General features: G+C 69.1%; 50 protein-coding genes and 3 pseudogenes (1 of these 53 cut by a window edge). 28 read left to right on the top strand and 25 right to left on the bottom strand.

The genetic code is table 11. From position 1 onward, the window contains the following. Nucleotides 1–122, bottom strand: partial view of a sigma-70 family RNA polymerase sigma factor gene (locus tag GA0070624_RS09820; protein WP_176731646.1) — the start only. It extends 856 nt beyond the left edge of the window; only the first 122 of its 978 coding nucleotides appear in the window; it begins with the start codon at nt 120–122; its stop codon lies beyond the left edge, outside the window. A gap of 129 nt (nt 123–251) precedes the next feature. On the opposite strand from GA0070624_RS09820, the gene GA0070624_RS09815 reads away from it, so the two are divergent. Continuing rightward, nucleotides 252–1,082, top strand: coding sequence for an alpha/beta fold hydrolase (locus GA0070624_RS09815; protein WP_091339239.1), 831 nt, complete (start codon nt 252–254; stop codon nt 1,080–1,082). A gap of 71 nt (nt 1,083–1,153) precedes the next feature. Here the strand turns inward: GA0070624_RS09815 and GA0070624_RS09810 are convergent, their stop codons facing one another. After that, nucleotides 1,154–2,398, bottom strand: coding sequence for a phosphodiester glycosidase family protein (locus tag GA0070624_RS09810; protein ID WP_425413545.1), 1,245 nt, complete (start codon nt 2,396–2,398; stop codon nt 1,154–1,156). 144 nt (nt 2,399–2,542) lie between these two features. Here GA0070624_RS09810 and GA0070624_RS09805 point away from each other — a divergent pair, with 144 nt between their 5' ends. After that, entirely contained in the window at nt 2,543–3,001 is a 459-nt protein-coding gene (locus GA0070624_RS09805; protein ID WP_091339234.1) for a MarR family winged helix-turn-helix transcriptional regulator, read from the top strand. A gap of 44 nt (nt 3,002–3,045) precedes the next feature. On the opposite strand, the gene GA0070624_RS09800 is transcribed toward GA0070624_RS09805, so the two are convergent. From GA0070624_RS09800 to GA0070624_RS09785, 4 genes are read right to left on the bottom strand one after another with little or no spacing between them, the layout of a single operon-like run. After that, nucleotides 3,046–3,432: a GIY-YIG nuclease family protein gene (locus GA0070624_RS09800; RefSeq protein WP_091339231.1), complete on the bottom strand. Its 387-nt coding sequence runs from the start codon at nt 3,430–3,432 to the stop codon at nt 3,046–3,048. Between the two features lie 18 nt (nt 3,433–3,450). Further along, nucleotides 3,451–3,714 (bottom strand): hypothetical protein, encoded by a 264-nt coding sequence (locus GA0070624_RS09795; protein WP_245718730.1) that lies wholly within the window; start codon nt 3,712–3,714, stop codon nt 3,451–3,453. Then, the gene (locus GA0070624_RS09790) at nt 3,702–3,968 is read right to left on the bottom strand and encodes a DivIVA domain-containing protein (protein WP_091339225.1); all 267 of its coding nucleotides are present in this window, start codon (nt 3,966–3,968) and stop codon (nt 3,702–3,704) included. Before GA0070624_RS09790 ends, GA0070624_RS09795 begins: the two co-directional genes overlap by 13 nt. Beyond that, nucleotides 3,965–4,219 (bottom strand): hypothetical protein, encoded by a 255-nt coding sequence (locus GA0070624_RS09785; RefSeq protein WP_091339221.1) that lies wholly within the window; start codon nt 4,217–4,219, stop codon nt 3,965–3,967. The genes GA0070624_RS09790 and GA0070624_RS09785 overlap by 4 nt, the downstream gene beginning before the upstream one ends. A gap of 413 nt (nt 4,220–4,632) precedes the next feature. On the opposite strand from GA0070624_RS09785, the gene GA0070624_RS09780 reads away from it, so the two are divergent. The 5 genes from GA0070624_RS09780 (at nt 4,633) to GA0070624_RS33875 (ending at nt 10,370) form a co-directional block, all read left to right on the top strand. Continuing rightward, nucleotides 4,633–4,860 (top strand): winged helix-turn-helix domain-containing protein, encoded by a 228-nt coding sequence (locus tag GA0070624_RS09780; protein ID WP_091339218.1) that lies wholly within the window; start codon nt 4,633–4,635, stop codon nt 4,858–4,860. Nucleotides 4,861–5,042: 182 nt separating this feature from the next. After that, the gene (locus tag GA0070624_RS09775; protein WP_091339214.1) at nt 5,043–6,476 is read left to right on the top strand and encodes an HsdM family class I SAM-dependent methyltransferase; all 1,434 of its coding nucleotides are present in this window, start codon (nt 5,043–5,045) and stop codon (nt 6,474–6,476) included. Beyond that, a complete protein-coding gene (locus GA0070624_RS09770) occupies nt 6,473–7,996 on the top strand; it encodes a restriction endonuclease subunit S (RefSeq protein ID WP_141714975.1) in 1,524 nt (507 codons plus the stop codon). The genes GA0070624_RS09775 and GA0070624_RS09770 overlap by 4 nt, the downstream gene beginning before the upstream one ends. After that, nucleotides 7,993–9,564 carry an AAA family ATPase gene (locus GA0070624_RS09765; RefSeq protein WP_141714974.1) on the top strand — a complete coding sequence of 524 codons (1,572 nt, stop codon included), beginning with the start codon at nt 7,993–7,995 and terminating at the stop codon, nt 9,562–9,564. The genes GA0070624_RS09770 and GA0070624_RS09765 overlap by 4 nt, the downstream gene beginning before the upstream one ends. A gap of 11 nt (nt 9,565–9,575) precedes the next feature. After that, the gene (locus tag GA0070624_RS33875; protein WP_141714973.1) at nt 9,576–10,370 is read left to right on the top strand and encodes an HNH endonuclease family protein; all 795 of its coding nucleotides are present in this window, start codon (nt 9,576–9,578) and stop codon (nt 10,368–10,370) included. Between the two features lie 289 nt (nt 10,371–10,659). Here GA0070624_RS33875 and GA0070624_RS09760 read toward each other — a convergent pair. Further along, a pseudogene (locus GA0070624_RS09760) lies at nt 10,660–11,882 on the bottom strand (IS256 family transposase). A gap of 408 nt (nt 11,883–12,290) precedes the next feature. Between GA0070624_RS09760 and GA0070624_RS09755 the strand changes: the two are divergent. From GA0070624_RS09755 to GA0070624_RS09745, 3 genes are all read left to right on the top strand, one after another. Continuing rightward, a complete protein-coding gene (locus tag GA0070624_RS09755) occupies nt 12,291–15,365 on the top strand; it encodes a DEAD/DEAH box helicase (RefSeq protein ID WP_091339205.1) in 3,075 nt (1,024 codons plus the stop codon). Continuing rightward, a complete protein-coding gene (locus GA0070624_RS09750) occupies nt 15,362–16,258 on the top strand; it encodes a phosphorothioated DNA-binding restriction endonuclease (RefSeq protein WP_091339202.1) in 897 nt (298 codons plus the stop codon). Before GA0070624_RS09755 ends, GA0070624_RS09750 begins: the two co-directional genes overlap by 4 nt. 232 nt (nt 16,259–16,490) lie before the next feature. Continuing rightward, nucleotides 16,491–17,045: a hypothetical protein gene (locus tag GA0070624_RS09745; protein ID WP_091339199.1), complete on the top strand. Its 555-nt coding sequence runs from the start codon at nt 16,491–16,493 to the stop codon at nt 17,043–17,045. 91 nt (nt 17,046–17,136) lie between these two features. Here GA0070624_RS09745 and GA0070624_RS09740 read toward each other — a convergent pair whose 3' ends face one another. The 3 genes and pseudogenes from GA0070624_RS09740 to GA0070624_RS09730 all read right to left on the bottom strand — a co-directional run bounded on the left by GA0070624_RS09740 (nt 17,137) and on the right by GA0070624_RS09730 (nt 20,621). Beyond that, a complete protein-coding gene (locus GA0070624_RS09740) occupies nt 17,137–19,290 on the bottom strand; it encodes an MMPL family transporter (RefSeq protein ID WP_091339194.1) in 2,154 nt (717 codons plus the stop codon). A 160-nt stretch (nt 19,291–19,450) separates the two neighbouring features. After that, a pseudogene (locus tag GA0070624_RS09735) lies at nt 19,451–19,645 on the bottom strand (response regulator transcription factor); the annotation flags it as partial. Between the two features lie 106 nt (nt 19,646–19,751). Beyond that, nucleotides 19,752–20,621, bottom strand: coding sequence for an SMP-30/gluconolactonase/LRE family protein (locus tag GA0070624_RS09730; RefSeq protein WP_218105136.1), 870 nt, complete (start codon nt 20,619–20,621; stop codon nt 19,752–19,754). 297 nt (nt 20,622–20,918) lie between these two features. Between GA0070624_RS09730 and GA0070624_RS09725 the strand changes: the two genes are divergently transcribed. The 9 genes from GA0070624_RS09725 to GA0070624_RS09685 all read left to right on the top strand — a co-directional run bounded on the left by GA0070624_RS09725 (nt 20,919) and on the right by GA0070624_RS09685 (nt 29,617). Further along, nucleotides 20,919–21,935: a substrate-binding domain-containing protein gene (locus GA0070624_RS09725; RefSeq protein ID WP_218105135.1), complete on the top strand. Its 1,017-nt coding sequence runs from the start codon at nt 20,919–20,921 to the stop codon at nt 21,933–21,935. Nucleotides 21,936–22,041: 106 nt separating this feature from the next. Next, nucleotides 22,042–23,541 (top strand): sugar ABC transporter ATP-binding protein, encoded by a 1,500-nt coding sequence (locus tag GA0070624_RS09720; RefSeq protein ID WP_218105134.1) that lies wholly within the window; start codon nt 22,042–22,044, stop codon nt 23,539–23,541. After that, complete coding sequence (locus GA0070624_RS09715) at nt 23,538–24,587, top strand: ABC transporter permease (RefSeq protein ID WP_245718729.1); 1,050 nt, start codon at nt 23,538–23,540, stop codon at nt 24,585–24,587. Before GA0070624_RS09720 ends, GA0070624_RS09715 begins: the two co-directional genes overlap by 4 nt. Next, nucleotides 24,584–25,354 carry an SDR family NAD(P)-dependent oxidoreductase gene (locus tag GA0070624_RS09710; protein WP_245718728.1) on the top strand — a complete coding sequence of 257 codons (771 nt, stop codon included), beginning with the start codon at nt 24,584–24,586 and terminating at the stop codon, nt 25,352–25,354. Before GA0070624_RS09715 ends, GA0070624_RS09710 begins: the two co-directional genes overlap by 4 nt. Next, on the top strand, nt 25,351–26,043 hold the full coding sequence (locus tag GA0070624_RS09705) for a FadR/GntR family transcriptional regulator (RefSeq protein WP_091339185.1): 693 nt from the start codon (nt 25,351–25,353) through the stop codon (nt 26,041–26,043). The genes GA0070624_RS09710 and GA0070624_RS09705 overlap by 4 nt, the downstream gene beginning before the upstream one ends. After that, on the top strand, nt 26,040–27,185 hold the full coding sequence (dgoD, locus tag GA0070624_RS09700; RefSeq protein ID WP_091339183.1) for a galactonate dehydratase: 1,146 nt from the start codon (nt 26,040–26,042) through the stop codon (nt 27,183–27,185). The genes GA0070624_RS09705 and dgoD overlap by 4 nt, the downstream gene beginning before the upstream one ends. Next, nucleotides 27,179–28,024: a hypothetical protein gene (locus tag GA0070624_RS09695; protein WP_245718727.1), complete on the top strand. Its 846-nt coding sequence runs from the start codon at nt 27,179–27,181 to the stop codon at nt 28,022–28,024. Before dgoD ends, GA0070624_RS09695 begins: the two co-directional genes overlap by 7 nt. Next, a complete protein-coding gene (locus GA0070624_RS09690) occupies nt 28,021–29,004 on the top strand; it encodes a sugar kinase (RefSeq protein ID WP_218105133.1) in 984 nt (327 codons plus the stop codon). Before GA0070624_RS09695 ends, GA0070624_RS09690 begins: the two co-directional genes overlap by 4 nt. Next, on the top strand, nt 28,988–29,617 hold the full coding sequence (locus GA0070624_RS09685) for a bifunctional 4-hydroxy-2-oxoglutarate aldolase/2-dehydro-3-deoxy-phosphogluconate aldolase (RefSeq protein ID WP_245718726.1): 630 nt from the start codon (nt 28,988–28,990) through the stop codon (nt 29,615–29,617). The genes GA0070624_RS09690 and GA0070624_RS09685 overlap by 17 nt, the downstream gene beginning before the upstream one ends. A gap of 5 nt (nt 29,618–29,622) precedes the next feature. On the opposite strand, the gene GA0070624_RS09680 is transcribed toward GA0070624_RS09685, so the two are convergent. The 4 genes from GA0070624_RS09680 to GA0070624_RS09665 form a co-directional block, all read right to left on the bottom strand. Further along, nucleotides 29,623–30,345 (bottom strand): FadR/GntR family transcriptional regulator, encoded by a 723-nt coding sequence (locus tag GA0070624_RS09680; RefSeq protein WP_176731645.1) that lies wholly within the window; start codon nt 30,343–30,345, stop codon nt 29,623–29,625. 196 nt (nt 30,346–30,541) lie between these two features. After that, nucleotides 30,542–32,431: an NPCBM/NEW2 domain-containing protein gene (locus tag GA0070624_RS09675; RefSeq protein ID WP_176731644.1), complete on the bottom strand. Its 1,890-nt coding sequence runs from the start codon at nt 32,429–32,431 to the stop codon at nt 30,542–30,544. Between the two features lie 380 nt (nt 32,432–32,811). After that, nucleotides 32,812–33,456 carry a LuxR C-terminal-related transcriptional regulator gene (locus GA0070624_RS09670; RefSeq protein WP_091339173.1) on the bottom strand — a complete coding sequence of 215 codons (645 nt, stop codon included), beginning with the start codon at nt 33,454–33,456 and terminating at the stop codon, nt 32,812–32,814. Continuing rightward, nucleotides 33,408–34,712 (bottom strand): sensor histidine kinase, encoded by a 1,305-nt coding sequence (locus GA0070624_RS09665; RefSeq protein ID WP_245718724.1) that lies wholly within the window; start codon nt 34,710–34,712, stop codon nt 33,408–33,410. Before GA0070624_RS09665 ends, GA0070624_RS09670 begins: the two co-directional genes overlap by 49 nt. Nucleotides 34,713–34,822: 110 nt before the next feature. Here GA0070624_RS09665 and GA0070624_RS09660 point away from each other — a divergent pair, with 110 nt between their 5' ends. Together GA0070624_RS09660 and GA0070624_RS09655 are read left to right on the top strand one after the other, a co-directional pair. Next, a complete protein-coding gene (locus tag GA0070624_RS09660) occupies nt 34,823–36,955 on the top strand; it encodes an MMPL family transporter (protein ID WP_091339170.1) in 2,133 nt (710 codons plus the stop codon). A gap of 209 nt (nt 36,956–37,164) precedes the next feature. Then, nucleotides 37,165–37,902 carry a DivIVA domain-containing protein gene (locus tag GA0070624_RS09655; protein ID WP_245718723.1) on the top strand — a complete coding sequence of 246 codons (738 nt, stop codon included), beginning with the start codon at nt 37,165–37,167 and terminating at the stop codon, nt 37,900–37,902. Between the two features lie 7 nt (nt 37,903–37,909). Here GA0070624_RS09655 and GA0070624_RS09650 read toward each other — a convergent pair whose 3' ends face one another. Then, nucleotides 37,910–39,250 carry a hypothetical protein gene (locus GA0070624_RS09650; protein ID WP_091339165.1) on the bottom strand — a complete coding sequence of 447 codons (1,341 nt, stop codon included), beginning with the start codon at nt 39,248–39,250 and terminating at the stop codon, nt 37,910–37,912. A 223-nt stretch (nt 39,251–39,473) separates the two neighbouring features. Between GA0070624_RS09650 and GA0070624_RS09645 the strand changes: the two genes are divergently transcribed. After that, nucleotides 39,474–40,001 (top strand): SigE family RNA polymerase sigma factor, encoded by a 528-nt coding sequence (locus tag GA0070624_RS09645; protein ID WP_091339162.1) that lies wholly within the window; start codon nt 39,474–39,476, stop codon nt 39,999–40,001. Further along, nucleotides 39,998–41,227, top strand: a complete 1,230-nt coding sequence (locus GA0070624_RS09640; RefSeq protein WP_091339159.1) for a hypothetical protein — start codon at nt 39,998–40,000, stop codon at nt 41,225–41,227. Before GA0070624_RS09645 ends, GA0070624_RS09640 begins: the two co-directional genes overlap by 4 nt. 34 nt (nt 41,228–41,261) lie before the next feature. Here GA0070624_RS09640 and GA0070624_RS09635 read toward each other — a convergent pair whose 3' ends face one another. Together GA0070624_RS09635 and GA0070624_RS09630 are read right to left on the bottom strand one after the other, a co-directional pair. Next, nucleotides 41,262–42,485: an IS110 family RNA-guided transposase gene (locus GA0070624_RS09635; protein WP_091336056.1), complete on the bottom strand. Its 1,224-nt coding sequence runs from the start codon at nt 42,483–42,485 to the stop codon at nt 41,262–41,264. 340 nt (nt 42,486–42,825) lie between these two features. Further along, nucleotides 42,826–44,358, bottom strand: coding sequence for a M1 family metallopeptidase (locus GA0070624_RS09630; RefSeq protein WP_091339156.1), 1,533 nt, complete (start codon nt 44,356–44,358; stop codon nt 42,826–42,828). A 171-nt stretch (nt 44,359–44,529) separates the two neighbouring features. Here GA0070624_RS09630 and GA0070624_RS09625 point away from each other — a divergent pair, with 171 nt between their 5' ends. Further along, complete coding sequence (locus tag GA0070624_RS09625) at nt 44,530–44,964, top strand: VOC family protein (protein ID WP_091339153.1); 435 nt, start codon at nt 44,530–44,532, stop codon at nt 44,962–44,964. A gap of 170 nt (nt 44,965–45,134) precedes the next feature. Further along, nucleotides 45,135–45,917, top strand: a pseudogene (locus tag GA0070624_RS09620) (helix-turn-helix transcriptional regulator); the annotation flags it as partial. A 9-nt stretch (nt 45,918–45,926) separates the two neighbouring features. Here the strand turns inward: GA0070624_RS09620 and GA0070624_RS09615 are convergent. The 7 genes from GA0070624_RS09615 to GA0070624_RS09590 all read right to left on the bottom strand — a co-directional run bounded on the left by GA0070624_RS09615 (nt 45,927) and on the right by GA0070624_RS09590 (nt 51,822). After that, nucleotides 45,927–46,694 carry a sterol desaturase family protein gene (locus tag GA0070624_RS09615; protein ID WP_091339150.1) on the bottom strand — a complete coding sequence of 256 codons (768 nt, stop codon included), beginning with the start codon at nt 46,692–46,694 and terminating at the stop codon, nt 45,927–45,929. 186 nt (nt 46,695–46,880) lie between these two features. Continuing rightward, a complete protein-coding gene (locus GA0070624_RS09610) occupies nt 46,881–47,252 on the bottom strand; it encodes a YciI family protein (protein WP_091339148.1) in 372 nt (123 codons plus the stop codon). Nucleotides 47,253–47,293: 41 nt separating this feature from the next. Further along, the gene (locus GA0070624_RS35640; RefSeq protein WP_245718722.1) at nt 47,294–47,524 is read right to left on the bottom strand and encodes a hypothetical protein; all 231 of its coding nucleotides are present in this window, start codon (nt 47,522–47,524) and stop codon (nt 47,294–47,296) included. 27 nt (nt 47,525–47,551) lie between these two features. Continuing rightward, on the bottom strand, nt 47,552–47,953 hold the full coding sequence (locus tag GA0070624_RS35635; RefSeq protein ID WP_245718721.1) for a DUF998 domain-containing protein: 402 nt from the start codon (nt 47,951–47,953) through the stop codon (nt 47,552–47,554). Nucleotides 47,954–48,031: 78 nt separating this feature from the next. After that, nucleotides 48,032–49,282, bottom strand: coding sequence for an RNA polymerase sigma factor (locus GA0070624_RS09600; RefSeq protein ID WP_091339145.1), 1,251 nt, complete (start codon nt 49,280–49,282; stop codon nt 48,032–48,034). A gap of 71 nt (nt 49,283–49,353) precedes the next feature. Further along, entirely contained in the window at nt 49,354–50,298 is a 945-nt protein-coding gene (locus GA0070624_RS09595; RefSeq protein WP_141714971.1) for a hypothetical protein, read from the bottom strand. Between the two features lie 153 nt (nt 50,299–50,451). Beyond that, nucleotides 50,452–51,822 carry a hypothetical protein gene (locus GA0070624_RS09590; RefSeq protein WP_091339139.1) on the bottom strand — a complete coding sequence of 457 codons (1,371 nt, stop codon included), beginning with the start codon at nt 51,820–51,822 and terminating at the stop codon, nt 50,452–50,454. 207 nt (nt 51,823–52,029) lie between these two features. On the opposite strand from GA0070624_RS09590, the gene GA0070624_RS09585 reads away from it, so the two are divergent. Beyond that, the gene (locus GA0070624_RS09585) at nt 52,030–53,295 is read left to right on the top strand and encodes an MFS transporter (protein ID WP_176731643.1); all 1,266 of its coding nucleotides are present in this window, start codon (nt 52,030–52,032) and stop codon (nt 53,293–53,295) included. A gap of 8 nt (nt 53,296–53,303) precedes the next feature. Then, on the top strand, nt 53,304–54,794 hold the full coding sequence (locus GA0070624_RS09580) for a DNA-3-methyladenine glycosylase 2 family protein (protein ID WP_091348485.1): 1,491 nt from the start codon (nt 53,304–53,306) through the stop codon (nt 54,792–54,794). Between the two features lie 159 nt (nt 54,795–54,953). Here the strand turns inward: GA0070624_RS09580 and GA0070624_RS09575 are convergent, their stop codons facing one another. Then, nucleotides 54,954–55,445, bottom strand: coding sequence for an Lrp/AsnC family transcriptional regulator (locus GA0070624_RS09575; protein ID WP_091339133.1), 492 nt, complete (start codon nt 55,443–55,445; stop codon nt 54,954–54,956). Between the two features lie 104 nt (nt 55,446–55,549). On the opposite strand from GA0070624_RS09575, the gene GA0070624_RS34655 reads away from it, so the two are divergent. After that, nucleotides 55,550–56,737, top strand: coding sequence for an MFS transporter (locus GA0070624_RS34655; RefSeq protein ID WP_091339129.1), 1,188 nt, complete (start codon nt 55,550–55,552; stop codon nt 56,735–56,737). Nucleotides 56,738–56,760: the final 23 nt, after the last annotated feature.

The following is a 56,760-nucleotide window of genomic DNA, read 5'->3' as shown; positions in this document are numbered from 1 at the left end:
TCCTGTACGGCGTCCTCGGCCTCGAAGGCCGAGCCCAGCATCCGGTAGCAGTAGCCGGTCAGCTCCGGCCGGTACGCCTCCAGCTGTGACTCGATGGATGTGCTGGTCGCCACGTCACTCACGCCGCCAATCTAACCCTCTCCCCCGACGATCCCGGGCCCCGCGAATTTTGTGTCGCCCCCCGCGATGAGTCTCCGGCGCTCGCCCGGTCACTAGGGCATCGGATGACGACACGACACGAGGAGCACCTCATGACCACCACGCAGTGGACCGCCGAACCCACCACCTCCGGCCAGTACGCCGAGGTCAACGGCGTCAACCTGTACTACGAGACGCACGGGGCCGGCCGCCCGATGATCCTGCTGCACGGCGGGCTCGGCTCGGGTGAGATGTTCGGGCCGATCCTGCCCACGCTGGCCGACCGGCACCAGGTCATCCTGGTCGACCTGCAGGGGCACGGCCGGACCGCCGACGTCGACCGGCCGCTCGACATCACGCTGATGGCCGACGACGTCGCGGCCCTCATCGACCACCTCGGTCTGGAGAAGCCGGACGTCGTCGGCTACTCCCTCGGCGGCGGCGTCGCGCTCCTGGTCGCCATCCGCCACCCCGACAAGGTGGGCCGCCTGGTTTCGGCGTCCGCGAACATCCGCCGCGACGCGATCTACCCCGAGATGCTCGCGCAGCAGGGCCAGGTCACCGGCGCGGCCGCCGAATTCATGAAAGACACCCCGATGTACGAGCTCTACCAGCGGGTGGCGCCGCATCCCGAGGACTTCCCCCGGCTGCTGGACAAGATCGGTGCGGCGATGGCCAAGGACTTCGACTACACCGAGCAGGTTCGCGGCCTGCAGGTGCCGACGCTGGTGGTCGCCGCCGACGCCGACATGGCGCCGCCGAGCCACTACGTGGAGGTCTTCAACCTGCTCGACGGCGGCCTGCGCGACGGCGGCTGGGCGGGCGAGGGGCGGCCGAAGGGCGGGCACGCACTGGCCATCCTGCCCGGGCTGACCCACTACAACCTCTTCCTGTCCCCGCTCTTCGCCGCGGTCACGCTCGCCTTTCTGGACAAGGAGAGCTGACCCTGGTCCTGTCGCCGGCCCCGGCGGCCAGCCGATTGGCCGGCCGCCGCGGCTCGCGTCGGTGGCGGCGGTCAGTTTCCGCTGCGGTACGGGCCGTCCAGGTAGATGAGCGCGTCGCCGACGGCCCGCTCGGTCGACCCGCTCGGCCGGTTGACCAGGGCACCCTCGACGGCCATCGCGGTGGATCCGCCGCCGTCGAGGTTGACCGCGTCGTCCATGCCGAGCGCCTGGGCGACGGCGGCGGTCTCGTCCATGGTGGTGCCGACGCTGGTGGTCTGGCGGCCGTCGATGGTCGCGAGCACGATCTTCCCGTCCCGCGTGGTTCCGGCGATGGTACGGGGGTTGCGGGCGAAGAAGCTGCCGGAGCCGGCCGGTACGACGATCTGGCCGTCCGCGGTCAACGGGTAGCGGCCGTTCACCCCGAACAGCCCGGGCCGCACGGGAAGTTCCTCACCCTGCTGGTCGGTCAGGGTCGAGGTCCGGTCCACGCACCCCTGCCCGGCCACGTCCAGCAGGGCAACGGTGTCCCGCCCGGTCGCCTGCAGCGAGGTCTCGCCGGCGGCAAGGGCGGTGCCCCGGGTGGTCGAGGTGCGCACCACGCAGCCGAGCCGGTCGAGCACGACCTCCACGCCGGCACCGGACGGGGTGGACGAGGCGAACTCGGGGGTGAACTCGACGACGTCGCCGGGGAGGGTGCACTGCGTCTGGTCGGCGAGGGCGGCGCAGCCGGCGGGGACGACCGGCGGGTGGTTGAGGAACTCCAGCGGCAGGGTGGCCTCGGTCTGCCGGTTGCGCACACTTCCCGACCAGGTGAGCTTCCCGGTCAGGGCGCGGTTGCTGTTGGCGTCGACGACGAAGTTGACCTCGGCCGGATCGGTGGTGGGCTCGCTGAGCAGCTTCCCGCCGAACAGCCCCAGCCCGACCGGGTCGCCGGGGTAGAGCTGGCTGGCGGTGAAGGTGAAGAAGGAGGCGTTGACCCCGGCCAGGGCGCCGGAGGCGCGGACGAGGTCCGTGGTCTTCTCGACCTGGCTCAGGTTCGGGCCGTACGTCGCCTTGAGGTGCCCGCGGGCCTGGCTCGGGTCGATGGTGAGCACGTTGACCACCCACGGGCCCCGCGTGGTGGTGTTGATCTGGTCGGCCGGCGCCGGCTCGCTGCCCCGCTCGATCCGGGTCAGGGTGACACCGTCGGCCAGGGCACGGCTGGTGCGTACCTCCGTCAGGTCGCCGTCGTCGAGCGGAAGGGTGTCGCCGGCAGCCTCGGCGCGGGCCCCCGGAACGACCCCGAGAGCCACCGCGGCCAACGCGGCCGCCGCGATCGCCCCGGTACGGCGGAAGCGGGACAGGCCAGGAGTAGAAACAATCATGCCCGTGACCCTGGCGGCGCCACGGAACCACCTACCCGACTCCACTTGACACCGAGTCGAATTGTGATGGAAGGGCTTACCCGGAAGGAGGCGGTGGTGAGCGGCACGGATAAGCCGATCGGCTACTGGCTCAAGCACCTGCACAACCTGATCGAGGAGCAGTTCGACGCGACGCTGGGCGACCTCGGCCTCGACCGACGGCAGTGGCAGATCCTGAACGTGCTCTCCGGCGGGACGCGCAGCCGCAGCGAGATCGAGCAAGCGCTCGCACCGTTCTGGCCGGATGGCGTACCCCAACTCGACGCCGCCCTCGACGGGCCTGACGGCCTGGTCGCGCGGGGATGGGTCGGGTACGACGCCGACGCGCTCACCCTGACCGAGCACGGTCGCGCCGCACACGGCACGGCGGCCGAGCGCGTCGGCGGGACGCGGCGGCTGCTGCTGCGCGGGCTCACCCCGGAGCAGTACGCCGAGACCGTCCGGATCCTCTCGGTCATGGCCGGCAACCTCGAGGCGGCGTTGGCAGGCCGCTCGGCGGGCGGCAAGCAGGACTGACGGGCCCGCGGCCCGTACCGCGGCCAGCAGAAGTCGCCGCAGTTTCAGTAGCGCGGCTTCGGCACCTGCCGGTTGAGGCGGGGCTTGAGGGCCAGGACCAGGGCTTCCTTCGTACCCTCCGGGTTGTCGGTCTCCTGCCAGCGGACCTCGCACCGGCTCAGCCAGTCGGCGATGTCCTCGGCGGATGCCTCGTGGCCGGGCTTGTCGAGGAGCTGGCCGACCTGCTCGTGCAGTACGGATGAGTCCCGGTTGCCGGTCAGGTGCTGCCGGAGGCGGCCGCGCAGACCTCGCCTCGTGTAGCCGACGTAGATGACGGTGCCGCGTTCCAGGACCACGTGCACGCCGGGCGAGCTGGGAGCGCCGGCGGCGGCTTCCATCGTGTACGGCTGGGGAGGCGTGAAGGCGGCCAGAAGATCTTCGGCGTCGAGCATCCCCGGACGGTACCGGCGTCAGCCCTCCCCCGTGGTCCCACACGATCCGGAGTGCCCGTCGCGTAGTCGGCAGCGACGGCCGCCGTCGAGCCGAGCGTCGCACCAGACCCGGTGGCGGAGGTGCTGCCTGTCCTCCTCGCTGAGGGTGGTCTCGCCGAAGTCGAGGGCTGGGATGTGGCCGAGGGATTCGCGCAGTGCAAAGGCCAGCTCGGCGGCAGCGTCCAGGCCGGTCAGGGTGGTGGGCAGGTGGATGATCCAGCGGGGCACGGTCACTGCCGCCACCGATTGTTGAGTGACCAGTCGGGGTCGGTGTAGCGGCAGCCGGTGTGGCGGGACTGCCACTGGCGCAGCGCCTGGCGGATGCGTTCGGCCTCGGTGTTCGCGGTGGTCAGCTCGCGGTGTAGGCGCTCGAGTTCGTCGGCGAGCTGGTTGAGGTAGGCGTGGACCTGGTCGGGGTCGAGGCCGCGCCAGCGGGTGTCGAAGCCGGCGGCCCGGACCTGGTGCGGTTGCAGGCGTTCCCCGGTCACGTAGATCACGGCTGCCTCGCTGTCTCTTCGGCGATCAGGGTCTCGATCTCGCGCTCGGTCAGGCCACGGCGGATCAGGACGCGGCGGCCCCAGCGGTGCAGGCGGCAGGGGTGTGGGGCGCGGTCATTGCGGCAGCGGGGGCCATCGGGCCATTGCTCGGCGGCGTGCACGGTGATGGCCTTGACGGCGAAGGTGACGTCTTCGGCGGTGATGTAGGGCGGTAGGGGTAGTTCGCCAAGAATGTCGTCGATCGAGTCCATGATCCTCCCTGGTCGGATGGTTGCGGCGCCGAGGCGGGCGGGGACGGCCGATACGACCGCGCGTCCGTACCGGCCGGAGCCCAGCACCCACCCCGGGCCTGCTTCTGCATTCCGCGGCCGCTGCCAGCGGCGGAAGGATGTGCGAGGCGTTGCTGTTGGCGCCACGGTCCTCGTGCACCGAGGGGAACATCAGGCTCAGCGAGGCCGGGACAGCTTTGACGACATGGGCCCTCTGTCACAGCCGCTGCCCCGACCCCGCTGGGCAATCACCCCAGACGCGGGAAACCAGGCTGCCGAGCGAGGAAACCCGCGTCGACGACGTTAGGTGACGTACTTACCTAAGTCAACATGCGTCTTGTAGTTGGCGACCTCCTCGTGCTCAAATCGAGGTGCCGAGCGAGGAGTGCCATCACATGCCCAACCGACCCGCGGACTATCTACGCGTCGTCAACGCCATCACAGAGCAGATCGAGAGCGGCGACCTGGCGCCAGGCGACAAGCTGCCCACGTACGCCCAGCTGGCCGAGCAGTACAAGGTAAGTGTTTCGACCGCACAGGCTGCACTTCGGATCCTTCGCGACCGTGGCCTCGTAGAAGGCCAACAGGGTAAGGGGACCTTCGTCGCTGAGCGTCAGACATAGCTGCCCGGCCGACCAGGGAGCGCGGTGCCGCCGCCCACTGGTGGACCCAGCGCCCCACCAAGAACCACCGAGCCAGGACGGGCAGATCGTACTCCCAACGGCCGACGCCTGAGGCTACGTACAGTCTCAGCCTTTGCGTAGGCTCTGGGAGCAACTGCCAGGTGAAGGATAGGACGTCGACCTTGCGAGCCGAGACTAGAGACAGCGTCAACAAGGTGTGGGCACTATGTAACGCGCTGAAGGACGACGGCGTCACTTTCCACCAGTATCTTGTAGAGCTGTCGTACCTCCTGTTCCTGAAGCTTGCCGCCGAGTTGAAGGTCGAGCACAAGCTTCCACAAGGGTGCAGGTGGACCGCCCTCACAGAGTGCCCCGAGAACATCCTCCTGGAACGGTATGGAGGATTGCTTCGCTCGCTTGCGACATCAGACTCCGAGGTTGTCAGCAGGATCTTTTCGCAGAGTCGCACCTCCATAAAGAAGGCCAAGACTCTCAGAGTCCTCGTTCAAAGCATCGACCGTTTCGCTTGGTACGAGATCTCTCGTGAAGGACTAGGAGATCTCTACGAAGGTCTGCTCGAAAAGAATGCGAACGAAAAGCGATCGGGTGCCGGGCAGTATTTCACGCCGAGACTACTGATCGACAGCATAGTCCGAGTAATGAAACCCTCACTGGGGGACGTAATTCAAGACCCAGCCGCAGGTACGGCAGGCTTTCTCGTCTCAGCCGGCAACTATATTCGAGCGAACAGCGATACATGGTCCGACGTCGCGGAAAAAGAGCTTTCGGCCATCTTCCACGGAGTCGAACATGTTGACGACACGTACTCACTTGCCCTGATGAACCTGTTCTTGCATGGTCTCGTGAACGATGATGCTGTCGGGCTAGTATACGGCGACACGCTGTCGAGCGCAGGTAAGGACCTTCCGCCGGCAACTCTGATCTTGAGCAACCCTCCTTTCGGGACCAAGCGGGGAGGCGGTCTTCCGGATCGCGACGATCTTCCCTTCCCGACAAGCAATAAACAACTCTGCTTTGTTCAGCACATTATCTCAGCGCTTGCACCTGGTGGACGGGCAGCGATCGTGGTACCTGACAACGTCTTATACGAAGAGACGGTGGGTCTCAACGTTCGCCGGTACATGATGGATTCGTGTGACCTTCACACCATGCTCCGCCTGCCACCAGGGCTCTTCTATGCAGCTTCCGTGAAGACGCATGTGCTTTTCATCACCAAGAACGATGGAGACAGCTTTCAAGGCACCAAGGAACTGTGGTTGTATGACCTCAGAGGGAAGGGTCACGGGCGCAGCAAATCCGAAAGCCTCACCGAGGAGACGCTGCGAGCGTTCGAGCATGCCTATGGGCACGACCCGAACGTTGGCCGTGAAGCCCGACGAACAAGACGTGAGTCCCTCAGCGACTCATATCAGGTGTTCTCGCGTGCGGAGATCAGGGAGCGCGGGGACAACCTGGCACTTTCTATAGAGGTTGAGCCTACCGCTGAGTCGCAGGAGGATCCCGAGGAGGCTCTACTACTCCTCGAGAAGAGCCTAGAAAGAAGCATGTCTGCGCTTAGAGAGCTCAGCGATATGGTCCGAAGGGGACCAGCGTGAGCGATCTGCCTTCGCCGCACCCCGTCAAACTCGGTGAATGCGTGTACGTCGCGACCCGGTCGAAGGCGGAACCGTCGGAGATCGCTGGCGAGGCATGGTTGCTGGAGCTTGAGGACATCGAGCGGGACACCGGCCGACTCTTGCAGCGCGTGACTAAAGCCGAACGGGCACCTAGAAGCGAGAAGACGCGGTTCTTGGCGGGCGACATCCTTTATGGCAAGCTTCGCCCATACCTAAACAAGGTCATCCAGGCGACGGATGACGGCTACTGCTCTACCGAGATTGTTCCGCTTCGAGCCCCTCAGGCCCTTGAAAGTCGGTACCTCTACTACTGGATGCAACACCCGGATTTCCGCGACTACGCAAATGTTGTTAGTCAAGGAACCAATATGCCGAGGGTTAGTACTGCGAAGCTTCGCGACGCCCCCTTCCTATTCGCCTCGGCCTCACGGCAGCACTCCATCGCCGACTACCTCGATGACGTCTTTCTCCGCATCGAAACTATTCGTGACGCTGTGGCACAGGTTCCGAGCGCTCTAGATTTGGTTTGGGCTCACCTCGCTGAGCGGACCCTAGTTGAACTCGCTGAGCGAGAACCACCGGTACGGCTAGAAGATGTCGTTGTGAGGGCAAACTACGGGACTAGCAAGAAGTCTTCCCGCGAGGGCGAAGTTCCAGTCCTGAGAATGGGCAACTTGCAGGACGGCGAGATCGACTGGTCCGATTTGGCTTACAGCTCCGACCATGCGGAAATCGACAAGTACAGCCTTAATGAGGGCGACTTGCTTTTCAATCGCACAAACAGCCCTGAGCTCGTCGGAAAAACGGCCGTATACCGAGGGGGTCGCCGCGCGATCTTCGCCGGGTACTTGATTCGTCTCCAACTCGCGGAAAACGTGCTTCCCGAGTATGTTTCCGTTGTGCTCAATTCGCCCCTGGGGCGCGCCTATTGCCGCAACGCTAAAGTGGACGGCCTAAGTCAGTCGAACATCAACCTGAGAAGCTTACTCAATTTTCGCTTTACTCTGCCCAGCGTTGCTACGCAGGAGGCCGTCGTGAACGGACTGATGGCGGCCAAGAAGCACGTCAGGCGCCTCCAGCAGGCTGGGATGGACATTCTCGAGGGCCTTCCCAGCGTGCGCGATATCGCTTTACGACGAGCCTTTGCTGGGTTGCCGTCATCGCGGAGCGCGTTCGATGAGGCGGATTCATTGCTACTCGAGGGGATCGAGGAGGAGGTGCGTTCGATGGCTCAGCGAGATGTGGTCGGTGCTCGGGAACGCCGTAACCGGTCGAAGGTTGAACATCGACGGCTGCTAAGTCGCGGAGAAATCGCCGGGGACCATCTGAGCCAACTGATTCAGAACGACGATGGCCTGAGACCGATAGAGCTATGGGAGGAGTCGAGGCTCAGCATTGATGACTTCTACGATCAGCTTCGTGACGAAGTCATTGCCGGCCTTATCGTGGAGCGTCGCACGGATGGCGATGACTCGGAGCGAAGGTTGGTGCGACGGTGAAAATCCTCAGCTTGAGCCTGCCTAGCTACCGGAACCTACGAGACTTTATAATCAACTTCGACGAGGAGCAATCGACGACCGCGCTTATTGGCGGAAATGGCACGGGCAAGTCGCACCTTATTGAAGCGATTGTGGAAATCTTCCGAGATCTGGAGACTGCAGAGGCGTCAGCCTTTCCTTACACGATTCTGTATACGTGTCGAGGGCAAACCATAGAGGTTTCAAACGACCCATCTAAGGTGTCACGACCTCTAACAATCAACGTCAACGGCGAGCGAATTGCTCAGAAGCGGTTCCGCGAGCAGGCGGCGCAACTCCTCCCCAGCTACGTATTTGCCTATTATTCAGGGTGGAGCGACCGGCTGGAGAGACAGTTCGACGAACCCACCCGTCGTCATTACGAAGCAGTGATGGATAGCGGGGGGGCTGGCCTGCCGCTCAGACGTATGTTCTTCTGTCGAAAGGAATATAGTCAGCTAGTCCTGCTCGCCTTCTTCCTGGCTCCGCCGGACATCGCTCGTGTGGTCCTCGAGAAGTACCTAGCGATTGCAGACTTCGATTCCGCGCTATTTGTCCTTAAGCGTCCTTGGTGGTTTAGTGGCAAACCTAATCGCGCCCAACTCGAGGATGGTGATCCCAGATTCTGGTATGCGCGCGGTGCGTTTCGGCCCTTCCTGGCAAAATTGTGGGATGAATCATTAGCCCCCATTCGGGTCGAGGATCGTGTTGCAAGAGACATTCGGAAGCAGCCGGAGCAGTCGGAGCACCAGTATCTATTCCTGCGAGATTTGAACAGCCTTGCCCGGCTCCATCGTTCGGGGGACGAAGTTAAAGAACTATTCGGCCACCTAGAGAGCCTGTTTCTATGCGATCTAATCGATGAAGTGCGGGTCGTAATTCGGCGAACTGATGGTCATCGAGTTAAGTTTGTCCAGATGAGCGAAGGTGAGCAGCAGTTCCTCACCGTCCTAGGGTTGATGTTGTTCACGAGGAACGACGAATCGCTGTATCTTCTCGATGAGCCGGACACGCATCTAAATCCAATCTGGACATACGAGTACCTAAGCCTATTACAGGATACCATCCGCCAAGACAAGGGGCAGCTGCTTGTCGCGACTCATAATCCTCTTATGATCGGTGGCCTAGTCCGTGAGCAGGTGCGTCGCTTTAACCGCGAAGGCACGAGCCATGTCGCGACCGAGCCGGAATACGATCCTGTCAGCATGAGCATCGAGGGAGTTCTCCGCTCGGAGATGTACGGCCTTCGGTCAACCTTGAGCAAGCAGGTACTCGCACTTCTTGACGAGCAATATGCGCTTCTGGGAGAGGACCTTTCCGTTCAAGGAAGGGCGCGCCTCAGTGAAGTGTCCCGTGAGCTAAACGAGCTTGGCATTGCGCACACCTATCCAAACCCCTACTTCAACAGCTTCGCGGCTGCATTGGCACGTCGAAGGCAATCGGATGCAGTGAGGTTGACGGAGGAGGAAATGAGCGAACAAGCCGCCCTGTCGGACCAAATTCTTCGTGAGCTTGAACTGGAGGAGACCGGGGATGAGGAGTCGGCTTGAGATATATTAGAATGTCCGCTCCCCCCTACCCGGAGTGGCTTAAGAAGGCGGCGGAGATTCTAGCTGAACTGGACGAGGCGTCGAGCTCCGATGAGCGGCATAAGATCATCGACGACAACGCCGCGTTCTGGGGGCAGCTAAAGCCTTGGTTACTCGAGCTATCCCATAAGAAGTGCTGGTTTTCAGAGGCCAAGGATTGCTTCAGCCACTGGGACGTTGAGCACTTCAGGCCGAAGAAGTCCGCTCGTGGACTTAATGGCGAAACGGACGAAGGATACTGGTGGCTGGCCTTCGACTGGCGTAACCTTCGGATCTGTGGTACGGCGGGAAACCGGAAGAAGGGCACGTTCTTTCCTATCCGCGAACTGACCCAGCGCGCAACGCGCGATAGTGATCTACGCGCCGAGCAGTTCGACCTCCTCGATCCAGCAGATGAAGAAGATCCGGCCCTTCTGTTCTTCAACGTTTTTGGTGATGCCATTGTTGCTCCGCACGTCACAGACTCATGGGAGCGGCATCGGGTGGAATATTCGATAGAGCGTTACAATCTCAATTCGTTTGAGGCGCTTCGCACGAAGCGGCAACAGCGATGGTCCGAGTGTTGGGGCTATATCTGCGATTACCAGAACGAACTAACGGCCTTCCAACGAGACCCGAGCAAGGTGATTGCCCGCGACCGTGCTAAGCGCTTGGCCGGAACGATCCGAGCAATGCTCGGGGAGGACCAGGAGTTGTCGGCTGTTGCACGCGCGTGCCTTATCAGCGCCAATGACCCTCGTCTGGTTGGCTTCTTGCAGACCAGATGAAGCGGCGCCTGACCTCGGGAGCTCATGGCGACCCCTCAGTGGCGGGTGCTGCAGAGGCGTGCCCGCGCTGACCATTGGGGGCGCGGGGACGACCACGGTAGTGGAAGGGCCGCGGCAGAGGACCACTGGCAACGGCCCTTGTGCTCTGCTCGTCCCAGCCGTGCAGCACGAAAGCACGACGTGGCCGACGAAAGGCACCCGAAGCCTCGACAATGACTGACTCAGGAGGCCGCCGACGCCCTCCAGGACGCGCTGTCAAGTTGACGGCTGATCTTGGTTGTTGAGGTGGTCAGTCGTTGGCCGCGGTGAGCCGGCCCCCGAAGGCGATCTGGAACGCGTTCAACGGTGCCTTCCAGCGCATGGTCCAGCGGCGGCCGGCGCCGGTCGGGTCGAGGCTCAGCAGCGCCATGTACACGCACTTGAGTGCGGCGGCCTCGTTCGGGAAGTGCCCGCGGCGCGGACGGCCTTGCGGATGCGGGCGTTGACGCTCTCGATCGCGTTCGTAGAGCAGATGACCTTGCGGACGTCCAAGGCGAGGAACGGCACGAACTCGGCCCAGGCGTTCTCCCACAGCTTGACGATCGCCGGATACTTCTTCCCCCAGGTCTCGGCGAACTCGAGGAACCGTTCGGTCGCGGCGTCCTCGGTCGCCGCGGCGTAGACCGGCTTCAGCGCTTTGGCGATCTTGTCCCAGTCCTGGCGGGCCGCGTACCAAAACGAGTTGCGCAGCAGATGCACCACACAGGTTTGCACGATCGTGCGCGGCCAGACGGTCGCGACGGCGTCCGGCAGGCCCTTGAGCCCGTCACAGACGAGCATCAAGACGTCCTGGACACCGCGGTTCTTCAATTCGGTGAGCACGTGCAGCCAGTGCTTCGCGCCCTCGCCGCCGTCGCCGGCCCAGATCCCGCGGGTGTCCCGATGCCCGTCGACGGTGACCGCCATGACGACGTAGATCGGCCGGTTCGCGACCTGCCCATCCCTGATCTTCACATTGATAGCATCGATGACACGACCGGGTATACACGGTCCAGGTTCTGCCACTCGGCCATGCCGTCCACGAGCTTGTCGGTGATGGTGGAGATGGTCTGCTTCGACACCTCAGTGCCATACACCTCGGCCAGGTGCGCGGCGATCTCGCCGTGAGTCAGCCCTTTGGCCGACAGCGACCGCACCAGGTCATCGACCCCGGTCAGGCGCCGCTGGCGCTTGCGCACGATTTACGGTTCGAACGTTCCCGCCACGTCCCGTGGCACCCGAACCTCGACCGGCCCGACGTCGGTGAGCACGTCTTGGTCCGGCCGCCGTTACGGCTGTTACCGCTGCCTTACCCGCCGGGTCGTGCTTGTCGTGGCCGACGTGGTCGGTGATCTCGCCGTCCAGCGCGGATTCCAGGACCCGCTTGGTCAACTGCTGCAGCAGACCGCCCTCACCGGTCAGTTGCAGGCGTCCCCACGAGCCCGATCGACCAACATCGCGATCAACTGCTCGTCCGTGACCGCACCCACCGATCCGGCAGCCGGCTGTCCCAGGGTGGTCTCGGTCGTCATCTGGCGTCTCTCCCTTGATCGGTCGATCGGCCGTTATTTGTACAGTCCCAGCCCTGGCCGGCCGAGGCCTGTGAGAGAACTAGCCCCGCCCAACGACGGCGCTGCAACATAGTTGTCATCCTGAGGGCGCGAAGTCCCGCTACTGCCTCGGGCGCCGCTCTCCCGGCTGCGCCCCAAGGGATACCGCAGGATCCTGTGCGCGCCACTGCCTGCGGTAGAAGGACCTGAGGTTGCGCCAGCAACCAGGGCGATGTCAGGCGGACAAAGCGCCAAAAGTCGTCCGGTTGGAGGAGAGGACCGGCATCCGCAGCCTAGGCGTAACCGCGCGCCGGGGCGGCGAATCGCCGCGCTGGCTGGTTAGCTCTGCGTTGTGACGGATCTTGAGCTGGGCATCTACGAGCACCTGATCACCCAGCAGGTCGCCGATCGGCTCCAGCAGATCGACCCTGCCCTGGTCCAGCAGGCCAAGCTCGACCCGGCCGATGCACCCGACGTACTCGCCCGGCACATCGCGACCCTCGCCCGGCGCGCCCTGCTCGCCCTAGGCGGTGGCGACGACAAGCTCGCCCGCCAGGTGGAGCTGACCAACCGGATCGCCGAGAGCATCGCCCAGGCCGAGCCGCGCGCCGTCGGCGTCGACGACCAGGTCGCCGACGCGCAGCGTCTCCTGCACGCCATCGCAGCCCCGCCCACGCCGCCCGCCGCACCCACCTTCCCAGTACGCCCCACCACCCCGTTCGCCACCGGCGCGCTGCTGGTCAACGGCCGGCACCAGCCGCGCATCGGCCACGAGGTCACCCACGAGATGGCCTCCGCCGACCAGGTGGACTTGCTCTGCGCGTTCATCAAGTGGCACGGCCTGCGCATCATCGAGCCGGCCATCCGCGAGCTGATCGCCCGCGGCGGCCGGCTGCGGGTCATCACCACGACGTACATGGGCGCAACCGACCAGCGGGCTCTGGACCGGCTCGTCGAGTTGGGCGCCGACATCAAGGTCTCGTACGAGACCAGGACCACCCGGCTGCACGCCAAGGCGTGGCTGTTCCGCCGCAACACCGGCACCACCACCGCGTACGTCGGCTCGTCCAACCTGTCGAAGGCCGCCCTGGTCGACGGCGTGGAGTGGAACGTCCGCATCTCGAACCTGGAGCAGCCGCACGTCATCGACACGTTCGAGGCGACATTCACCGACTACTGGAACGACTCGGCCTTCGAGGCGTACGACCCGGCGAAAGACGCCGACCGGTTGCGCATCGCGCTGCGTGGCGAGCGCCCCGACGAGGCGCCGACCGAGATCGCGAACCTGGACGTCCGGCCGTTCCCGTACCAGCAGGAGATCCTCGACGACCTGGACGCCGAGCGTCTGGTGCACGGCCGCTGGCGGAACCTGGTGGTAATGGCGACCGGCACCGGCAAGACCGTGGTGGCCGCGCTGGACTACCGGCGACTTCGGAGGGCCGGCCGCGTCGACTCGCTGCTCTTCGTCGCGCATCAGGAGCAGATCCTGCGGCAGAGCCGGTCGGTGTTCCGGCAGGTGATGGGGGACGGCAGCTTCGGCGAGACGCTCGTCGGCGGCGATCGGCCGAAGGACTGGAAGTACGTCTTCGCCTCGATCCAGTCGCTGCACCGGCAAGAGATCGACCCCGAGGCGTACGACATGGTGATCGTCGACGAGTTCCACCACGCCGAGGCGCCGACGTACGCGCGACTGCTGGAGCGGCTGCGGTCGCGCGTACTGCTGGGGCTGACCGCGACCCCCGACCGGAGCGACGGTGGCGACGTGCGCCGGTGGTTCGATGGCCGCGCGTCCGTGGAATTGCACCTTTGGGAGGCGTTGGAGCGGCAGCTGCTGTGTCCGTTCCAGTATTTCGGGCTGCACGACGACGTCGACCTGTCGCAGCTGCGGTGGAAGCGCGGGCAGGGGTACGACCCGGCCGAGCTGGACGGCGTGTACACCGGCAACCACGCCCGGGCCCGGATGATCCTGCGGGCGGTAAGCGACACCGTCGACGTCGGGCGGATGCGGGCGCTCGGCTTCTGCGTGAGCATCGGGCACGCCGAGTTCATGGCGGACTGGTTCACCAAGCACGGCGTACCGTCGGCGGCGGTGACCTCGCAGGTCAACCGCGCCGGCCGGCACGCGCTGATCGATCGCTTCCGCAAGCGTGAGCTGCGGGTGCTCTTCACCGTCGACCTCTTCAACGAGGGCGTCGACCTGCCGATGGTCGACACGATCCTCATGCTGCGCCCCACCGAGAGCGCCACGATCTTCCTGCAGCAGCTCGGTCGCGGCCTGCGCCGGGACGACGACAAGCCCTGCCTGACCGTGCTCGACTTCATTGGCGGGCAGCACGCCAACTTCCGCTTCGACCTGCGCTGGCGGGCATTGACCGGGGTCAGCCGGCGGGCCGTCGAGGCTGCCGTCCGGGATGACTTCCCGTCGCTGCCGAGCGGCTGCCACGTCGAGCTGGACCGGGTGGCGAAGGAGATCGTGCTCGCCAACCTGAAGTCGGCGCTGCCGACGTCGAAGAACGGCCTGGTGGCGGAGCTGCGGCAGCTCGGTGACATCAGCCTGGCGGAGTTCCTGCGGGAGACGGGCCTGGAAATCGAGGACATCTACCGGTCGGCGAGCATCGGCGGGTGGGCGGGGCTGCGGCGTCTGGCGGGCATCGACACTTCGACCGCCGGGCCGGACGACCGCGAGCTCGGCCGGGCCATCGGGCGGATGCTGCACGTCGACGACGTCGACCGGCTAGACCTGCTGGCCCGGGTCGCGAACGGCGAACACCCCGGCGACGGACGGCTGCTGGACACGCTGCACTTCAGTCTCTGGGGGCCGTCTGTGCCGCTGACCGAGCGCGAGGCCCGGCTAAAGCGCCTCTGGGCGGAGCCGGCGCGCTGTGCCGAGCTGCGCCAGGTCGCCGAGGTGCTACGGGACCGGATCCACCGGGTCACGGAGGAGCCGGCGTCGGGGCGGGTGCCGCTGCGGGTGCACGCCCGCTACAGCCGGAACGAGGCGTGCGCGGCCTTCGGGATGGCGAACCCGGGGTCACTGCGCGAGGGGGTGAAGTGGCTGCAGGACGAGCAGGCGGACCTCTTCTTCGTCACCCTGGTCAAGTCCGAGGAGCACTACTCCCCCACCACGATGTACGCCGACCGGGCCATCACCGACAGCCTGTTCCAGTGGGAGTCGCAGAGCACGACGTCATCGGCGTCGGCGACGGGGCAGCGCTACATCAACCACGCCGAGCGCGGGTCGACTGTGCATCTGTTCGTCCGGGAGACCAAGGTCGCCGACCGCGATCTGGGCGCGCCGCCGTACCTATATGCCGGGCCGATGACGTACCAGGAGCACAACGGCGACCGGCCGATGCGCATCCTTTGGCGCCTGCACCACCCGCTCCCCGCCGACATGTACGCCGCCGCCCGCGCCATCGCCGCATGAGCACTCGCCAGGAGGTATTGGAACGACTGACCTCGTTGCGTCTGCACCAGCAGACCGGCCGCCGTGCACCGCACAAGCCGCTGCTGGTGCTGCTGGCGCTTGGGCAGATCACCCGGGGTGGCTCCAGCGAGCTGCCGTGGTCGCAGGCACAGGAACGGCTCAGCGATCTGATCGCCGAGTTCGGCCCAGCATCAAAGACCGGGCGGGCGCAGAGTGCGGCATACCCGTTTACCCGGCTGCGCAGTGACGGCGTGTGGATTTTGAGCCGGAACGTACCCATGGATCTGGTCGGGCCGTTGGCGAGCCACAACGTCGTGGGACGTCTTGATGCCGCCACCGAATCCGCCCTACGCCGGGACCCCGAGCTGGTGCGGCGGGTCGCCCGTGCCCTGGTGGAACAACACTTCCCGCCCACCATCGCTCCCGACGTCCTGACCGCGGCGGGCCTGGACCCCGACGACATCCTCCAGGCGCCGGGCGTAACGCCGATCCCGGCTCGGCGGCGGGACGCAGCCTGGCGGGCTGCGGTGCTTCAGGCGTGGGACAGGCAGTGTGCGTTCTGCGGGTACGACGGTCAGCTCGGGCACGCCACGGTCGGGGTGGAGGCGGCGCACGTGCGCTGGTGGGCCTTCGACGGACCGGACAGCCCCGACAACGGCCTCGCGCTCTGCGTGCTGCACCACAAGCTCTTCGACTTCGGCGCGCTGGGGCTCGACGACGACCTGCGCATCACCGTGTCGGCGGCCTTCACCGCCCGCACCGTCACCGGCCGCACAGTGTACGACCTGCACGGCCGGCCCCTGCGACCGCGGCCGGGGACACCGGTTCCCGCCGGCCACCATGTCGCGTGGCACCGACGCGAGGTGTTCAAGGGCGATCCGTTGGCGGTGTGACCGTCCGCAGCCTGCTCATCCCGGCGCTTGCCTCAGCGACGGCCGAGCCGGTCCAGGCGCACCGCAGCGCCCGTACCCCGTCGCCGCCCGGGCGGTCGTATCCTGGTGCCCCCTTCCTCCCAGGAGTTGGAGTGGTCATGCCGATCGGCATCCTGCACCCCTCGTCAGCGGCGGGGGCCAGATGCTCCAGTTGTGCACACGGCACGGTGAGCCGGCGGCCCAGCACAGGCGGGTGCTGTTGAAGTCGAGGACGCCATCGTGGACGTACCTGCTCATCCCGTTCGGGCTGCTGCCGTTCGCGATCGTCGCCACCGTGTTGGAGAAGCGGGTGAAGGCAGCGGCGTGGCCGTTCTGCCCGCGCTGCCTCAAGCTGCGTACCGGGCGACTGCTCGGCGGCATCGGCGTGGTGGTCTTCGCCATCCTGGCCGTGCTTGTCCTCGCCGCCGCCGTCCCGCACGGCACGTCGTACGCCGGTCCGATCGTCCTGGCGTTCGTGGCGCTGCTCTTCGTGGGACTCCTACTCGCCGCAAACGCGGGGTGGCCCCTGATCGCTTCGGCCCACGTGTCGCGCGACGGCAGCGCGGTCGAGGTGCGGAACGCACACCCCCGGTTCGCCGAACACGCTGCAGCGCTACAAGCGTGGGCCGCGCAGCAACAATGGGCGGCACAGCAGCAGTGGCCGGCGCAGCAGGGCTACCGCCAGCCGCAACAGTGGCAGCCGCACTACGCCCACCCGCAGTACCCGGAGCAGCAGTCGCCCGGGCCCGGCGGCACCATGCCCTCCTGATCCGCCTCACTGGGGCGGGTGCCCGATCCGTCAGCTCAGCGGTTGGCGAGCCGATCCCGGCGCGCCCGCAGCGCCCGATCGGCGCCGCCCGCTACGCCTTCGCCACGCTCGCCGGCTCCGGCGGCGCGTGCCGCCCCTTGGCCGGCCGCTCGTCGCCATGCCCCGGCCACCACGCCTTGTGCCCGATCAGTGCGGTCAGCGCGGGGACGAAGAACATTGACATGACGAACGCCGACAGCACGATGCCGATCGCCACCGCGAAGCCCATCTGCTGCAGGAAAGAGATCGGCGCGAGCATCAGCACCCCGAACGTTCCGGCAAGGATCAGCCCCGCCGCCGCGACCGTCGGGCCGGCGTGTTCCACCCCGATAGCCGCGGCCTCGTGCGGCTCGTTGCCCTCGCGCGCCTCCTCACGCAGGCGGGCGATCATCAGGATGTTGTAGTCGGTCCCGATCGCTACCACGAAGAGGTAGAGGATGATCGGCAGCTGGAAGGTGACCCCGGGCTTGTCCTGCAGCCCTTGGAAGAGATAGACCGTGGCGCCCAGCGTGGCGGCGAAGTTCAGCAGCACCGCTATCACGAGGTAGATCGGCGCGACCAGGCTGCGCAGCAGCAGCGCGAGGATGAGCGCGATCAGGCCGGCCGCCACCGGCAGGATCACCGACAGGTCGCGGTTGTTCGCCGAGTTGATGTCGGCGAAGATCGCGGTGGGTCCGCCGACCAGCGCCCGGGTGCCGGGCGGGGCCGCCTGGTGCACGGCGTCGCGCAGGTCCTCGCGGACGAGCGTGATCGCCTCGTTGGAGACCGGGTTCTCGTTCAGCAGGAGGTTGACCCGGGCCACGCTCGGGTCGCTGCCGCGCTCCGGCGGTTGCACCCGGCCCACTCCCGGGGCGCCCGCCGCGGCCGCCGCGAAGTCGTTGATCTGTTGCTCGGTCAGCGGCGACCCGGTGCCGGTGGTCAGGTAGACCTCGGTGGGGGCGAGCGCACCGGCGGCGAACCCGCGCTGCAGGTCCGCGGCGGCCTTCGCCGACTCGGTGTCCTGCGGGAAGCCGGCGCTGAAATCGTAGTCGGCCTTGTAGCCCAGCACGCCTGCGGCGAGCGCGACCAGCAGGGCGCCGGAGGCCGCCGCGACGAGCGCGGGCCGGCGCCCGATGGCGGTCCCGAGACGGTGCGACATGGAGGCCTTGGGGGCACGCTGCCACGCCTTGGACGGCCAGAAGACGTACCGGCCGAGCAGCGAGACGACCGCCGGGATGAGCGTCAGCGAGGTGACCAGCATGACGCCGACGGCGATCGCGAGCGCCGGGCCGAGCGAGCCGAAGAAGCCCAGGGAAGCGAGGAGCAGCACGAGGAACGCGACGATGACCGCTCCCGCGGCCGACGTGATGACCTCGCCGACCCGCTCGACGGAGACGATCATCGCGGTGCGCTTGTCGTCACCGGCACGTAGCCGCTCGCGATAGCGGAAGAGCAGGAACAGGATGTAGTCGGTGCCGATGCCGAACAGCACGATCAGCAGCACCGTCTGCAGATCCTGACTTACATTGAGATCGAACGCCTTGCCCGCCGCGGCGACGAGCCCGCTCGTGACGGCCATGACGACGCCGATGACCACCACGGGCAGCAGCGCGGCGATGGGGCTGCGGAAGATGATCAGGATCAGTCCGATGATCAGGATGATTGTCGCGATGCCGACCACGGCGAAGGCCTTGTTGAAGGTGTCCTCGTTGTCGACGAAGCTCGCTACGTCGCCGGCCACGCCCGCGGTGAGTCCGCTGCCCGCCAGCTCCGGGCCGATGGCCGCTCGCAGATCGCGTACGGCGTCGAGCAGCGCCGGGTCGTCCGGGGCGGGCGCATCGAGCCCGACGTTGACCACCTGCACCGACTTGTCCGGCGCGACCGCCGGCGGGCCGGTCAGGTAGCCGGACGTGTGCGAGATGTTCCTGGCCTTGAGCGACTGGGCGAGCTGACCCACCTTCGCCTCGTCGGCCGGCGTGAGCGGCTGCCCGTCGGCGCGCTTGACCACGATGGCCGCCGTCGCGGTGGCCTGCTGCGGGAACGCCTTCTTCCCGAGCTCGGTGGCCTGCACTGACTCGTACGAGTGGGGCAGGAAGCTCTCCTGATCCGCGGAGGTGATGTCGCTCAGCGACGGTGTGGTGACGACGATGGCGATTGCCGCGAGCACCCAGCCGGCTATCACCCACCACGGCTTGCCTACCACGAATCTGCCCAGCCGCTCGAACATGCTTTCCCCCGTGTGTTCGGCACAACCGACGTCTGGGGCCCAGAGCACCCGTGGGCACCCGCCCGTCACTCTGCGGGGCAGCCTCCGCTACCCCCCGTGCATCGTACCGTCGAACAGCAATCCTTTTCGGACGGCTGGCGGCGAGGGGGCCGCGTGAGTCTCAGCCGTTCAGGTACGCGAGCACCGCGAGCACTCGCCGGTTGTCGTCATCGGACGGCGGCATCCCCAGCTTGCTGAAGATGTTGTTCATGTGCTTGCTGACCGCCTTCTCCGTGACGCGCAGCCGCCCGGCGATCGCGGCGTTCGACCGCCCCTCCGCCATCAACCCCAGCACCTCCCGCTCCCGGGCAGTGACGTCGTACCTGCGGACCCTGACCACCCGCTACGGCCGCGCGGGACCTCCCCGTGACCGGGAGCCGGCCACCACGGCCGACTCCCCCGCAGCCGGACGGCCCCTTTCCTCACCCCGCGAATGGCTGCGACGGAAGGCCAATGCCAGCGTTCGGGAGCACGAGGACAGAGCCGGCGAGGGGTTGATCGGCGAGTGACGCCTCGTCGAGTCCGTGGCGCGCAGTGGTGATGAAGAGATCCGTCAGCGCCGGCCCGCCGAACGCACAGGCGGTCGGCTGGCTGGCCGGTACCCCGATGACTCTGTCGAGCGCGCCGTCGGGGGTGTACCGGTGCACTGCCGATCCGCCCCACAGTGCGACCCAGACACAGCCGTCGGCATCGACGGTCAGCCCGTCCGGCGCCCCGAGACGGACGTCCACCGTAGCCAGCGGTCGGCGGCCGCGGACGAGGCCGGTGTCTACATCTATATCGAAGACGTCAACACGGTTGGTCGCGGTGTCCACGTAGTACATGAAGTGCCCGTCCGGGCTCCATCCGGTGCCGTTGCTGATGGTGACGTCGTCAAGGACGACGACCACGTCACCGGCGCCGTCCACACGCCTCAGCGTTCCGCCCCCCGGCGCGGCGTCGTACCGCATCGTCCCGGCCCACAACAGCCCCGAGGGGTCGACGGCGGCGTCGTTGCCCCGCACACCGTCCTCCCGCCACAGCACGAGCCAGTCGAAGCCGCCATCTGAGTCGTACCGGCCGATGCCGTCACGCAGGTTGACGACGACGCCGCCGGCGGACCGTGGCTTGGCTGCGCCGACGTGTTGATCCGTACGAAGCACGTCATCTGCACCAGTGGCTGGGTCGAGCCGGTGCACCTCACAGCCGAGAATGTCCACCCAGATCAGGCGGCTCGCTGCCGCGTCCCAGGTAGGTCCCTCGCCCAGGTCCGCCTCGACCCGCTGCGCGACATCAAGCTTGGCGATTGTCACGGCTTGCCCTCGTTTCAGTCGGCCATGCTGGCCACCCGCACCGGTGCCAGTGGGCGGAGACGATAGCCCAGCTGCGGACGTGAGGACGGGTCTGGTGCCTCTAGCAGACCAAGCACCCGAAGGTCGACCTCGATAATTGCTTTTTTATGAAGACTTCTTGACTCGCCCGTCACGGGACTGTCAAGGTGATCACCGCCTCGGCGCGCAGGGCGCCGACCAGATGGAGGTCGATGTAGACCACGGCACCGCGTCGTGCCGAGGGCAATCGGTCGCCGGACTGAAAGGAGTTCGTGCGTAATGAAGCGCACCCGTTGGGCGGTCGCCTCCGCCATCGCCCTCGCCTCGATGCTCACCGCGTGTTCGTCTGGGCAGACCGACACCACCGCCGGCAACGGCGACAGCAAGCCGAAGTCCGGCACGATCAAGATCGCCTACCTGCAGAAGCAGGGCGACCAGCAGTACTTCGTCGACGAGGGCGCCGGCGCCAAGGCCAAGGCGGCCGAGCTGGGTAACGTCGAGGTCAGCATGTTCGACCTGGGCACCGACTCGGACAAGGCGATCAACGCGCTCGACCAGGTCATCGCACAGAAGTTCGACGCGATCGCCATTGTCGTACCCGACCAACTCATCGGCCCCCAGGTCATCGACAAGGCGAAGCAGGCCGCCATCCCCCTCATCGCTTCGGACGACGTGATCAAGGACGCCGCCGGCGCCGAGGCGCCGTTCGCCGGCTTCGACGGAGCCGCCATGGGTGAGAAGGTCGGGACTGAGGCAGGCACCTTGTTCAAGCAGTCGGGCTGGTCTGCGGCCGACACCCGGATCATCAGCGCCTACAAGCAGGACCTGTCCGTGTGCCAGGACCGCGTCGACGCCGCGGACAAGGCGTTCACGGCAGCCGCGGGCGCCGAGGTCAAGGTGATCAAGCTCGGCACCGACAACTCCGCCGTGGACGCCCAGAACAAGACCGGAGCGCTCATCACCGCGAACGCTGGCGTCAAGCACTGGATCGTCTACGGCTGCAACGACGAGAACGTCTCCGGCGTGGTGACCGCGCTGGCGAACGCAGGCTTGGGCGCCAACGACGTGATCGGTGTCGGCCTCGGCGCATACCTCGCCTGCAAGGACTGGCAGGCGGGCACCGCGACCGGCTTCAAGTCAGCCCTGTTCATCGACGGACGCCAGGTCGGTGCGTCCGCGGTGGAGGCACTGGTCAAGAAGGTGCGCGACGGCGTCGAACTACCGGCGAAGACCGTGGCCAACACCGCGATCGTGAACAAGGACACGTGGCAGTCCGCCGGGGTCAAGTGCAGCTAGTCCGAGGAGTCGGCGCTGGGGCGGGAGATCCCCTCTCCCACCCCAGCGCACCTCTGTTCGACAGCAACTGATCCCTTTGCCGACCAACACGAGAGGAGGTGTTCCTGTGCTGCGTCTTCGCGGTCTTTCGAAGAGCTTCGCGGGTTTGCCCGCGCTGCGCGATGTCAGCATCGACTGCAACCCCGGCGAGGTGCTCGCGCTCATGGGCGAGAACGGTGCTGGCAAGTCGACCCTGCTGAAGATCATGGCCGGTGAACATGTGCCGGAAAGCGGAACCGTCGAACTCGACAACGAGCCGCTGCCGCTGGGATCCCCGGTCAAGGCCCGACGTGCCGGTATCCGGATCATCAGCCAAGAGCCAGAGATCATCCGCGACGTTTCCGTGGCCGAGAACATCTATGTCGGCAACGTATCCACGGGCGGTGGACGCTGGTTCGACCGGAAGAGGCTGTTTGCCGAGGCCCACGCACACCTGCGCCGGCTCGGCCTCGACGGCCTGCTCCGGCCAGAGGCGCAAGGTCAGGACCTCTCCCCCGCGCAGCGCCAGCTGGTCGAGATCGCCCGTGCGCTCGTGGACACGCCCAAGGTGCTCGCCCTTGATGAGCCGACCTCGTCGCTGACCGATCGGGAGGCTGACGCCCTGTTCGCACTCGTCCGGCAACTGCGGGACAGTGGGGTCGCCGTGATCTACGTGTCCCACCGGATGGCCGAGATCTTCCAGCTCGCCGACCGGATCGCCGTCCTCCGCGACGGTGCGCTGGTCGGCGAAAGGGCCACGGCTGCGACGGCCGAGCACGAGGTCGTACGACTCATGGTCGGCCGTGACCTGTCCGGCATGTTCGTGCGCGATCATGCCGCCAGCGATCGAGTGGTGATCAAGCTCGAGGACGTCACGACCGACGACGTCAGCGGGATCAACCTCCAGGTCCGTGCTGGTGAGGTCGTTGGTCTCGCCGGGCTTGTCGGCGCCGGACGCTCGGAACTGGCACGAGCCATCTTCGGCGACGTTCCCATCCGTTCTGGTCGTCTGCTCGTCGACGGTCAGCCCATTGAGCTGCGCTCGCCGCGCGACGCCATCGATGCCGGGATCGGGCTCGCCCCCGAGGAGCGCAAGGCCGACGCGCTGCTGCTCGAGCGCTCTGTGCGGGACAACGCTTCGCTGGCCGTCCTCGACCGCCTCAGCAGATTCCGCTTCGTCCGCCGCGGCGCGGAACGCGAGCTCGTCGAAGGCCTCGCCACGCGACTCCGCGTGCGTACACCCTCGATCGAGCACGAGGTCAAGAAGTTGTCCGGCGGCAACCAGCAGAAGACGGTGCTGGTCCGCTGGCTCGCCCGCAAGCCGAAGGTCCTCATCCTCGACGAACCGACTCGTGGCGTGGACGTGGGCGCGAAGGCGGAGATCTACGCCACCATCGACACCCTCGCCGCCGAGGGCGTTGCCGTGCTCGTCGTCTCCTCTGAGCTGCCGGAGATCCTCGGCCTCTCGGACCGAATTGTCGTCATGCAGAACGGCCGAATCACGGGCGAGCTGACCCGCGGCGAGGCGACCGAAGAAGGCGTACTCGCCCTCGCCATGGCCGACCACCTGACCGGAGCTTCCCGATGACTCAGACACAGAACGACCAGCGACTGGACCACGCGGCCGCCGAGCCCGAAGCCGTGGGTACGAAGGGGCTCCTCGCTCGGATGGCCCGACTGCGAGTTCCCTTCAACCAGAACACGTCGCTGCTCATCGCGCTCGCCGCGCTCGTCACGATCATCGGAGTCCAGGCTCCCGAGTTCTTCGGCTCGGCCAACCTGCGCACGATCGGCACCACGATCGCCATCGCCGGTGTCCTCGCGGTTGCCCAGACCATCGTGATCATCATCGGTGGCCTGGACATCTCGGTCGGCTCGATCACGGGCCTCACGTCGGTGACCTGCGCGATGGTCTTCACGTCGGCCGGCGGCCCGTTTCCCGGCCTGCTGTCCGCGCTCGCCGCCGGCCTCGTGTGCGGGCTCGTCAACGGGATCATCATCGTGTACGGGCGAGTCAACCCGGTGATCGCGACGCTCGCCACGCTCGCCGCTTACAAGGGCATCGCGCAGTTGGTTTCCGACGGCCGGGCACAGGGCTACACCGGCGCCGACCCCATCTTCATCTTCATCGCGCGCGGCTCGATCGCCGGCATCCCCACGCTCATCTGGGTGTTCGCGTTGATCGCGGTGTCCGCGCACGTACTGCTCAAGTACACCGACATCGGCCGCAACCTCTACGCCATCGGCGGCAACGACAAGGCGGCCCGGCTCGCCGGCGTCAACCTGAACCGCTACATCATCGCCGCCTACTGCCTTACCGGCACCGTCGCCGGCGTCGCAGGCGTCCTGCTGACCGCCAAGACCGGCTCGGGGCAGCCGGTGTCCGGCAGCGAAGGACTCGAGCTGTACTCCATCACCGCTGCCGCCCTCGGTGGCTGCGCGATGCAGGGCGGTCGCGGAACGATCCCCGGCACCGTCCTCGCACTCGTCCTGCTCGGCGTGCTCGAGAACGGGCTCAACATCCTCGGCGTCAACTCGTTCTGGCAAAACGTCGCGAAGGGGATCCTCCTCGTCGCCGCCGTCGTGATCCAGCAGCGGCGCTCCGGCGAACGACGCATCGGCCTGCCGCGATGAACCAGCAGCCTATGCCCACCGTGAACGCCGTGCGGGGCCTGCTCGCCGGTCGGGTCGCGGTCGTCACCGGCGCGGCCTCGGGGATAGGTGCTGCCGTCGTGGACCGCTTCATCGCCGAGGGCGCAGCGGTGATCGCCGTGGACCGTGTTCCCAACGCGACCCACCTCGGCACCGCGCCGGTGCGGGCTCTGGTCGGCGACGTATCCCAGGCCGCGACGTGGGAAGCCGTGGCCGGCCTCGCGCGAGCCGAGTTCGGGCGCCTTGACGTCTTGTTCTCCAACGCCGCCGCGATGGTCACGGCCCCAGCGCACGAGCTGGACGAGGCGGACTGGGACCGGCAGCTCGCGATCAACCTCAAGGCCGCCTACCTCGGCCTGCGCTCGTGCATCGGGCTCCTGCGGGCCAGCGGCAACGGGTCGGTCGTGGTCACGTCCTCGGTGCACGCCACGCACGGACTCCCCGGCCATCCCGCGTACGCGGCATCGAAGGGCGGGCTGCTCGCGCTGACACGTCAGCTCGCGGTCGAGTACGGACCGGAGGTGAGGGTCAACGCCGTCGTGCCGGGGCCGATCCTCACGCCGCTCTGGCACGGCATCGACCAGGGCGCCCGCGACCGCAGCATCGCCGGGACAGCGGCACAGCGGTTCGGCCGGCCCCACGAGGTCGCGGCTGCCGTCGCGTTCCTCGCCAGCGACGAGAGCTCGTACATCACCGGCACTACGATCACCGTCGATGGCGGCTGGTCGGCGAAGAAGGACTCCGCATGAGCAACTACCCGGACCGCGGCCTCCACGGACACGTCGTGCGGGAGGTCGGCCGCCGCATCGTCGCCGGCGAGTTCCCGCCCGGTACGACCATCGAGGTCGACCGCCTGGAGCGTGAGTACGACGTCAGCCTCACCGTGGTGCGCGAGGCGCTGCGGGTCCTCGCCGCGAAGGGCCTCGTCGACGCCCGGCCGAAACGCGGCACATTCGTGCGGCCACGGACGGACTGGAGCCTCCTGGACCCGGACCTGCTGCGCTGGCAGTTCGAGGGCGCCGACAACGACGCGTTCCTCGCCAACCTGGCGGAGGTACGGCTCATCGTCGAGCCGCAGGGAGCCCGCCTCGCCGCGGCTCGCCGAACCGATGCCGACCTGGACGCGCTCGAGGCCGCACTCGCATCCGTGACGGCCGAGCCCACCACAGAGGTCATTGTCGATGCCGACCTCGCATTTCACCGCGCCCTGCTCGCCGCGACGCACAACGAACTGCTCGTCAGGATGGAGCACATCATCGAGATCGGACTGCGCACGCGAGACCTCATCGTTCATGCCGAGGGCCATCGCGACGACTTCCTGCCGCCCCACCGAGAGGTGCTGGACGCGGTTCGGGCCGCCGACGGCGACCGTGCCGAGCAGGCGATGCGGGCGCTGCTGGAGCAGGCCGCGCGCGACGAGCGGGAGTTGGGCTCATGAAGATCACTCGCGTCGAGACCTTCCTCGTGCCACCGCGTTGGCTGTTCTGCCGGATCGAGACCGACGAAGGCGTAGTCGGCTGGGGTGAGCCGGTCGTCGAAGGACGCGCGGAGCCCGTGCGGGCCGCGGTCAACGTGCTCGCCGAGCAACTTGTCGGACAGGATCCGCTGCGGATCGAGGACCACTGGCAGGTGCTGACCAAGGGTGGGTTCTACCGCGGCGGACCGGTGCTTTCGTCCGCTGTCGCCGGGATCGACCAGGCACTGTGGGACATCGCCGGCAAGACGTACGGTGCTCCCGTACACGCACTGCTCGGCGGCAACGTACGTGACCGGGTCCGGATGTACGCCTGGGTCGGCGGCGACGAGCCCACCGAGCTCGCGGAAGCCATCACGGCACAGGTCGAGGCCGGCTTCACCGCAGTGAAGATGAACGCCACCGGGCGGTTTCCGAGCGGCGGATCACTCGGCGACATCCGCGCCATCGTCGAGCGCGCGACACTCGCGCGGGAGGTGCTCGGACAGTCCCGGGACTTCGCACTCGACTTCCACGGCCGGGTCACGGTGGCCGACGCCCGCCGCGTGCTCCCGCTGCTCGAGGAGTTGCAGCCGCTGTTCGCCGAGGAGCCGGTGGTGCCCGAGAACTCGCACCGGCTGCGTGGCGTCGTGGAAGCCACGACGATCCCGATCGCGACCGGCGAACGCCTCTATTCGCGGTCTGAATTCCTGCCGGTTCTGCAGGCCGGCGTAACGGTTGTCCAACCAGACCTTTCCCACGCCGGCGGCATCTCGGAGACGCGGCGCATCGCGGCCCTGGCCGAGACGTATGGCGTACACCTCGCGCCACACTGCCCGCTCGGACCCATCGCGCTGGCAGCAAGCCTGCAGGTCGCGTTCGCGACGCCGAACCACCTCATCCAGGAACACAGCATCGGCATCCACTACAACGAGGAGGCCGGTCTGCTCGACTACCTGGTAGACCCGTCGGTGTTCACGTTCGTCGACGGGTACGCGCGGCGACCCGAGCAGCCCGGTCTGGGTATCGAGGTGGACGAGGCTGCCGTACGTCGGGCCGACGAGGCCGGTCACGCGTGGCGCAACCCGATCTGGCGACACGACGACGGCTCGTTCGCCGAATGGTAGGCAACACCCCGGTGACCGGGCGGCGGGTACCGCTAACCGCGGAAGTCGACCTCACCCTTGGCGGTCGCTGGACCTCGCTGTCCGGCGGTAGCCGCGAATGGCTGTGGTCCCGCGCAGATCCGGCGCGCAGGCACGTTCGGCCAGGCACGGATTTCGTCGATGTGGGTGGGCTCGAGGAGTGCATCCCGACCGTACGCGGCAGGCCAGACCACGGGGATGCGTGGTCACGACCCTGGCGGCACGACCATGGAGGTGCTGTCGTCGACTGCCCGGATTTCGTGCTGCGCCGCAGGATCGAGCACGTCGGTGGGGCCGTCGTCGCGTCCTACCGGCTGTCCGCGAACCCCGGCTATCGCTTTCTGTGGGCGGGCCACGCACTGCTCGATGTGTCGGATTCGGCACGACTCCTCGCCCCGCGCGGCACGCCGACGCTGGTCTACCCGGAGGCTGCAGCCATCCTCGGCGATGCGTGGACGGCCGGCGCCACGACGATGACGGGAGCGTGGCCGGAGCCGCTGGGGTTGCCACTGTCGCAGCTCGGACCGACCGACGGTTCAGCGGTGGGAGCGATCCTCAGGTGCGCCGACGTGCGGATCATCGACGGAGCTGACACGCTTCGGATGCTGCTCGAGGTGGACAACCAGCCAGCTGGTACGGCGCTGTGGCGCAACCTGGGCGGTTTTCCACCACGGGAGCCGTACCGCAGCGTCGGCGTCGAACCGATGCTCGGCACCGTCTTCGACCTGGCCGAAGCCGCGCCACACGAGGCGGCGACGGTGCCAGCCTCCGGTGAGGTCGCCTGGCGGCTCGTCGTCTCCGCCGACAGGACGGGTTCGTGACCTCGCGAACGCAGACAGCCAACGCCGTCGCACAGGGGTTGGATGCGGTCTGCATCGGCGAGACCATGCTGCAACTGACCCCCATCGACGCTCAGCCTCTCGCGACCCGGCCCCATCTTGCGATGCACATCGGCGGAGCCGAGTCCAACGTCGCCTGCACACTCGTCGCATTGGGTCACCGTGCCGCATGGGTGAGCCGGGTGGGCGACGACCAGTTCGGCCAGTTGATCGCAGACGAGCTCACCCGGCGAAGCGTGGACCTCACGATGGTCGAGGTCGACCCGGATCGGCCGACCGGCGTCTACTTCAAGGATCCCGCCCCCCACGGGACAGCCGTCCACTACTACCGCCGCGAGTCCGCCGCGAGCGCGATGACACGGGACCTCGTGGACTCCGTTCCGGCCCTGCACCGCACTCGGCTCATTCACGTGTCCGGCATCACGCCAGCGCTCTCCCAGAGCTGCGCCGACCTGGTCGACGCTCTCCTTGTCGACCGCACTGTGCGGGGACCGCTCCTGTCCTTCGACGTCAACCATCGTCCGGCGCTGTGGTCCGCCGAAACCGCCGCGCCCGCGTTGCTCCGGCTGGCCCGGGCCGCGGACCTCGTGTTCGTCGGGCGTGACGAGGCGGAGCGGCTGTGGGGAACGGCTACCCCGACACAGGTGCGCGCGCTGCTACCGCACGTACCGACGCTCGTGGTCAAGGACGCCGAGCACGGCGCCACGTCGTACGGCGATGGCGGCGATGTGTTCGAACCGGCGCCACAGGTGGACGTGGTCGAGCCCGTCGGCGCGGGAGACGCCTTCGCCTCCGGCTTCCTGTCGGGGCTGCTGGACGACTGCCATCCTGCTTCCCGACTTCGGCGCGGCCACCTGGCTGCGGCTCACACGCTGCGAACCGTCGGCGACCTGGGCGAACTGCCACACCGATCACAGCTCGACCGACTGGACGAGGGAGTATTTCGTGGGCCACGGAATTGAGGACATCTTCGGCAGCGCCGTGGTAATGGCCATCCTGCGCGGGCTGCCGCCGCGCGAGACGGTCGAACTGGCGACCAGGGCGTGGGATCTCGGCATCGACGTCGTCGAGGTGCCGGTGCAGACCACCGACGCGGTGCGGTCCCTGAAGGCAGCCGTGGCCGCCGGCCGGGAACGCGGCCGAGGAGTCGGTGCCGGCACCGTCATCACCGTCGACCAGGTCCGGACCGTCGCTGAGATCGGCGTCACCTTCACCGTCGCACCCGGACTTGACGACGCCGTCGTCGCCGCCTCGGTCGCCGCCGGATTGCCGCACCTGCCCGGCGTCTCAACCGCCAGCGAGATCCAGCAGGCGCTGCGCCACGGCCTCACCTGGGTCAAGGCCTTCCCGGCCAACGTGCTCCGACCTGACTGGTTCGTCGCGATGCGCGCACCATTCCCCCAGGTGACGTTCGTGGCGACCGGTGGAGTCGATGCCCACAACGCTCCCGACTACCTCGCCGCCGGCGCGCGTGTGGTCGCCGTGGGCTCGGCGTTGTCCGACCCGGAGCAGCTGGAGCGTCTCGCCGCGGTGCTGGCCGAGCATCTGCAGCCCACGGAGAGCGGACGTGGCTAATTCCCTTACGTAGGTGGTAGATCGTCACCCAGTGAATGGCTCACTGACGCCACAAGCTCACGCATTCGCGCCTCGGCTTCGTCAGCCGAGCCCGCAAGTACCGCGTCGACCAGCTGCACATGCAGATCCGTCGCGTACGCCGACAGCGTCTCCGGCCTCAGTTGCAGCTCTTCTCTGGCTCGGAGCGCACTTGTGACGACCACGGCGAGCTGCGCGATCATCGGATTTCCGCTCGCATCCAGCAATGACGCATGCAGCTCGATGTCGGCGCGCGTGAAGGCGGACAGGTCGTGCGCCTCGAAGGCCGCCACCAGCGCATCGCGCGCGGTCTCCAGGGAGGACCGCTGGTCCGGGGCGATTCGGGCAGCGGCAAGTCCCGCGGCGAACGGTTCGATGGCCGTGCGCAGTTCGAGCAATTCCTTCATCTGGTCGGGCATCTCTTGGCTGTGAATGCGCCATTTGATCACCTGCGAATCGAAGAGATTCCACTCGCTCCGGGGACGAAGTTGAGTGCCCACATTGGGCCTGGCGCTGAGCAGACCCTTGGCCTCCAAGACGCGAAACGCCTCACGTACCACGGTGCGCGATACTCCGAAACGCTCCCCAACCGACACGGGGTCGAGTGCGGGGACGGCGTCCGGCGGGTTGGCGACGAGTATCTGGCCCAGCTCGTCAACAAGCCAGCCGTGCAGACCACGGCCATACCGTGACGCAACAGGCACTGTCATCCGATCTCCTCTACCGATGGGGGCCGAGCCCGCCGTCAAGCGACCTCCGCGAGGGCCGTCGCCGCCATTGTTGTCCGCCGAACTCGAACGAACCCAGCCGCTACCGCTGTGTCGGGTCTCGTGGCTCGTCGGAATCCATCCGCAACGGGTGGCGCCCCGGCGTCGAAGACACCGGGGCGCCACGCACCTCAGCGGGTCAGGCGCAGGTGACCTTCGCGTCTGCCCAGTCGGCTCGGTCGTTGTACCCGCCATCGCCGCCGTCGGCGACGTGCAGGCGAAGTTCCGAGACACCGGTCAGTGAAACGTCCACCGGAATCGCGGCCCCGCGGCGAACCAGACCGCTGTCGAACACCTTCTCGCCGTCTGCGTACACCTCGAAGACGGCAGTGCCGCCCGCGGGGCTGACCCGGTCGACCACGTCATCGATGCCGGCCAGCGCGGTCAGCCGAGAGCAGGACTCGCCGACCCAGTAGGTCACGTCGCCGGGTGTGGCAAGGCCGAGGCCTTTGGCGTAGGTGGTGCCGGCGAGGTTGATGGGTCCGCCGCCGACCTCGCGGTCGCGGGTGACCGACTGCCAGCCGCTCGACGCGTCGAGCCAGGCGAGGTCGCTCAGGTAGGACTCGCCGGTCGGCGGCTTTGGCACGACGAGCGCGAGCTGCGTCCCTGAGGTGGAGCCGATGTTCTTGCCGTACTGGTAGGTCACCCGTGCAGTGACCGGAGTGCGGTCCCCGGAAGTGTCCCGCGACGGCGTGACGGCGTAGGAAACGCTCACCTCGCGTTCTCCGCCAAGTTGGCGCTCGCGGCGTACCGGATCACCTTCGACATCCCAGCCGTCGGGGACGACGAGCTCGATGCGGACGTCGGTCACGGTCATCGGGGCGTCATTGGCGACGACGACCTCGACCGTGCCGGGCTCGCCCGGGAAGAGCACCGGCCATTCGGTCCCGGCATCTGCCCCGATCTTGACCGATGTCGACACTGCGGGAGCCTTCGCGTCTCCACTCTGAGTCACCCGGAAGACCGCCGTACCGTGGCTGGGAACGAATGCCCGGATCGCCCCAGTCGACTTCGTCGTCTGGTGAGCCCAGACGTCGCGGAGCGAGTAGCTCTCGGCCGTCGGGAGCCCGGCCTCACTGGCCTGCGCCGTGATGGTCTGGGCGATGCCCGACCTGTTGAGGAGCGCCACAGCCACGTCACCATTGGCCAGCGGACGCGCCCAGACTTCGAGATCACCGTCGTCGCGCACCCGAGTCGCCTGCCTGCCGAGCGGGTCCTGGTCGATCGCGATGACCTCGGTGTTGGTCAGTGTCCGCAAGGTCTCCTGCGACATGTTGCGAACGTCGTTCCCAGCGAGCAATGGGGCGGCCATCATCGACCACATCGAGAACTGCGTGCGGTACTCCGTCGCAGTCATCCCGCCCTTGCCGACCATGAGGATGTCGGGGTCGTTCCAACCCTTGTCCGGGCCGGCCAGGTCGGCGAGCGGAGCCTGCGCGTCGATGTTGCCGAGCACCGCGCCCCAACTATCGGAGTAGTCGTTGCTGGTGCGCCACATGTCGCCGAGCGGACCAGCGATCTCCCATGACTTCACGCTCGGGTCCCACACGCAGATGCTGAAGAACATCGGGCGGCCGGTCGCCTCGATTGCGTCGTGCCAGCGGCCGTACAGCTCCGCCGCTACCTCCTGCTGAGACTTGCCCGGGAAGTCCTCGAAGGGCACGAAGCACCAGTCGACCTTGACGAAGTCGACCTCCCAGTCGGCGAAGGTCTGTGCGTCAACCGCCTCATGGCCATAGCTGCCGGGGTAGCGCGCGCACGTCTGAGTGCCCACGTCGCCGTAGATGCCAAGCTTCATGCCACGCTCGTGGACGTAGTCAGCGAGCGCCTTGATGCCACTCGGGAACTTGGCGGGGTCCGCCTGCAGCCGACCCGCCGCATCGCGCTCCTTCGCGCTCCAGCAATCGTCAAGGTTCACGTACTTGTAGCCCGCATCGCGCATGCCGGTGGAGATCATCGCATCCACCGTCTGCTTGATCAGGTTCTCGTCCAAGTCACAGAAGAACGTGTACCAGTCGTTCCACCCCATCGGTGGGACGGCGGCTACGTTGCCTGGCGCTGACGCAGGCACCGTGACCGGACTTGGCGCCGCTGCGGCGCCCGTACTCGCTGCGCCCACGGCCAGAGCTAGCCCGATCGCTGCGGCCAGGCCTCGTACGACGGCCTTTCTCATCCCGTTCCTTTCGGTAGGACTTCGCTGTCCGCGCGGCTGAGCCGTTCCTTGCTCAGCCGGGCGCCAACGGCAACGTAAGAGGCTCCGTACTTATAGGTCAATAGGATAATCATACTTATCTAGGTCGACGAAGACCGATACTGCTGATCGTCTTGCGGCTGCTGTCCGATGTAGAGCGGTCACGGATCGCGCTGCGCTGTGGCCGCGCCGCCGCGAAGCCGGTGATCTGTTGAGTCTCAGCCGTTCAAGTACGCGAGCACCGCGAGCACCCGCCGATTGTCGTCATCGGACGGCGGCATCCCCAGCTTGCTGAAGATGTTGTTGATGTGCTTGCTGACGGCCTTCTCGGTGACGAACAGCCGCCCGGCGATCGCGGCGTTCGACCGTCCCTCGGCCATCAGCCCCAGCACCTCCCGCTCCCGCGCGGTCAGCTCCCCCAGCCGCTGCGCGCCCGAATTGCGGGCCAGCAACGCGGCGACCACCTCGGGGTCCATCACCATGCCGCCATCGGCCACCCGGCGCACCGCGTCGATGAACTGGCCGACGTTCGACACCCGGTCCTTGAGCAGGTAGCCGACTCCCCCGCCCCGGTCGGCGAGCAGCTCCCGCGCGTACAGCTGCTCGACGTGCTGGGACAGCACGAGGATCGGCAGTCCGGGTAGCTGCGCCCGGGCCGCGAGCGCCGCCTGCAGGCCCTCGTCTGTGAAGGTCGGCGGCAGGCGTACGTCGAGGACCGCGACGTCGGGGCGGTGCCGGGTGAGCGCCGGCAGCACGGACGGCCCGTCCGCGACCGCCTCGACCACCTGGAAGCCGTACGCGTCGAGGATGCGCGTCAGCCCGTCCCGGAGGAGGGCGAGGTCCTCCGCGATGACAACTCGCACGGCAGCTCCATGGTCACGACGGTGGGTCCGCCGGGCGGACTCGTCACGGTCATCGTGCCATCGAAGGCTGCCAGACGGCGTCGCACGCCCGCCAGGCCGGTCCCCGCGTCCGGGGTCGCACCGCCGCGACCGTCGTCACCGACCACCATGCTCAAGACACCATCGCGGTGCATCACCTGAATCCAGGCGCGGCTAGCCCCGCTGTGCTTGGTGACGTTCGTCAACACCTCGGCCACCGCGAAGTACGCCGCGGATTCGACCGGCGCCGGCGGGCTGCCGGCCAGCTGGACGTCGGTGTCCACTTGCAGCGGAACGGCCAGGGCGAGGGCCTGCACCGCTCCGTCCAGGCCGCGCTCGGCGAGCACGGGCGGGTAGATGCCGCGTACGAGGTCGCGCAGCTCGGCCAGGGCGTGGCCGCTGGCCTCCTGCGCCTCAAGCAGCAGCCGCTGCGCCGCCGCCGGGTCGTCGGCCAGCAGCTGCTCGGCCAGGCCGATGCTCATCCGCAGCGCGACCAGCCGGGCCTGCGCCCCGTCGTGCAGGTCGCGTTCGATCCGGCGCAGCTCGGCGGCCTGCGTGTCGATGGTGTCGGCGCGGGTGGCGGCGAGGTGCCGCACCCGCAGCGCCAGCTCCTGCGCCCGGGTCGGCGTCAGGAAGAAGCCGGCGAAGCGGAAGTGCAGCCACACCAGCCACGGCGCGACCGCCAGCCCGCCGGCCAGGAACAACCACCCCTGCGGTACGGAGAGCACCGCCTTCAAGATGTTGTCCATCGGCCAGAACACGCCGTAGCCGTACCAGTCGACGGTGAGGTGCAGCACGAGCGGCACCAGCAGGACGCCCTCCAGCCCGTACGCCACCAGCACGAACCCCAGCAGGCACGCTCCGCCGGTGAACGCGCCGGGAATCAGCCAGGCGAAGTCCCGCCAGGTCGCCGGATCCGCGACCACCCACCGGAACCGCTTCCAGGTGCCGAGCTGGGCGTCGGCCGGGATCGGCCGGTACGGCGTCGCGATCGGCAGCCCGCACCACCGGCTCAGTCTCCGTTGCAGCGTCAGCGACAGCCGCACCAGCACGGTCACCGCGGGGAAGAGCGCGAACCCGATGCCGAACACGGGAATGAGCGCGAGCGCGACCACCGACAGCACGAACAGCAGCGCGTTGGTGGTCAGGCTCAGCAGGGCCACGGCCAGGCCCTGCACGGCGGCGAGGGCGCCCGGCCGGATCTGCTGCCAGACGACGGCACGTACGGAGCTGTCCACGGCGCCATTCTCCGCCTGCGGCGCCACCGGATTCGGTGGTGCTACCACCACCTGTCGTTCGGGACCTGGCACTCCTGTCTTCACCCCTCGCCGGCCAAAGGATCGAGGACATGACCACAAGACTGCAGGAAAAGCACCGGCTGGCCGGCCTGGCGTCCGGCCGCCGCAGCAAGTACGCCATGCTCGTCTTCTGGCTCGTCCTCATCGCGGCGGCCGGGCCGCTGGCGATCAAGCTGACCGAGGTGCAGGACAACGACACCCTTGGCGCGCTGCCCGCCACCGCCGAGGCCAGCCGGGCGGTGCAGCGGGCGGAGGAGGCGTTCCCGGACTCGCAGAAGCCCCTGGCCGTCGCCGTCTACGTCCGCGAGGGCGGCCTCAGCGATGCCGACCGCGCGAAGGTCGACGGCGACCGTACCGCGTTCGCCCGGTACGCCGACGGCGGCCAGGTGCCCCCGCCGGTCCCGAGCGAGGACGGGCGGGCGCTGCTGCTCTCCTTCCCGGTCGCCGGGGACGCCGACCAGCGAGCCGACGCGGTGGCCGGCATCAAGGACCGCCTGAGCGCCGAGGCACCACAAGGTTTGCGGACCGCGCTCACCGGTCCGGCCGGAGGCGAGGACGACGTCTTCGACGCGTTCGCCGACATGGACAGCACGCTGCTGCTGGCGACCGCGGCCACCGTTGCGTTGCTGCTCCTCATCACGTACCGCAGCCCGGTCCTGTGGTTGATCCCGCTCATCACCGTCGCGGTGGCCAACCAGCTGGCCAGCGCGGTGGTGTACCTGCTGGCCCGGCACGCCGGGCTGGCCGTGGACTTCCAGAGCCAGAGCATCCTGACCGTGCTGGTCTTCGGGGTCGGCGTGGACTACGCCCTGCTGCTCATCGCCCGCTACCGGGAGGAACTGCGCCGGCACGCCGACCGGCACGCGGCGATGGCCGTCGCGCTGCGGCGGTCGATCGGCGCGATCGGCGCCTCGGCGGCGACCGTCGCGATCGGACTGCTGTGCCTGCTCGCCGCGCAGCTGCCGTCCACCCGGGGGCTCGGACCGGTCGGCGCGGTCGGGATCGCCGCGGCGTTTCTCGCCATGACCACGCTGCTGCCGGCCGTGCTGGTCATCTTCGGGCGGTGGCTGTTCTGGCCGTTCGTGCCGCGGTACTCACCCGACGCGGTCGGGCTCGACGTGGCGGCCGAGCATGGGGTGTGGCGGCGGATCGCCGGTGTCGTCGGCCGGCGGCCCCGCGCGGTGTGGCTGGGCACGGCGGCGGCGCTGGTCGCCCTGAGCTTCGGCATCGGCAACCTCAGCATCGGCATGCCGCACGACGAGTCCTTCACCAAGGAGGTCGGCTCGGTCACCGGGCAGCGGATGATCGAGGCGCACTACCCGAGGGGAGCGGTCGCTCCCGCCGAGATCCTGGCCGCCGCCGGCCCGGCCGACCAGGTGATGGCCGCCGCCCGTACCGTGCCGGGGGTGGCCGAGGTGGGCGCGCCAGAACGCTCGCCGGACGGCCGGTGGGTGCGCGTCGCGGCGGTCCTGACCCACACGCCGGACAGCGACGCGGCGCTGGACACCGTCGACCGGCTCCGCGCCGCGGTGCACGCCGTGCCGGGTGCGCAGGCGCTGGTCGGCGGGGACACCGCGTACCTGCTCGACGAGGAGCGGACGGTCGGCCGGGACAACCGGGTCGTGGTGCCGCTCGTGCTGGCGGTCGTCCTCGTCATCCTGGTCCTGCTGTTGCGCGCGCTGGTCGCGCCGCTGCTGTTGCTGGCGAGCGTGGTCCTGTCCTACGTCGCCGCGATGGGCGCGGCCGGGCTGATCCTCGACGCGATGGGCTACCCGAAGCTCTTCGTCGGGATCCCGCTGCAGACGTTCCTGTTCCTCGTCGCCCTCGGCGTGGACTACACCATCTTCCTCGCCACCCGGGCCCGCGAGGAGACGGCGCGGCTCGGGCACCGGCAGGGCGTGCTGCACGCGCTGACCGTGACCGGCGGGGTGATCACCAGCGCGGGCGTGGTGCTGGCCGCCACGTTCGGCGCGCTGAGCGTGCTGCCCCTGGTGCCGTCGGTGCAGTCGGCGGTCATCATCGGCGTCGGGGTGCTGCTCGACACGTTCCTCGTCCGCAGCCTGCTCGTCCCGGCGCTGGCGCTGCACATCGGCCCGCCCACCTGGTGGCCGAGCGCCCTGGCGCGGCCGGTGTTCCGGCCGGTCGCGGCCCCGCCGGTCGAGCGGATACCGGCGGCGTCGTAAGGGCGACGCCCGCGGCGGGAGTGCTCACGCGTGCCGGCCGTACCGCGGAGGTACGGCCGGCGCCGGTAGGGCGGGCGGTCACGTTCCACGAATGACCGCCGGGCATGGCAGCCCGTCCTCGCGCTTGCGCCACACTGCGACGCTTTCGACAGCAGCCTTCGGGAGAGCGGGGCAGGGCCATGGAGCTTCGCAGGAGCCGATCCTTCCTGGTGGGTGGGATCGCGATGCTGGCGTTCGGTGTGTTCATGCTGCTGTACGGCCGAGCTGACGACTGGTTCCATGTCGTCGGGTCATTGATCATCAGCGGTCTGAGCCTGTTGATAGGCGGCGGGCTCGCCTTCTATGGGCTCCGGCCATTCAGGCTCCGGATCGGGCCCGAGGGGCTGACCGTGCGACTGCCCGGAGTCAACCGGCTGGTGCCCTGGGCCGAGATCGACGCGATCATCCTCGACCAGCCGCTGCCGGTTTTTGTCGGGAGAAAGACGCCATCCCCGTTGTTGTTGCTGGTGCCGTCCAGCCGCTCGACTCTCGATCGTCCGCTGACTCATCGCAGCCCCCTGGATGACCGTCCCTGCCTGGTCCTGCTCGACCTCGAGGTCGTCCGGCAATCGACGAGCGCGGTAGCGGCGGGCCTGGCCCGCTTCGGCGGCACTCGCTTCACGGATTTTCGGCAGGTGACCCGGCAACGTTTCGACTCGCCGGACTTCACCATTGGACTGCACGGATATGCCCCGGCCCGGGTGGATCACCTGATCAAGCGGGGCCAGGCGGCGCTGATCTCGGACGTGCTGTTGGAGCGCTACGGGGCGAAAGCAGTGATCGACCAGGCCCGCGAGGATCTGCCGATCGCCTCGCGCGGATACGATCGCGAGCAGGTCGACGCGTTCCTGGAAGAGCTTTCCGCCGCGCTGGCACGTTGGGATGAGGACAAGCGGGAGGCCGGCTAGCGAGCGGTCAACCCGTGGCCGGCTGATACACGTACACCGGCTCTTTCCTGCCGGCGCGCTCCGGGCACCTGCCGGTCCCGCCGCCGACCATGCCGACCCGCCCGTCATCGCACACGGTCAGGTATCCCTTGCCCGCCCAGAAGCCGTCCACGCAGGTGAAGTAGCTGCACACCCCGACAGCCGGCTCGTGGACGAGGTCGCCGCCGCAGTAGTTGTAGCCGTACGGATTCTCCGGAGCCCCGCACCGGTCCGCCGGCATCGCCGTCGGCGAGCCCGGCGAGCCGGGGGCCGGGCGGACCGGGCCTGGACCGGCATTCGGTGGTGGCGTGGCCCGCGGAACACGGCGGGGAGTCGGAGCCGACCCCAGGGGCGCGTCCGGGTCGACCGGACCGAGGGTCGGCACGCCGGCGGCATCGCCGGGAGTGGTCGTCGCGGGTGCCGATGAAGCGGTCGTGGGGGCGTTGCTGGGGGCCGGCGAAGCGGTGGTGGGAGCGTTGCTGGGCCCCGTCCCGGTGTCGGGAAGCGCGGTGCGCAGCGGTGCGTCGGGGGCGCCGCCATCGAAGGCGCCGCGCGGGCCGTCCGGTCCGCGCGAGCCGACCGTCATGGCGTACGCCGGGAGGGCGATGAGCGCGACGGCGGCCGCGACGATCGCGGGGTGGGCGAGGCGGGCCCTCGCCGGCGCCTGCTCCGCCGTGGCGACCACCGGCACCGGCGGCCGCGACCGCCGGTTGGCGGCCACCGCCGCGTCCAGCCGGGCGAGGACGAGCGGGCGCTGACCGATGAAATCCGCGTACGCCATGGTCAGCCGCAGCCGGAAGCGGGCCGCGTCATCCAGGGGCACGCGGAGGCCGGCGAGCGGCCGACCGTCGACCGTGTGCAGCAGCGTGATCGCTGCCGTCGGGTAGTGCGCGAGGCCGCTGAGCAGCGGGAACGCCCACTCGCGATCCTCCTCGCGGCCGAGGAGGATGACCCGGCGGTCGGTGATCACCGCCGTGCCGACGCCGGCCACCCGGATGCCGTGCGGCAACCGGCGGGCCCGCTCCGTCCGCCGGACGGGAACGACCGCGAGTTCGGGTGTGGGGAGATCGACGTGGCGGCCGGCCTCGACCTCCACCAGTTCCGCCTGCGGCTGCACGGCGACCACGACCTCGCCGTCGGCCAGGTCCACCGGCAGACCTTCCGGCGATTCGGCCGGGAACTGCTCGACCGCGGCGCGCAGGCGTTGCAGTCGGATCCCCCGCAGGGACCAGGCCTCGACGGCGTCCTCGTAGGCACGCCGCCGCCGCTTGTTCTCGCGTTTCGCCCAGCGGCCACGCCAACCCGAACCGGTACCCTCCAGCTCCGTCACCGGGGCCCGCGAAGGTGGCTCGGCATGGCGTGGGATATAACCCCTCAGGCCCGCGCCAGACACGCCCTCACCTCCTCGGTGGACCGGATCGGTCACCGTTCGCGTACCCACGGACGCGGTCTGCCACTCCCAGAAGCGGCCGCCATGCAACCTTTCGCCAACCCGGGTCCGACAAAGAGGCGACCAGAGCACGACCTCCACACACGTTGAAGAAGGGAGCAGGATGCGGCCCGACCTCGAGCGGGAGTACGTCGAGTACGTGACGGCGCGGCTGCCCCGCCTGCATCGGACGGCGTACCTACTCTGCGCCGACCCATTTGAGGCGGACGACATCGTCCAGGCGACGCTCACGGCGCTCTACGTGAACTGGAAGCGAGCCGCCGGCGCGGACAACCTCGACGGGTACGTGCACCGGATCATGGTGCGACGCCACCTCGACGAACGGCGGCGCAGGTGGTCGAAGGTGCTGCTCGGCGATCGCGTCCCGGAACTGTCCGCACCCGCCGACCACGGTGTCGAGGAGCGGGATGCGCTGGTGACGGCACTGCGGTCGCTGCCCAGGGGCCAGCGGGCCGTCGTGGTGCTGCGCTTCTTTGGTGATCTGTCGATCGAGGCGACCGCGGAAGCCCTCGGGTGCTCGACGGGCAACGTCAAGAGCCAGTGCTCCCGGGGTCTTGCCACCCTTCGCGAGGCGCTTGCTGGCACACGGCATCCGGTCACGGCCGGACAAGGAGCGAGGGATCAGTCATGAACGAGGAACAGGAGCTGCGGGACCGGCTGGCAGCGGTCGACGTGCCGCCCAGCCGCATCGAGATCGACGTACTGCTCCGCGCCGGCCGCCGGAGCGCCTTTCGCCGCCGCTCGATACAAGCGGCCGGGGGCGTGGCGCTGGCCACAGCCATGCTGCTGGCGGTGCCGTCGATCCTGACCAGGGCGGGGGCGCAGCCGGCGGTCCAGGCGGGTGCGGGCCCCGCCAAGGCCTCGGCGGAGGCGACCGCCTCGGCGGAGGCGACTGCCTCGGCGGAGGCGACTGCCTCGACCGGCCCGGCCGGCCCGTGCCGGATGACCGAACTGCCCGTGCCGTCCGGGATGAAGGACGTCGCGGCCGTCGCGGTGGATCCGACCGGCAGGTACGTCGTCGGGAACAACGTCGTCCGGCAGGACTTCCGGCCGGTCCTGTGGACCGACGGGCGGCCGCAGGCATTGCCGGTGCCCGGCAAGTCGGTCCAGGTGACCGCCGTCAACGCCAGCGGGATCGTGGTCGGCCTCGTGGAGGACACCCAGCACGAGTACGTCTTCCGCTACGAGAATGGCGCGTACACGAGGCTGCACACGCCACCGGGGGACTGGCACGCCTACCCGACCCCGGCGATCAACGCGGCCGGTGACGTCATCATCAACGTGGAGCCGCGCGGCAACGTGGAAGGCAAGGACAGCATCGTCCTGCTCTGGAAGGCAGGCTCGACGACCGCGGTCAAGCTGCCGCTTCCCGCCGGGGCCAACGCCTACGACATCACCGACGACGGCACGATAGTCGGCGCGATGTACAAGGACGGCCGCGCCACCGCGGCATACGCCTGGGACCAGCAGGGCAACGGCCGGAAGCTGGAGGTGCCGGCCGGCCAGACCGGCGCCGCCTACGCGGCACAGGGCGACTGGGCGACGGGCGGCATGTGGCCGTCGATGTCCGCCGCGCTGTGGAACCTCGAGACCGGCGAGGTGACCAACCTGAGGACGCCGAAGTCAGGAGTGACCGAATCGGGGACGCCGGGACCGGGAAAGGCGGTCAACGCCTCCGGCTGGGTCGTCGCATACGGCTCGGTGCTGCGTGACGGTGCCGCTGTCGAGCTTGCCGTGCCCGACGGGCAGACCAGTCGCGCGGCCGGCGTGTCCGACACCGGGCTGGTCGTGGGGCAGGCGCTGACCACGGGCCGCGACGACCACCAGAACCTCGGGCCGCGCATGTGGCGTTGTTGACCCGACCATGAAAGACATCCCAGGAGCTTGAATGTCAAGCAGCGGCCTCGTTGAGGTGATGCGACCAGGCGGTCGCCTCGTCGTAGAGCGCGCCGGTTTTGAGGCATCCGTGCAGGATGCCGACGAGCCGGTTGGCGAGTTGCCGCAGCGCGGCGTTGTAGCTGGCGCCGCGGGCGCGTTGCCGGTCGTAGTAGGCGCGGGCGCCGGGCGAGGTGTTCAGCGACGCGAACGCTTGGGTCATCAGCGCGTCGATGAGCCGGTCGTTGTGCACGAACCGGGCAGCGACGGTGCGTTTCTTACCCGAGGCGCGGGTGATCGGGCTGGTGCCGGCGTAGTTCTTGCGGGCCTTGGCCGAGGTGTAGCGGTCGGCCGCGTCGCCGAACTCGGCGAGCACCCGGGCGCCGAGGATCGTGCCCAGTCCCGGTTGGGACAGGATGATCTCAGCGTCCGGGTGCTGGCCAAAATAGGCCTCGACCTGCCCTTGCAGGGCCTTGACCTGCTCGTTGAGCGTGCCCAGGACCGCGATCAGCGCCCGGACCGAGGCGGCGTAGGCGGCGGTGACCACGGCGGGCTGGCTGAGGTGCTCGGCGCGCAGGACGGCCTGAATCGCTGCGGCCTTGGCCGGGATGTCGCGGCGGCGGGCCCGTTTGAGGGCCGCGCTGATCTGGCTGATGCTCAGCCTCGCGGCGCTGGCCGGGTCCGGGGCCCTGGCCAGCAACTCAAGGGTGTCGGCGGCGTCGAGATCGTCAAACGCGGCCAACGCGGCAGGGAAGTACTCCCGCAACGCGTGCCGCAACCGCTGGCTGGCGCGGGTGCGTTCCCAGATCAGTGTCTTGTGCATCCGGGCGACCACCTTGACCGCCTCGGATCCGGCACTGTCACCGGCGACCCGGCGCAGTTGGTGGCCGTCGGTACGGACCATGTCGGCCAGCATGTGCGCGTCGGCGGCGTCGCTCTTGGCACCGGACACCCCGAGACGGTCACGGTAACGGGCCGCCTGCAACGGATTGACCGCCAACACGGTGTACCCCGCCGCGATCAACGCCTGCACCCACGGCCCTCGGTCGGTCTCGATCCCAATCGTGACCTGCCCGGCGCCGTCGGCGTCCTCGCCGAGCTGCGCGCCGATCATCGCGTGCAGTCGCGTGATCCCTGCGACGCCCTCGGGCAACCTGGCCCTGGCCAGGGTGCGCCCAGCCGCATCCATCAACTCAACGTCGTGATGGTCTTCGGCCCAGTCATCTCCCACGAACAGCACCGCGTCTCCCGCCTCCGATCGCAAACACGGTCAGTAGCCGGCAGGAGAACCATCAGCGACCTAATGAAGCAGTGCTCACGCCACAACCGGGCGGGCACGACATCCCATCAGCGATCAACTCTCCTCACCGACCGGCAGGGGCACGATCTTTCATCAGGACTCGACGTCCAGGAACAGCAAGTGCTCACCCGCCGGCGGCTACCTACCCACCAGGAGTTTGCCGGATGGCTCACTCCCAGAACTCATTAGGAGCGGCCGGTGGCGAACAACGCCACCGGCCGCACCGCTTATCGGAGATCGTCACGCCCGGCCGACTCGGCCGGGCGCCCGATTCGTTGCGTCAGTGATTGCCGAGCCGGTCCAGGCGCTCCCGCAGCGCCCGCACCACCGGCGGGACCTTTGTCGATGCCCCGGCGCGCATGGTGGCCGCAGCGGCGGTGCCCGGGTACGGCGGCTTGCCCTCCTGGAACAGCCAGGCGTCGAAGAGCGCGTCGAGCTGCTGACCGGAGATCCGCTCGGCCAGCGCGATGAACTCCGGCGTGGAGCCGTTGCCGCCCGCCTTGCTCGCGGCCCAGGTGCGCATGATGGTCCAGAAGGCCGAGTCGCCCACGGTCATCCGGAGGGCCTGCAGGGTCATCGCGCCCCGCACGTAGACGGTCGCGCCGAACAGGTCGTTGACGCCCGGGTCGCCCGGCGGCGGGCTCCAGTAACCGGCGTCCAGCGGCTGCGCGTACAGGAAGTCGAAGATCTCCTGCGGCGTGCCCTCGCCCAACCGGTCGCTCCACAACCACTCGGCGTACGTCGCGAAGCCCTCGTTGAGCCAGATGTCGCGCCAGAAGTGCACCCCGACGCTGTCGCCGTACCACTGGTGGGCCAGCTCGTGGGCGACCACGTACGTCTCAAAGGTGTTCACGCCCGGGGCGAAGAAGTACTTCGAGTAGACGGTCCGGGTCTGGTTCTCCAGTGCGAAGAACAGATTGTCGTAGTCGTCGACGATCGCGCCGTTGGCCTCGAACGGGTACGGGCCGAACTGTGTGGCCAGGAAGTCGGTGATCTCGCCGGTACGACCAACCGCGTCGTCGGCGAGGTCGGGAGGCAGGTCCGGGTCCACCGCGATGACCATCGGCCGCCCGCCGTGCGTGCTCTCGCTGATCCGGAACCGGCCGATCGTCGCCGTCGCCAGGTAGCTGATCATCGGCGTGGTCTGCTGCCACCGCCAGGTGGACCAGCCGTTACGGGTGCTGGTGCCCAGGTGGATGCCGTTGCTGATGGCGGCCAGGCCCGCCGGCACGGTGATGGCGAACGTGTAGCTGGCCTTGTCGAGCGGGTGGTCGTTGACGGGATACCAGGCGGCGGCCACCTCCGGCTGACCGGCCACCACGGCACCGTCGTCGGTGTGCATCCACCCGGTCTCGATCGTCGTCCCGGGCAGGGTGAACGTCTGCGGTACGCCGTGGTAGCGGACGTCCACCGTGAACGGACGCGACGCGTGCAGCTTGCGCTGCGGCGTGACGGTCAGTTCCTGGCCGGCCCGTGACCACCGCGCCCGCTTGCCGTCCACGGTGATCGCATCGACCGTCAGCCCGACCAGGTCGAGGTTGAAGCTGGACAGGTTCTGGGTCGCGGTCGCGCGGATCACCGCGTGGCCGTCCAGGCGGTCGGTCGCCGGGTTGTAACGGATCGCCAGGTCGTAGTGCGCAACGTCGTACCCGCCGTTGCCGTAGTTGGGGAAGTACGGGTCGCCGAGTCCTGGCGCGCCGGGCCGGAAATGCCCTCCGCCGCCGGGGTCCGCATTGGCAGTCGCGGCGGTCAGCAGCGCCATGGTCAGCCCGGCCGCCAGGGTCGCCGAGAGCTTTGTCCTAAGTGTCCTCATGGCCCCCTCCATGAATCGACAGCAGTCCTCGCAGCCTCGCACAGCGGGCTCTCGGAAAGCATCGAAAGATGCGAAGGCGTTACGAGTTGGTGACTGCGAGTACTGACCGGGTCCGCCTGCCACCAACCCAATCGTGGCCGGTGGGCGGGGCGCCGGCGGTACGGTGCGGGGATGGAGCAGCGCATCAGTCTGATCACGCTCGGGGTCGCCGATCTGGAGCGGGCGCGGGTGTTCTACGAGCGGCTCGGCTGGCAGGGCCGGGAGGTCGAGGAGACGGTGTTCTTCCAGGCCGGCGCCATGGCTGTCGTGCTCTGGGGGCGCGACAAGCTGGCCGCCGACGCCGGCCTGGCCGACCAGGGCTCCGACGGCTTCGGCGGCATGACGCTGGCGCACAACGTCCGGTCGCAGGACGAGGTCGACCAGGTCCTCCAGGAAGCGGCCGCCGCCGGAGCGGAGGTGACGCGGCCCGCGCAGGAGACCTTCTACGGCGGGTACGCGGGCAGCTTCGCCGACCCCGACGGCCACATCTGGGAGATCGCCTACAACCCCGGCTTTCCGCTCGGCCCGGCCGGCGAGATCACCGTGCCGAACTTCAGCGCGCCATGACCGGACAGCACGTGGACGCCACGAACGCCGCGTCAGTCGCCGACGAATGACACCTCCCTGGCGTCCGCGTCGGGCGCCCAGCATCTGGCTCACTTCAGGCCATCGAAGAACTCGCGGATGTCCCGCACCAGCACGTCTGGCGCCAGCTGCGCGGCGTAGTGGCCGCCCGGGGCGCCGGCACCGCCATGCCACCGCTGCTACTCGACGACGAGGAGGCGGTGGCCGTCGCGGTCGGGCTGTGCACGGCCGCCGGCGGCACGATCGCCGGCATCGAGGAAACCTCGACACGGGCGCTCGCCAAGCTGGAACAGGTGCTCCCGGCGCGCCTGCGGCACCGGGTCAACGCGCTGCAGGCGTACACGGAGCCGGTGCCCGCGGATCGGCCCGGGCCGACCGTCGACCCGCGGGTGTTGACCGTGCTCGCCGCCGCCTGCCGGGATCAGGAACGCCTGCGGTTCGACTACCGCGGGCACGACGGCTCGGCCAGCGTGCGGGCGGTCGAACCGCACCGGCTGGTCTCCTGGGGGCGGCGCTGGTACCTCGTCGCCTGGGACGTCGACCGCGACGACTGGCGCACCTTCCGGGTCGACCGGATCACCCCGCGCACCCCGACCGGCCCGCGCTTCCCGCACCGCGAGCCGCCGGAGGGCGGTGCGGCCGCATATGTGGCCCGCGGCGTCTCGGCCGCGGCGTGGCGCTACCAGGCCCGGGTCGTGGTGCACGCCCCGGCGGAGGTGGTGACCGAGCGGATCAACCCGGCGGTGGGCGTGGTGGAGGCCGTCGACGAGGGCACCTGCGTGCTCGACACGGGCGCGGACAGTGTGCACACGCTCGCCGTCTACCTGGGCATGCTCGACCTGGACTTCGAGGTCACCGACCCGCCCGAGCTGGTCGCCCACCTGCGGACCCTGACCACCCGCTACGCCCGTGCGGTGCAGGTGCCGACCGGATGAGCGCCCGGGTCAGGCCACCAGGGCGTACGGCTCGGGGTCGGTTGACAAGCGGCGCTGGTCGTAGTCGGTGGCGAGCGTGCCGAAGAGCCGGTCCCAGATCGACGTGTAGAAGCCGAGGTTGACCGCCGGCTCGACGTGGTGCCCCGCGTGCAGCGTCGGGGTGGCGATCCAGCGGAACATCCGGCTGCGCCGGGCCGCCGGCGGGAGCACCTCCACGCCCAGGTGCCCGAAGATTCCGAAGATGAGATTCACCGCGGTGTAGGCGAGGATCGCCCAGACCGAGAATGCGTGTATCGCGAGCGCGGCCAGCCAGAGCCCGCCGAATCCGAGGATCTCCAGCGGGTGGAGCGCGTACAGCGTGGCGGGGCGGGCGTCAACGAACCGGTGGTGCAGCGCGTGGGCGAGCGGGAAGAGCCGGGGCCGGTGCGCGACCGCGTGCCCGCCGTACATCAGGAGGTCCATCAGCAGGAGCAGCAGGACGAAGTCGATCAGGGCGCGGACGCCGGCATCCGGGTTCAGGTGAATCGTGCCGGCCTTCCACAGTCCCCAGCCGGCGACCGTGACCATCGAGTTCATCAGGATCGCCCCGCCGGCGAGCCAGACCTGCAGCCGGCTGATCCGGCCAGGGTCGGGCAGCAGCCGTACGACCGTCGGCAGCCGCAGCATCGCGTTGCCGACACCGACGGCGATCAGGAAGAGGATGACGTTCTCCAGCAGAGCCAGCCCGACCACCTGGCCGACGTCGAGTCGCCACGCCCAGTCGAGGACGGCATCCATGTTCCCGAGTATTCGCAGGAGAGCTGCCACGCAGAAGACGCCTCCTGGCGTTTCCCTCCCAGCGCGCACAGGGACCACGCCGACGATTCCGGCATCTGTCCCATCGGGCGATCCCCAGATGTGACACCAGGAATGGCGAGGCGGGCAGGTGCCCCACCGGGTGCACCTGCCCGCGCCTCAGATCGGTCAGGCGAAGTCGGACGGCTCGCAGACCCGCCGCACGTCCACCTCGACGTCGATCCCCTCCTGCACGAAGACGTCGATGAACCGCTTACCCCACTCCACCGCCTCCTCCTTCGACCGCACCTGCACCAGCGCGAAGCCGGCGATGAGTTCCTTGGTCTCGGTGAACGGCCCGTCGGTGACCGTGGTCTTCCCCTTGGCAGTGGTGAGCCGGGTGGAGTCGACCTTGCTGGGATGCAGCCCTTCGGCGGCGAGCAGCACGCCGGCCTTCGACACCTCCCCGATGAAGGCGTCCATCCGCTTCATGAACTCCGGGCTCGGGTTGAAGGCGCCGGGAGTGTCCTCGTCCAGCTTGTGCATGAGCATGAACCGCATCGGTGAGGTTCCTTTCTGGTGAGGTGCGCCGGAGCGGCGCATCAGGTGAGGTCCGCGCGGACCCGGGCGGATACCGCGGCGAGCCAGCCGAAGATGAAGAACGAGCCGAGGGCCATCCGGACGCTGATGCTGTCCTGGTCGGGCCAGGCCATGACGACCACGGTCGCCAGCGCGCAAAGCACCGAGAACACCGCCCAGCCACGCCGGCCGGTGCGCAGGAAGCGCCGGGCGAAGACCAGGCAGGCGACGGTCAGCGACCCGAAGGCCAGCATCGCCCCGACCCCGTGCCCGACGGCGTGTCAGCTCAGCGTCTCCGGCGATCCCTCCGGCGCGCCGGCGGGCCAGCCCATGCTCGGGTCGGCGCGCAGCACGCCGGCGACGATCAGCCCGGTCCCGAAGGCGGCCACCAGCGCCGGCCCCCACGTGCCGGCCGCCGTCCCCCGCAGCGCCCGTCGCAGCCCGGCGGCCCCGGCGAGGGCCAGCAGCCCGGAGAGTACGAAGTTGGCGATCTGGATCCAGCCCAGCTCGCCCAGGGCGAGCAGGCTCAGCGGCTGGCGGCTCAGGTCGTACCCGTCGCGCAGGAGCACCTGGCCCGCCGCCGCAACCCCGAACACCGGCCCGGTGGCGATGCCCGCCGCCAGCAGGGTCCGTGTCGACACGGCCCGGGTTACCCCGGCTCGCGGCATCGTCGTACTGGTCATGTCGATCTCCTCGTCATCGGCTCTCACTGACGCGTCGATCGGGGCGGCCGGGATCCGACATCGCGGCTCAGAAAATTTTCAGCAGGCGGCGGCGCGGGCGAGCAGGAGCGCCCGCTCGCGGGCGTTGCCGGTCAGCGAGGCCGCCCGCTCGAACTCCACCCGGGCCTCGTCGTGCCGGCCGAGCTTGGCGAGCAGGTCCCCGAGCACGCTCGGCAGCAGGTGGTAGTGCGCCAGCGCCGGCTCGTCCGCCAGTGCCCGCGCCAGCTCCAGGCCGGCGGCCGGGCCGTCGGCGAAGGAGACGGCGACGGCCCGGTTGAGCTCCACCACGGGCGAGGGCACGAGCCGGGCCAGCTCCGCGTACCGCGCGGCGATCCGCGCCCAGTCGGTCTCCTCCGGGGTACGCGCCCGCGCGTGACAGCCCGCGATCTCCGCCTGGAGGGCGTACGGGCCGGGGTCCCCTCCGAGCGCCTGGGCCCGGTCGAGGGCGGCGAGCCCGCGGCGGATGAGCAGCTGGTCCCAGCGGCCGCGGTCCTGGTCGTTCAGGAGGATGGGTACCCCGTCGGGGCCGGTGCGGGCGGCGGTGCGAGAGGCCTGGATCTCCAGCAGCGCGGCCAGGCCGTGCACCTCGGGCTCGTCGGGCATCAGCCCCTGCAGCACCCGGGCCAGGCGCAGCGCCTCCCCGCAGAGCGCCGGGCGCATCCAGTCGTCCCCGGCGGTGGCCGAGTAGCCCTCGTTGAAGATCAGGTAGATGACCTCCAGCACGGAGGCGAGCCGCTCGGCGCGTTCGGCCGGCCCGGGCACCTCGAACGGCACGTGCGCGGCGGCGAGGCTCTGCTTGGCCCGGGTGATCCGCTGCCCGACCGTCGACTCGGAGGTCAGGAAGGCCCGGGCGATCTCCTCGGTGGTCAGGCCACCGAGCAGCCGCAGGGTGAGCGCGGCGCGCGCGATCGGGGACAGGACCGGGTGGCAGGCGACGAAGATCAGCCGGAGCAGGTCGTCCTCGATCCGCTCCTCGAACGCGGCGTCGAAGTCCGGCGTGAACTCCTCGGCGCCGAGGTCGCGGCCGAGCTCGGCGACCTTGCGGTCCTGGGTCTGCCGGCGGCGCAGGGCGTCGACCGCCCGCCGCTTGCCGACCGTCATCAGCCACGCGCCCGGATTGGCCGGTACGCCGTCGCGCGGCCACTGCTCCAGCGCGGCGACCAGCGCGTCCTGCGCCAGCTCCTCGGCCTGCCCGACGTCGCGCACGACCGCGGCCAGGCCGGCGATGACCCGCCCGGATTCCATCCGCCACACCGCCTCGACGGTGCGGCGCGCCTCGCACTCCCCCATGGCCACTCATCAGAGCAGCCGGCTCGGACGTTCTCAACGACGTCGAGGAAAGACTGGTGGCGCGGAACCGCTCAGCCGCTGATCGTCAGCGGGACCGGCAGGCCCTGCTGGACCTCGAGGACCGCCCGCTCCCTGAGCGGTTGCGCCAGCTCGACGGTGGCGGTCCGCCGCGCTCCGATATCCCCGCACGTCTCGCGGTCGGCGTGGGGGTGCTCGATGACGATCACGACGACGGCATTGCCCGACTCGACGGCCTCCGCGCTGTAGTCGGCGCCGCACGGCTGGCTTTTCGGGTCGGGGGAGCCGGTGAAGGCGACGGTGAGCTGCCGGCTCGTTGTGGTCCCGGTCGCCGAGTCGATCCGCAGCCCGCCGTGCGGGTGGTCGGCATCCCAGGGTGGTGGCGTCACCTCGATGGCGGGGGCGGCCGCGATCCGGGTCAGCCGCACCGCCGTACCCTTGAGGGTGTATTCCCAGGCCGGCGCCGTCGCAGGGCCGCGCGTGGTGGGGATCCGCACGGTGGTCAGGCGCGCGGCGGTGGCCTCCAGGGGTACGCACCCGGAGCAGCCGCGCCCGCCGGCCGCTCTCATCTGCGCCAGGGTCTCCTCGGCCGACATCAGAGGGACGGGCTGAGTCCTGCCGGTCTCCCAGACCACCGTCCCCGTCTTTTGCCCGGCCGTGGGCAGCGCCTCGGCGGGGAAGACCTGGCCCGCCAGCAGCGCCAGCTTGTTGTTGTCCCCGTTCGCCGGTTCCCAGTCGCCGAGCTGACCGGTCAGGTCCCCGACCGGCACGAAGCCCTGCGCCCCACCGGCGTCCCGGACCGCCTGGTCGTACCGGGCCAGGGCGTCGCGCGCCTGCTGGCGCAGTCGGTCCAAGCCGTCCTCAGCCCGACCATTCCCACCGGCCCCGTCCCCAGCCGGTCCGCAACCGCCGAGCATGGCCACCGCCGCGATCCAGAGCATCCAGCGCCCTCGGACCATCCCCGCCACCTCCACGCCCTTCGACGCACGATTGCCCACCAGAGTTCCGGCGAAAGAGCGTGCGTCTCGACGACGAGGACCGCGACCTCATCGCGGAAACGCTTGCCAAGGTGCGCGAAGCCACACCCGACGAAATCGGCTGGCGAAGACTTGGCGAGCGGTTCGGGGACCTCGGGTTCCGTGCTGACGGGGTCAGCCGCCGGTCAGCCGCCCATGACCGCGGCTGACCGGGCGGTCGTCACTCGCCGGCGCCATCCCGTAGACCGGATCCTTCCTGCCCTGTCGGTCGGGACAGGTGCCGATCTTCCCGCTCACCATGCCCACCGTGCCGTCACCGCACCGGATCAGGTAGCCCTCACCCGCCCAGAAACCGTCCACGCAGACGAAGTAGCTGCACACGTCGGCGGCTGGCTCGAAGACGAGGGCGCCGCCGCAGTAGTTGTAGCCGTACGGGTTCTCGGGCGCGCCGCAGCGATCGGTCGGCGTCGGGGCGGACGGGGTCGGGGAGGCCGGCGCGGAAGGCGTCGGCGAGGGGCGCCTGGGCCGGTCGACGGGACCCGGGGCGGGAGCCGGCGGGACGTCCCGCGGGTTGCGCGCAGTTGCCGTTGCCGCCGGCAGGGGCACCACCAGGCCGACCGGGCGCAGGATCTGCCCCTCGGCGCCCGCCTCGGGGTCCGTCCCAGGGGTCGTGGTCGTGCCGGGCGGTTCGGGGGCGCTGCTGGCCGCCGGCCCGACCTCGGTGGCCGGGCTGGGAGTGGCAAGTACAGCGGGGATGCCGCCGTGGGCGGGTAACGCGGTGGGCGGGCGGTACTGCGCTTCCGAGCCGGTCATCGTGGCGAACGCCAGCGCGACGAACAGCATGCTGGCGGCGGCGAGCGCCGGCCGGGCCAGTCGGGCACGCGCCGGTGCCTGCTCGGCGGTGGCGACCACCGGCGCCGCCGGCCGGGACTGCCGGTTGGCGGCTACCGCCTCGTCGAGCCGGGCAAGGACGGCGCCACGCTGGCCGGTGGCGTCGGCGTACGCGAGGGTCAGCCGCAGCCGGAAGCGGGCCGCGGAGCCGAGGGGCACGCGCAGGCCCGCCACCTCACCATCGTGGGTGTAGAGCAGGGTGATCGGCACCGAGCCGTCGTGCGCCAGGCCGCTCAGCTCGGCGTACGTCCACTCGCGATCGTCCTTGCGACCCAGCAGGAGGAGCCTGCGGTCGGTGACCACCGCGATGCCGGCGTCGACCACCCGGAGGCCGCGCGGCGGCCGGGCTTCCGGCTCCGCCCGCTCTACGGGAATGACCGAGAGCTCGGGTACGGGCGGAACGGTGTCATCGACGGCCGGGACCTGGATCAGCCCGGTGGAAGGCTGCACGAGGATGACGTTCTCGTCGTCGGGCAGATCCACCGGCACGCCGGCGCGGGTACGCCCCGGGATGTCCTCGGCGGCGGCCCGCAGACGCTGCAGTCGGACACCCCGCAGGCACCAGGCCTCGACGGTGTCCTCGTAGGCGCGTCGCCGCCGGGCGTTCTCCCGACTGGCCCAGCGGGCCCGCCAACCCGATTCGGTGCCGTCCACTTGTATCACCCCAGGCCGCCTCTCACGAAGATGTTTCGGCGTCGCACCCGGTACAACCGCCGAGTTCGCTTTAGGTCACGCTTTGACTACGGCGAGGGTGCATTTCCGCGGCCCCGGCACGTCGAGTCCAGTGGCACGATTGCCGGCTTGACTCAGTTGGCCGATTCCCGCCAGCGTCGCCCAGCGGCTCGCCTGAAGCATGGACGCGTGATCGACAAGAGTGGGTCTCCGCTGAGCAACGCCGCGTTCCGCCGGGTGTGGATCGGGGCGACCGTGTCGGCGGCCGGGGATGCGGCGAGCTGGGTCGCGTTGGTGGCGTACGCGTTGGGTCTGGCCGATGGCAGCGTGGCGACCCTTGCCGTGCTCTACACGGCGCCCGTCGCGGTCGGTGGGCTGGTCGCCGGCTGGGCCCTTGACCGGTATGACCGCCGATGGCTGCTCGTTGGGGACAGCCTGTTGCGGGCAGTGGTGTTCGGCACGGTGCCGCTGGCGGCGGCACTGGGCGGGTTGACAGACACCCACCTTTACCTGGTCGCTGCGGTGTACGGGCTGTTGAAGATGACCAGCCTGGCCGGGTTCCCGGCGCTGATTCCGGTGCTGGTGCCGCCCAGACAGCTCATGGCGGCCAACGCCCTGGAGTCGGTGAGCTTTGGGATCGCCGGTCTGGTCGGCGCGGTGGGCGCGGGCATTGCGGTGGCCACGGTCGGACCGGGGTACGTGGTGGCTGTCGATGTACTGAGCTATCTCGTCTTCGCGGTGTGTCTGGTCGGCACGCGGATCAGCGGCAGGCCGGCGCGGGCGGTCTCCCGGCCGGCCGCAGCGCGCCGGCGTCGCGGTGGGCTTGGCCCGGTGCTGCGGCTGATGGTCCGCGAGCCGGTGCTGCGCGATACGACGATCATGTTCGCGCTGTTCAACATCGGGGAGGGTGCCCTGCTGGTGGTGCTGCCCGAGCGCGCGGTCGAGTTCGGGCTCGGTGCTGGCGGGTACGGCTACCTGGTGGCCGCAGTGACCGGCGGTGAACTGCTCGCCGCGCTGGTTCTGCTGCGCTGGTCCTGGCGGCCGTCGCTGACGAGGTCCGTGGTGTTGGCGTCGCTGGTAGCCGCGGTCGCCGTGCTCGCCGTGCTGGCGCCGTCGCCGTGGATGGCCGTCGTTGGCCTGGTCGGGTTGGGTGGCTGCGCGGCGGCGATGACCACCTGGGCGCAGACGCTGCGGATGACCGCCGCCCCGGCCGGCGTGCACGGGCGGTTGTTCGCGCTACTGCGCACGCTGATGCAGGCCACCCCGCCGCTGGGTGCCGGGTTGGCCGCACTGACCCTGCGAGACGGCGTTGCCGCCACGGTGCTGGCGATCTGCGCGCTGATGGCGGTGCCCGCCCTCCTCTTCGCCCGGGACCTGACCGCAGCGGGAGCACAACTCGCCGCCGACCGCGGTGTGCCCGAACCCGATCGGGCTGCGATCGGCGGCCAGGCATGATGGGCGAGATGGAGCTCGACTTCGAGCGGTGCTACCAGGCCACCCGTAGCCGCGATCCGCGGTTCGACGGCTGGTTCATCGTCGGGGTACGCACCACCGGGATCTACTGCCGGCCGAGCTGCCCCTCGCCGGTCTGCCCGAAACCGGCAAACGTCACCTTCTACCGGACTGCGGCTGCCGCTCAACTCGCCGGACTGCGCGCCTGCAAGCGCTGCCGCCCGGACGCGGTGCCCGGATCGCCGGAGTGGAACACGCGAGCCGACGTGGTCGGCCGGGCGATGCGGCTGATCGCGGACGGCGTGGTGGACCGCGAAGGCGTGCCTGGGCTGGCCCGGAAGCTTGCGGTCAGTGTCCGGCATCTGCATCGACTGCTGGTCGAGGCGGTCGGTGCCCCGCCGCTTGCCCTGGCTCGCTCCCAGCGGGCGTACCAGGCACGGCTGCTCGTCGAGACCACCGGGATGCCGTTCGGTGAGGTCGCCTTCGCCGCTGGCTTCTCCAGCATCCGGCAGTTCAACGACACCCTCCGCGAGATCTTCGGCGCCACGCCGTCGCAGCTACGCGCGGCCGCGCGCCGGCGCGACGACCGGCACCCGGGCGGCGGCCTCACGTTGCGGCTGGTCGTCCGGCAACCGTACGACCCATACGGGGTAGTCGGATGGTTGGCGGCCCGCGCACTGCCAGGCATCGAGGAGTACGCCAACGGCACGTACCGTCGCGCCCTGCGGCTACCCGGTGGGCCCGGCACCGTGACCCTGCGCCCCGCACCCGCCCACGTGCAGGCGACGTTCCGGCTGGCCACCGTGGCCGACCTGGGCGCCGCCGTAGCCCGCTGCCGGCGCCTGCTCGACCTGGACGCCGACCCGGGCAGCTACCTTCCCGTGCTGGCCGCCGATCCGGCCCTCGCACCGCTGACCAAAGCGGTGCCCGGCCTGCGGCTACCCGGCACAGTGGACGGTGCGGAGACAGCGCTGCGCATCGTGCTCGGTTCGCACGCGGCGAGTCTGGTCGCGGCGCTCGCCGATCCGTTGCCCAGCCCCGATGGCGGGCTCACCCACACGTTTCCGGACCCTGCAGCCATCGCCGCCGCTGACGACCTCGCTCTGCCCGAGGCCCGAGCGAGCGCGGTTCGGGAGATGGCTCAGCTGCTGGCTACCGGCCAGCTGCGCTTGGACGAGGGCGCCGACCGGGTGGCGGTCCGGCGCAGCCTGCTCGCCATACCCGGTCTCGGGCCCGCCCAGATCGATGACCTCATGCTGCACGCGCTCGGCGACCCAGACGCCTTCCCCGCCGCCGGCGGCGAGCTGCAGACGGCGGCTAGGGCGTACGGGCTACCCGCCGACACAGCCGGCCTCGCGCGGCACGCCGACCGGTGGCGGCCCTGGCGCGGTTACGGGGCCCACCTGCTGTGGCGAACCCCGTCAACGTCCTTCTTGCAGGACCATCCGCAGGTACTACGAAGGCGGGTGGTCGGCCTGGTGGGAGATCGCCAACCCCCATGAGGATGCGTTTCTTGCCGCGGGAGTGCGGGCGTCAGCGGACGACTTTCCGCAGGTGTCTGCGGCGTTGGAGACGGCGGTCGCGCTCGCCGGGCCGGCGCTGGTGGCGATCGGCACGCTGACCAGTTCCCGCGACGTCGACCCCGCCTAGCCCTGTCTTGTTTACCGGCTCCAGCCGGAGCTCTGCGTCGCCCGGCGGGACTCGGCCTTCGCCGGTTGAACGGGCCGGCCTTCGTACTGCGTCGACAAGACGACGTGGGAGTTCATCTCGCCGTGCTCGCCGAGGCGTTCGAGCAGCCCTTCCAGGTGCGGCATCGACGCCACGCGCACCTTCAGCATCGAGCAGGAGCTGCCGCTCAACTTGTGCACCTCCACGACTTCGGGAAAGTCATCGGCGGCCGTCGTCTTGAGCAGGCAGCGGCCGAGCGCACACCGCAGTTGAACGAACGCGGTCAGCGGGAGGCCGGCGCGGGCCGGATCGATCCGGGCCTGGTACCCGGCGATCACCCCGGATTCTTCGAGCCGCCGCACCCGCTCGGCGACCGCGGGCGATGACATGTTCACCAGGCGCCCGAGTTGGTTGTAGGACAGGCGTCCGTCGCGCTGCAGCTCGGCGATGATGCGCCAGTCCGTCTGATCCAGCGGTTTGCTCATCTGGCAAGCGTCACGCCTCTCTGCCTTGCAATCAACAGGCGATCAGGCCCGATCAATGCTCAACGCCCATGTAGCTGAGCGGCCGGGCTTCCTAGCGTGGACGTGTGCTCATCACCTCGCCGCCAGCTGCCCGGCAGACCACGCGTACCCGCGCCACGGCCGCGCTCTTTGCGACCGCTGCCCTGATGAACGCCGCCATGGCAGCCGCCAGCCCGGTGAGCACGATCGTCGCCGCGGACCGGCTCGGTGCTGTCTGGGGCGGCGTTCCGAACACGGCAGGCATCGTCGGCACCGGTATCGGCGCGATCGCATTGACGCGGACGACAAACCGCTGGGGCTGGCGGGCCGGTCTCGCCTTCGGGTACGCCGCGGCGACGGTGGGCGGAGCACTCGCGATCGCCGCGGTGGCCCGCAGCGACATCACGATCTTGAGCATCGGAATGCTGCTGCTCGGGCTCGGCAACGCCGGGGCGCTGCTGTCGCGTTACGCCGCCGCCGAGCTCTACCCCGTGCAGCGGCGCGGATTCGCGATCGGCACCCTGGTCTGGGCCGGCGCCGTCGGCGCGGTCGGCGGACCGCTGCTGCTCGCGCCGGTGAGCGTCACCGCAAGCCATCTGGGCTGGGTGGCACTGTCCGGCCCGTTCCTCTTCTCGTCACTGGCGAGCTCGGTCGCCACGGCCGCGGTGTTCTGCCTGCCGGCTGGCGGGGCTGAGCCGGTTCAGGCGCGGGGCCGCCTCCGCGACCTGGTACGGACGTCGCCGGCCCGGTCGGCGTTAGCCGTCATGGCGACCGCACAGGTGGTCATGGTGGCGGTCATGACCGCGGCGCCGCTGGACATGCACCTGCACCACCATGAGGTGGGCCGGATCGGCATGGCCCTGTCCGCGCACACGCTAGGCATGTTCGCGTTGTCACCGCTGACCGGACGGCTGCTCGATGGGCTCGGCGCCCGACCCGTCATGCTCGCCGGACTGCTCACCCTCGCGATCGCGACCGCCTCAGCCGTCACCGCGCCACACAGCCAGCCCGTCCTTCAGACCGCGGCGCTGTTCCTGCTGGGCTACGGCTGGAATCTCTGCTTCATCGGCGGCAGCGGCCGGCTGGCCAGCGGCCTACCGGCGGCGGACCGGGCGCAGGTGGAAGGCGCCGTCGACGCGGCAGTGTGGGCGGCCGCGGCCACCGCGAGCCTGGCATCCACCGCCGTCCTCTCCACCGGCGGGTACCCGCTGCTCGCCGGGCTGGCGGGCTCACTCGTGGTGCTGCCAGCGGTCACGCTTCTCAACCGGAAATAGTCGGACCGCACCAGCAACTTCTG

The organism is Micromonospora rhizosphaerae (genome assembly GCF_900091465.1).
Classification (GTDB): Bacteria; Actinomycetota; Actinomycetes; order Mycobacteriales; family Micromonosporaceae; genus Micromonospora; species Micromonospora rhizosphaerae.
The sequence above is the reverse complement of the archived record's forward strand: the minus strand, read 5'-3'. Positions and strand labels throughout refer to the sequence as shown.

What these genes read in the sequence shown, in the direction of transcription:
- GA0070624_RS09815 (WP_091339239.1), top strand. Translation starts at nt 252, where the DNA reads ATGACCACCACGCAGTGGACCGCCGAACCCACCACCTCCGGCCAGTAC.
- GA0070624_RS09800 (WP_091339231.1), bottom strand. Translation starts at nt 3,432, where the DNA reads ATGCTCGACGCCGAAGATCTTCTGGCCGCCTTCACGCCTCCCCAGCCG.
- GA0070624_RS09785 (WP_091339221.1), bottom strand. Translation starts at nt 4,219, where the DNA reads ATGGACTCGATCGACGACATTCTTGGCGAACTACCCCTACCGCCCTAC.
- GA0070624_RS09780 (WP_091339218.1), top strand. Translation starts at nt 4,633, where the DNA reads ATGCCCAACCGACCCGCGGACTATCTACGCGTCGTCAACGCCATCACA.
- GA0070624_RS33875 (WP_141714973.1), top strand. Translation starts at nt 9,576, where the DNA reads ATGTCCGCTCCCCCCTACCCGGAGTGGCTTAAGAAGGCGGCGGAGATT.
- GA0070624_RS09750 (WP_091339202.1), top strand. Translation starts at nt 15,362, where the DNA reads ATGAGCACTCGCCAGGAGGTATTGGAACGACTGACCTCGTTGCGTCTG.
- GA0070624_RS09740 (WP_091339194.1), bottom strand. Translation starts at nt 19,290, where the DNA reads ATGTTCGAGCGGCTGGGCAGATTCGTGGTAGGCAAGCCGTGGTGGGTG.
- GA0070624_RS09725 (WP_218105135.1), top strand. Translation starts at nt 20,919, where the DNA reads ATGAAGCGCACCCGTTGGGCGGTCGCCTCCGCCATCGCCCTCGCCTCG.
- GA0070624_RS09715 (WP_245718729.1), top strand. Translation starts at nt 23,538, where the DNA reads ATGACTCAGACACAGAACGACCAGCGACTGGACCACGCGGCCGCCGAG.
- GA0070624_RS09710 (WP_245718728.1), top strand. Translation starts at nt 24,584, where the DNA reads ATGAACCAGCAGCCTATGCCCACCGTGAACGCCGTGCGGGGCCTGCTC.
- GA0070624_RS09705 (WP_091339185.1), top strand. Translation starts at nt 25,351, where the DNA reads ATGAGCAACTACCCGGACCGCGGCCTCCACGGACACGTCGTGCGGGAG.
- dgoD (WP_091339183.1), top strand. Translation starts at nt 26,040, where the DNA reads ATGAAGATCACTCGCGTCGAGACCTTCCTCGTGCCACCGCGTTGGCTG.
- GA0070624_RS09695 (WP_245718727.1), top strand. Translation starts at nt 27,179, where the DNA reads ATGGTAGGCAACACCCCGGTGACCGGGCGGCGGGTACCGCTAACCGCG.
- GA0070624_RS09680 (WP_176731645.1), bottom strand. Translation starts at nt 30,345, where the DNA reads ATGACAGTGCCTGTTGCGTCACGGTATGGCCGTGGTCTGCACGGCTGG.
- GA0070624_RS09675 (WP_176731644.1), bottom strand. Translation starts at nt 32,431, where the DNA reads ATGGGGTGGAACGACTGGTACACGTTCTTCTGTGACTTGGACGAGAAC.
- GA0070624_RS09660 (WP_091339170.1), top strand. Translation starts at nt 34,823, where the DNA reads ATGACCACAAGACTGCAGGAAAAGCACCGGCTGGCCGGCCTGGCGTCC.
- GA0070624_RS09645 (WP_091339162.1), top strand. Translation starts at nt 39,474, where the DNA reads ATGCGGCCCGACCTCGAGCGGGAGTACGTCGAGTACGTGACGGCGCGG.
- GA0070624_RS09640 (WP_091339159.1), top strand. Translation starts at nt 39,998, where the DNA reads ATGAACGAGGAACAGGAGCTGCGGGACCGGCTGGCAGCGGTCGACGTG.
- GA0070624_RS09630 (WP_091339156.1), bottom strand. Translation starts at nt 44,358, where the DNA reads ATGAGGACACTTAGGACAAAGCTCTCGGCGACCCTGGCGGCCGGGCTG.
- GA0070624_RS09625 (WP_091339153.1), top strand. Translation starts at nt 44,530, where the DNA reads ATGGAGCAGCGCATCAGTCTGATCACGCTCGGGGTCGCCGATCTGGAG.
- GA0070624_RS09615 (WP_091339150.1), bottom strand. Translation starts at nt 46,694, where the DNA reads ATGGATGCCGTCCTCGACTGGGCGTGGCGACTCGACGTCGGCCAGGTG.
- GA0070624_RS09610 (WP_091339148.1), bottom strand. Translation starts at nt 47,252, where the DNA reads ATGCGGTTCATGCTCATGCACAAGCTGGACGAGGACACTCCCGGCGCC.
- GA0070624_RS35640 (WP_245718722.1), bottom strand. Translation starts at nt 47,524, where the DNA reads ATGCTGGCCTTCGGGTCGCTGACCGTCGCCTGCCTGGTCTTCGCCCGG.
- GA0070624_RS35635 (WP_245718721.1), bottom strand. Translation starts at nt 47,953, where the DNA reads ATGACCAGTACGACGATGCCGCGAGCCGGGGTAACCCGGGCCGTGTCG.
- GA0070624_RS09600 (WP_091339145.1), bottom strand. Translation starts at nt 49,282, where the DNA reads ATGGGGGAGTGCGAGGCGCGCCGCACCGTCGAGGCGGTGTGGCGGATG.
- GA0070624_RS09580 (WP_091348485.1), top strand. Translation starts at nt 53,304, where the DNA reads ATGGAGCTCGACTTCGAGCGGTGCTACCAGGCCACCCGTAGCCGCGAT.
- GA0070624_RS09575 (WP_091339133.1), bottom strand. Translation starts at nt 55,445, where the DNA reads ATGAGCAAACCGCTGGATCAGACGGACTGGCGCATCATCGCCGAGCTG.